Genomic DNA, 56,906 nt, shown 5'->3' on the forward strand with positions numbered 1-56,906 from the left:
TCCTCAATCCTTGTCTGCTTCATTTTCTTTTACGAGATCGTTTTGTGAATCTTTTTCAGAGAGTTTTTGATCAATATACTTGTCAATGTTTTCATAAAATTCCTTGGTCGCTTCACTATCTAATGTTGGCGAGTTCTGAACTTGATTCACTTTCAATTGAACAGATTGAATACCGTAAGAGGCTTGTTTTTGGTGGAGTGTTTCTAATTCTTCTTCTGAAATCGGATCTCCAACAACCGTCAAGACCAATTCATTGTTACTTGACTTGTAGACTTGATTAATAACCGTATAATTGGCGAACTCTTTTCCTACAAACTGTTTGATCCCTTCTTTGCGCGCTTGTTCTATTGTCAGAGTAACTGCCGAATAGCTAGCTGGAAGAATCAACAATACAATCAAAGATATCAAGCCAATTCTCATTTTAATGCTCAGCTCTTTAAATGAAGTTAAAGGAGATTTTCTCATCAAAATTCTTGTTCCAACAATGTTGGCTAGCATGATAAAGACACAGTTGATCAAGAAAAGATAGAGAGCCCCCAATAAAAATCGTACATTCCCATTAGCTAAACCATAGCCAGCAGTACAGATAGGCGGCATCAGAGCTGTAGCAATGGCTACTCCTGGCACGATATTGTTTGCTTCTTTTTTCCTTGAACCGATCACACCAGCAATCCCACCAGCAATAGCAATGAGGACATCCCAAATGGTTGGAGAGGTTCGTGCAATCAACTCGCTACTTGCATAAGACAAGGGAGAAATCCAGAAATACAGAGTCGAGACAAGCAAACTGACCAACACTTGAGTCAATAAAACCTCTAGAGATTGCTTGATTAAACGCGTATCAAAAATAGCTAAACCAAACCCCAGTCCAATAATCGGTGTCATAAGAGGGGAAATCAGCATGGCTCCAATAATGACAGCTGTTGAATTCATATTTAGACCTATAGAGGCAATAAAAATCGAACACATCAAAATCACTGTATCTCTTAATCGAACATGAAGGTCATCATATAGTTTCTCGCGGAATTCACGTGTTGAATAGTTCCTGGTCATTGGTTACTCCTTTTATTTCATATAATCTTGTTTCTGAATGGATGATGGTAGAGAAACTTCTGTCCAATTTGACATATTTTTAATTCTCATTTGTAATTCTTTTGAACATTATCTTTTAAATATCCATCAATCCATCCTTAACATTATATCAAAAATTTTACAGCCTTTTTCTGAAGAAATCTATCAGTTGAACAGATAGAGAAAGTCAGAAATTTTAGATTCCTTATTCAAAGAAGGAAGAACGGTATCTCCTCTGAAAGAAGATACCGTATTAATGTTTAAACATGATGAGTGTGTTGTAGCAATCCTAGCTGACATCGCCAACAAATCCCGTGTTGAGAAAATAACAGATAGAAAAGTCAGGCTTCAAACCTAGCTTTTTTGTGGATTGAAAATAATTATTCAAGCACTATTTTAGTGACTTCTATGTTGTGATTATCATTTTTTTTTATTGCACAACCTTTTTCTTTCTCTTTCTTTACAAATCAAAGTATAACTCCCATTTTTCAAAGAAATTTGCTATAATGAAAGGACAGAGATTTGAAGAAGCAAAGAAAAAAATAGAAGTAGGTACATGTATGAAGAAAATTCTTGTTGTAGATGATGAAAAGCCGATTTCGGATATTATAAAATTCAATATGGCAAAAGAAGGCTATGAAGTCTTGACTGCCTTCGATGGAAAAGAAGCACTGGCTGTTTTCGAAGCTGAGAGCCCAGATATTTTGATCTTGGACCTCATGCTTCCTGAAATTGATGGTTTGGAAGTAGCGCGTACCATTCGAAAGACCAGTAATGTGCCGATTATTGTCTTATCTGCAAAAGATACAGAATTCGATAAGGTCATCGGTCTTGAAATTGGTGCGGATGACTATGTGACTAAGCCATTCTCAAATCGTGAGCTTCAAGCTCGCGTAAAAGCTTTATTGCGTCGGACAGAACTAACGGTAGAATCACAGACAGAGTCTACATCAGATTCAGAGATTGTGATTGGGGATTTGAAAATCATTCCGGATGCCTTCCTTGCTCAGAAAAAAGGCAAAGAGCTCGAGTTGACCCATCGCGAATTTGAGCTGCTCTATCACTTGGCAACCCATGTAGGCCAAGTCATGACCCGGGAGCATTTGCTGGAAACAGTCTGGGGCTACGATTATTTTGGAGATGTTCGGACAGTGGACGTAACGATTCGACGTTTGCGTGAAAAAATCGAAGATATTCCAGGCCGTCCGGAGTATATTTTAACGCGCCGCGGTGTCGGTTACTATATGAGAAACAATGATTAATCACATCAAAGAAGTCATGACCTCTTATAATTTTGTTTTTATATTACTCACTCTTGGATTTATTATCGTGGTGGCCTTGCTGATTCTAGAAAATCGTCGGGATAACATGAAGCTACGCCTGTTGAATGATAAAATTAAGAGTTTGATTGCTGGAGAATATTCCGATATCATTGATTTACAAGGAGGTCCTGAATTGACAGAGATTTCCAACAGTATCAATGATTTATCAGAAGTTATCCGTTTGACGCATGAAAATTTGGAGCAAGAAACCAAGCGCTTGACCAGTATTCTATCCTATATGACAGATGGGGTTTTAGCGACCAATCGTCGTGGGCAGATTATCCTAGTCAATGAAATGGCTGCCAAACAACTTAATGTCGTGGTCGAAGAGGTCATGAATATCAGTATTCTGGATTTGCTTGGTATTAGTGAAGAGTATGAACTGCGAGACTTGATTACCAATGTTCCAGAACTGACTATCGATTCGCAGGATGAAAATGGGGAGTACATCTCTTTACGGGTTCGCTTCGCTTTGATCCGGAGAGAGTCTGGTTTTATTTCTGGTCTGGTTGCCGTCTTGCATGACACAACCGAACAGGACAAGGAAGAGCGGGAACGTCGTTTATTCGTATCCAACGTTAGTCATGAACTCCGAACACCACTGACCAGTGTTAAATCTTACTTGGAAGCCTTGGATGACGGAGCCATTACGGAGCCAGTTGCACCGGAATTTGTCAAAGTATCTTTGACAGAGACCAACCGGATGATGCGGATGGTGACGGATCTATTAAGTCTTTCGCGGATCGATAATGAAACCAGTCAATTGGATGTTGAATTGACCAACTTTACAGCCTTTATCACTTTCATTTTGAACCGCTTTGATAAGATGAAGAACCAGGCTGGCGAGAAGAAATATGATATTGTTCGTGATTATCCTATTTCTCCTGTCTGGGTTGAAATTGATACAGACAAGATGACACAGGTCTTAGACAATATCTTAAATAATGCTATCAAATATTCCCCAGATGGTGGGGAAATTCGTGTGGGGATGAAAACAACAGATGCCCAGTTGATTATTTCGATTTCGGATGAGGGCTTAGGGATTCCTAAAAAGGACCTGCCACGAATTTTTGATCGCTTTTATCGCGTGGATAAGGCACGTAGTCGCGCCCAAGGTGGGACTGGTTTAGGACTGGCTATTGCCAAGGAAATTATCAAGCAACACAAAGGATTTATCTGGGCCAAGAGTGAATATGGAAAAGGTTCTACTTTCACGATTGTCCTACCATATGATAAAGATGCTATCCTGGATGATGGATGGGATAATGAGGATGAATAAGAAAACTAATGGATGAAAAAGGGTTTAAGTATAGTATTTTAGCTTCAGGATCGAGTGGTAATTCTTTTTACTTAGAGACTCCTAAGAAGAAAATTCTAGTAGATGCAGGCTTGTCCGGGAAGAAAATTACAGGTTTGCTTGCAGAGATTGATCGCAAACCCGAAGATCTTGATGCTATTTTAATCACACATGAACATTCGGATCACATTCATGGCGTTGGTGTGTTAGCTCGTAAATACGGGATGGACCTATACGCCAATGAAGCTACCTGGAAGGCCATGGAGGGAAGCAAGTACCTTGGGAAGGTCGATGACTCCCAGAAACATTTATTTGAAATGGGTAAGACCTTAACCTTTGGGGATTTGGATGTGGAAAGTTTTGGTGTCAGCCATGATGCTGCAGCTCCCCAGTTCTACCGGTTCATGAAGGATGGGAAGAGCTTTGTCATGCTGACGGATACAGGTTATGTCAGTGATCGGATGGCGGGGATTGTGGAAAATGCAGATGGCTATTTGATCGAGTCCAACCACGATGTGGAAATCCTACGAGCTGGCTCTTATGCTTGGCGATTAAAGCAGCGGATCTTATCTGATTTGGGCCACCTCTCTAATGAAGATGGCGCAGATGCTATGATTCGGACTCTAGGCAATAAGACCAAAAAGATTTATCTGGGCCACTTATCCAAGGAAAACAATATCAAGGAATTGGCCCATATGACCATGGTTAATCAACTGGCTCGAGCAGATCTAGCAGTTGGGCATGATTTTGACGTCTTGGATACATCTCCAGATACAGCGACTCCATTAGTAGATATCTAGATGATTAAAAAAGGAGATGAGCTCATCTCCTTTTTAGGTCAGTAGTGTAGGCTTGAAATGAGTGGAAGGATAGGAGCAGATAGTTTGAAATATGTGTATATTACAGTAGGGTTTATTTCCTTAGGGTTAGGGATTATTGGGATTCCATTACCTATTTTACCAACGACCCCGTTTCTTTTATTAGCTATGGCTTGTTTTGCCAAGAGTTCTCAACGCTTTGAAAAATGGTTGCATGGGACCAAGTTGTACCAAACTTATGTAGCGGATTATCGGGAAACAAAGTCGATCTCTAAAAAGCGAAAAAAAAGAATTATTCTACAAATTTATCTTTTGATGGGGATTTCCATTTACCTGGCACCACTCTGGTTTGTGAAATTAGGTCTATTGGGACTAACTATTTTTATCAGTTATTATTTGTTCAAAGTGATTCCGGATAAAGAAGAATGATATAAGGACAGAATAGGTCCTAAATCCTATTGTGAAAACAAGGGAAAGGAGTGCGAGACGCACTCTTTTTTGGTATAATAGAGGGGTGCATCTTTTGGACGGAATAGGTCACAGGATTCAATCCAGATGCATAAATGAAGAAAGAAAGTAGTAACGTGATGCAAGCCTTATATAACCTTCTTGCTGAGAAATTTCGGCTGACTTTTGACGATACAGAATTGTTGGAAACAGCTTTTACACATACCTCATATGCGAATGAGCATCGCCTCTTAAAAATTTCACATAATGAACGTTTGGAATTTTTAGGAGACGCTGTTCTCCAGTTAGTGATTTCCGAATATTTATTTGCCCTCTACCCTAGTAAGCCAGAGGGTGATTTGTCAAAAATGCGTTCCATGATTGTTCGTGAGGAAAGCCTGGCAGGTTTTTCCCGTGATTGTGGTTTCGATCAATTTATCAAACTTGGCAAGGGAGAGGAAAAATCTGGTGGACGTAACCGAGATACCATCTTAGGAGATTTGTTTGAAGCTTTTTTAGGCGCCTTACTCTTGGATAAGGGAGTGGAGATGGTGCGGAACTTCATTCAGCAAGTCATGATTCCTAAAGTCGAAGCGGGCCAATTTGAGCAAGTGATTGACTATAAGACGCGCTTGCAAGAAATCCTTCAAATCCATGGGGATGTCTTGATTACCTATGAGGTGACGAGTGAATCAGGACCGGCTCATGCCAAGGAGTTTGAAGTGCAAGTGTCTGTCAATGGGAAAATCATCGGTCAAGGACGTGGCCGGTCTAAAAAGGCTGCAGAACAAGAAGCAGCAAAAAAAGCAGTGGAGAATAAGGTGGATCCCTCATGTATTTAAAGGAAATTGAGATTCAAGGATTTAAGTCTTTCGCAGATAAGACCCGGGTCATCTTTGACCAAGGGGTAACCGCAGTGGTTGGCCCTAATGGATCTGGAAAATCAAACATTACGGAAAGTCTGCGCTGGGCCTTAGGGGAATCGAGTGTCAAGAGCCTACGTGGTGGCAAGATGCCGGACGTGATTTTTGCTGGGACTGAAACTCGGAAACCCTTAAACTACGCCTGCGTAACGGTAGTACTGGATAACCGGGATGGCTTTATCAAACAGGCTGCTAAAGAAATCCGAGTGGAGCGTCATATTTATCGCTCGGGTGATAGTGAATACAAGATTGATGGTAAGAAAGTCCGTTTGAGAGATGTCCATGATCTCTTTATGGATACTGGACTGGGGAGAGATTCTTTCTCTATTATTTCCCAAGGAAAGGTTGAAGAAATCTTTAACTCCAAACCAGAAGAGAGACGGGCTATTTTTGAGGAAGCCGCTGGGGTTCTTAAATTTAAAACGCGTCGCAAGGAAACAGAATCTAAGTTGATTCAGACCCAGGATAATTTGGACCGTCTGGAAGACATTATTTTTGAGTTAGAGGGGCAAATCAAACCTCTTGAAAAGCAAGCCCTTGTGGCCAAACGTTTCTTAGAATTGGATCAACAACGCCAAGTTCTTTATTTGGATGTTTTGATTGCTCAAATTGAAGTCAATAAAAAAGACTATGATCAAGCCGTCCAAGAAGAAACCTCCATCCAAGAGCAATTAAAGGCTTATTACCAGAAAAGAGAAGAGTATGAGGCGGAAAGTCTCCGATTGAAACAGAGTCGCCAGACCCTTCAACACCAATTGTCAGATGATCAAGCTAGCCTCTTGGAATTGACTCGTCTCTTAAGCGATTTGGAGAAACAAATCGAATTGGCACGCTTGGAGTCGCAACAGGTCGCTCGAAGTCGTCAGGAAAATCAAGAGCGGGTCAATAGTCTGGAAGAGCGTCTACAAGTTCTTCGGACCCAGTTGGAAGAAAAACAAGCTAATACAAAGAGTCTTCAAGAAGAACTACAAAAGAGCCAAGTAGCTCTGGAAGGTTTGGAGAAAGAGTTGGCCAGCTTCTCAGAAGATCCAGATCAGGTGATCGATTATTTACGTGAAAAATACGTGGCCTTGATGCAGGATGAAGCGGAGCGATCAAACGAATTAACAACCATTGAAAATCAATTGGAAGCCTCAGCTCAATTGTCACAAAGTAAAAAGGAAGATTACCAAAATCAAATCCAAATGGTGACAGAATTGCAGGAAAAAGAGCAGGTTGCTCAAGAAGCTTATCAAGGAGCTCAAGAGCATCTGAAACACTTGCTTGAGACCTATCAGTCAGAGGCAAAACGGTTTGAGGAAGCTCGCCAGGCTTATCAAGAAGCGCAAGCCAAGATGTTTGATTTACTGGATCAAAGTAAGGAAAAACAGGCTCGCATTAACAGTTTAGAGGCGATTCAAAAAAATCATAGTAATTTTTATGCGGGCGTGAAGAGTGTCTTGCAAGAAGCGCCTCGCTTAGGTGGAATCGTGGGAGCTGTCAGTGAAAAACTTTCCTTCTCACCAGAGTATCAGACTGCCTTAGAAATTGCTCTAGGAGCCAGCAGTCAGCATATCATCGTAGAAGACGAAGGAGCAGCAACACGGGCAATCGAGCATCTGAAGAAGAATCGCTCGGGTCGTGCAACCTTCCTTCCTTTGACAACTATTACACCACGCTACCTTACAGGAAAGAATCAAGAACTGATTGAAGCCTGTCCAGGATTCCTAGGGATAGCTAGCAGTTTGGTGGACTATGATCCTTCCCTCGAGTCGATTTTCCAAAACCTTTTGGGTGTCACAGCTATTTTTGATACGATTGAGCACGCCAAGACGGCTGCTCGCAAGGTTGCCTACCAAGTTCGTATCGTGACGCTGGATGGAACTGAACTGCGCACAGGTGGTTCCTATGCAGGTGGTGCAAATCGAAGCAATAATTCGATTTTCATCAAGCCAGAACTGGATCGCTTGCACCAAGAATTGGCCTCTCTTCAGAAGAACTTGCGAGAAGTAGAAGGGCAGGTTCAAGAGCAACAGGACCAAGTGACCCAATCACAAGAAACACTAGAATCTTTGAAAGGCCAAGGAGAAGGGGCGCGACTAGAAGAGCAACGACTTCAACTGGCTTTTGAGCAAGCTCACCAGCAACTCTTGGATGCCCAAGAACTGTTAGAACTTATCCGTACAGAGCTGGATGAAGGTAGCGACCAGGAGCTCCTCCAAAAACGGGATCACTTGCAAGCGCGACTGAAAGAAATTGAGGCGGAAAAAGAGCAAGTCACTGCTGAGATTGAAGAAGTCAAGCTCAATAAAGATGTCGTTGTCGAGAAAATTGAAAATTTACGAGCAGCCATTGCCAAGCTCCAATTACAGAAAACAGAGTTGAAGAGTCGATTGACCTATGACCAGACAGATGCCGAACGCTTGCAGCAAGAGTTGGCTTCTACTGAACGGGAAATCCAAGCTCTCCAATATGCGATTGAGCAGGGAGAAGATCGACATGAGCAAATCGATGTTTCTGTCCTTGAAAAACAACTGCAAGCAACCCTTCAAGAGAAAACCGCTCTGGAGCAAGCTGTGATTCGTAAGCAATTTGAATTAGAGGATTTGGAAGGCCAGTCTGATGATGTAGCGGGTCATATGGAACAAGCCCGTCGTCAAAATGAGGAATGGATTCGCCTACAGGCCAAAGCAGAATCCAATCGCGATCGCTTGGCAGATAAGCTAAATAAACTGATGTTAGCTCTGACCGATGAATTCAAGATGAGTTTTGAAGAGGCATCTAATCAGGCCAACGAACTAGAAAATCTAGCCCAGTCTGAGCAAGTCTTAAAAGACTTGGAGAAAGCGATTAAAGCCTTAGGCCCTGTCAATATTGATGCTATCGAACAATACGATGAGGTCAAGACTCGGTTTGATTTCCTTTCCGGTCAACGAGAAGATGTCTTGGCAGCGAAGAATCTTCTTCTTGAAACCATTAATGATATGAATGATGAGGTGAAAGAACGCTTTAAGTCTACGTTTGAAGCGATTCGTGAATCCTTCCGAATAACCTTTAAACAGATGTTTGGGGGAGGATCCGCTGATCTCATCTTGACGGATGGGGATCTCTTGTCAGCTGGAGTCGAGATTTCTGTTCAACCGCCTGGTAAGAAAATTCAATCCTTGAATTTGATGAGTGGTGGGGAGAAAGCTTTGTCAGCATTGGCGCTGCTCTTCTCAATCATTCGTGTCAAGACTATTCCATTTGTCATCTTGGATGAGGTAGAAGCGGCTCTAGACGAGGCTAATGTTAAACGTTTTGGGGATTACCTCAATCGTTTTGATAAGGAAAGTCAGTTTATTGTGGTCACCCACCGTAAGGGAACCATGGCGGCAGCAGATTCCATCTATGGAGTGACCATGCAAGAATCTGGAGTCTCTAAGATTGTATCTGTGAAGCTGAAAGATATAGAAGGAATGGATAATGGAAATTAAATTAGTCGCAACAGACATGGATGGGACCTTTTTGGATGAAAATCATCAATTTGATCAAGCTTTATTCCTAAAGGTATTAAAGAAGTTTCAAGAAAAAGGGATCTACTTTGCGGCAGCAAGTGGTCGGTCTCTCCTCTCTTTGAAGACAATCTTTAAAGAGGTTCAGGATCAGATTATTTTTATAGCTGAAAACGGCAGTGTTGTTGAGTTTCATGGTGAAGATGTCTATGAAGCGACCATGAGCCCTGAATTTTACCAAGCCATGTTTGACAAGTTACAAGAAAGTCCTTATTTCGATAAAAATAAGTGCTTGTTAACGGGAAAACTCGGGAGCTATGTTTTAAAGACCGTTGATCCAGACTATCTAGCTGCTTCGCAAAACTACAATGAAAATATTCAAATGGTGTCTGATTTTTCAGAAATTGATGATCTTGTCTTTAAGATGACCACCAATTTTGACCAAGAAGTATTAGCGGAAGGGGAAGCCTGGGTTACCCAAAATGTTGAGGGTGTTAAGGCTATGACCACTGGTTATGAGTGCATTGATATTGTCTTGGATTATGTGGACAAGGGGGTCGCCATCCAAGCCCTAATGGATCAATTAGGCATAAGCTCAGATCAAGTCCTAGCATTTGGTGATAATCTCAATGATCTTCATATGATGCAGGTTGTTGGCCATCCAATTGCACCAGAAAATGCCCGTCCATTGATTTTGGAATTGGCTGAAACCGTATTGCCCCACCATTCGACAGGATCGGTCCTTCGCTATATGGAGGAAGAATTATGAGTCAGATTAAGGTTATCGCACTAGACTTGGACGGTACTCTCTTAAACTCAGAGAAGAAAATCTCCCCTCGGAATTTAGCTGCCATTCGTGCAGCTCAAGAAAAAGGGGTCAAGGTAGTTTTGACGACGGGTCGTCCCCTCAAGGCTATGGATTTTCTGCTTCAAGAGATTGGGACTGTCGGCTTGTCAGATGAATACACCATTACTTTTAATGGTGGCTTGGTACAAAAGAATACAGGGGAGATCATTGCGAAGACAGTTTTCTCTCGAGATGATGTCGTCCGCATTTATGAGGAGACAGAGGCCCTTGGTTTGCCCCTAGATGCCATCAGCGAAGGGGATGTTTATACACTGGTATCTGATCAAGAATCTCTTTACCCTCTCTATAACCCTTACTTGAATTTTATTCCCGTTTCTATTGAAGATTTGTCCAGTCAGATTTCCTACAATAAGTGTGTGACGGCCTTTCAACAGGACTATTTGGATGGCGCTATTCCAAAGATTTCTCCTGAATTAAGGGAGCGTTTTGAGATTTTTAAATCCAGAGACATGCTCTTGGAATGGTGCCCCAAAGGCGTTCAAAAGGATCGAGGCTTGGAAGCTTTGGTGGAGTATTTAGGAATCGATGCTAGCCAAGTCATGGCCTGTGGAGATGAAGCCAACGATGCCAGCATGTTAAAATGGGCAGGACTAGGAATCGCCATGGCCAATGCGGTGGATGAGGTGAAGGAGATTGCTACTCTAGTCTCGGACTACACCAATGATGAAGATGCAGTCGGAAGAGCGATTGAAGAATATGTATTGAAGGAGGGTCAATAATGGGATTATTTGACCGACTATTTGGAAGAAAAGAAGAAACAAAACCACAAGCCCAAGAACTTACAGAAGAGCTTGGGGGAAGCGAGAAAGAAGCAAGTTCGCCAGCTGAGCCGGTATCACAAAAGGCTTCACAAAGTGATGAAGCTAAGATCTCGGCAATGGAAGCCTACTATGCGGAATTGAAAGAGCGGATGGCTACCGAATCAGCGCGATCATCGCAGGAGTCGACAGCATCTATTGAAGAAGAAATTCCTTCAGAAGTGCCTGTAAATCAGGAAACAGCTATCGAGGAAGAGTACCCTTCTCAAGTGAAGCAGGATACCACTCCTGAGGAAGTAACCGAACTTGCCCCTGATCCTGAAGAACAGACTATAGAAGTAGAAACTTTACAAGAAGAGAGTCTTGATGAAGAGCCTCTGAATTCTTCATCAGATCTTGTCCAAGAAGTCCTTGAAGAAGAAGTTCTTGTAAAAAATGAAACAGAAGATGAGACTTCAATTCTTTCCAAAGAACCCGAGGAAGTAATTGAAGAAGCAACTATTGAAAGTTCAGAAGAAGATACAGAAGAGCTTGAAGCAGAATTCCCAGTAGAGGAAGCTGCTAGCGAACTTGAAATTTCAGAAGAGGTTGAAGAAGAGCCTGTAGTAGAAGAAACGACAAGTGAGCCAGAGATTGCTCAACCAACAGAAACGGTTCAAGAAAAATACAATCGAAGCTTGAAGAAAACTCGGACTGGCTTTGGTGCTGCCCTAAATGCATTCTTTGCTAACTTCCGTTCTGTAGATGAAGAATTCTTTGAAGACTTAGAAGAACTCTTGATCATGAGTGACGTCGGAGTCCAAGTCGCTTCGAATCTGACGGAAGAGCTCCGCTATGAAGCACGCTTGGAAAATGCCAAGAAGCCGGATGCCTTGCGTCGCGTGATTATTGAAAAATTGGTGGATCTCTATGAAAAAGATGGCCAATACAATGAGCAAATCAACTTTAAGGACGGCTTGACCGTCATGCTCTTCGTCGGAGTGAATGGCGTTGGGAAAACCACTTCTATCGGAAAACTAGCTCATAAGTACAAGAAGGAAGGGAAAAAAGTGATGCTAGTCGCAGCAGATACTTTCCGAGCAGGAGCTGTTGCTCAGTTGGCTGAATGGGGACGCCGTGTGGATGTGCCCGTTGTCACAGGTCCTGAAAAATCAGATCCTGCAAGTGTGGTCTTTGATGGGATGGAACGAGCAGTGGCAGAACAAGTCGATGTTTTGATGATTGATACGGCTGGTCGCCTTCAGAATAAAGACAATCTGATGGCTGAATTAGAAAAAATTGGTCGCATTATCAAGCGCGTGGATCCTACAGCCCCTCATGAAACCTTCTTGGCCTTGGATGCGTCTACAGGACAAAATGCCCTGGTCCAAGCCAAGGAATTCTCTAAGATCACGCCTATTACTGGTATCGTCCTCACTAAGATTGATGGAACAGCTCGAGGAGGAGTGGTTCTTGCAATTCGAGAAGAATTGGATATCCCAGTGAAATTAATCGGTTTTGGTGAAAAAATCGATGACATCGGTGAATTCAATTCTGAAAACTTTATGCGTGGCTTGTTAGAAGGTTTGATATAAACAAAAAACTCATCTTTATTGAGATGAGTTTTTTGAATGTAGACAAACATCATTTTTGACGTTTATCTTTTTGTTGTATTTTCAATAATATTTTGCTCCATCATCATTTTTGGAGCGAAAGGACTATTGTCCCAGAATCTTTAAAAAACTTGTAGTGACAAGGTTTTGAAGAAAAACGTAGGTACTTACCTACTTTTTTATTTTTCATTTAGACTTAGTATGTTGAGAAAAAGTTCAATAATTTCAGTACGATTTTTATTGAGTTGAATTTTTTCAATTAAAAGTTGAAGATTATCATCTGAGGTTTCAGAAAGAGGTCTAAAAAAATCAGAAGGATCTATTTCCATGGCAGATAAAATTTTTAGTAGAGTATCGACAGATAAGTTTCTTCTATTGTTTTCAATTAGATTAATAAAAGGTAAGCTAAGATCACTTTTTTCAGCCAGCTCTTGCTGAGTTAGCTTTTTACTTAGTCGATATTCTCTGACTAATTCTCCAATCTTCATTTAAAAATTCTCCTTTTAATTATTGTATATATTTTTTGTTGATTTTTATATAAACAATAGTATTAGAAAAAGGGAATCTAATTTACAATAGTAAATAAAGATGGTATAATGAGAGCGTTTGTAATATTATGTAAAGGACTTGGATTTGGAGCAGATACGCTTCAAATTTATGTGGGAAAAAATGAAATCAAGAAAAAGCAAAAAGAATAAAAAAATAACTCTTGCTTTAGCGGCAGGAGTTGCATTAACAAGTTTCTCAACGTTATCTGTAAAAGCAGATGAACAAGTTGATGTGAAATCGACAGACAATACAGTAGCTGAAGAAAAACACGTACAAACTTCACCTACCACAGCCATCACCCAAGTTGAGGGTGTTGAGGTTTCAAATGGAACTGCTCTTGTGATAAAAGCTCCAACTGAAGAGATTGTTAAAGAAGCAGAAGAAATTAAAAATCAAGCTGACCAAGCTGTTGAGGATCAAACTCCTGTTGTTGAAAAGGCTAAAGAGCAGGAAGCTACAACTGGTGAGGTAGAAAGCAACGCTAAACAAGCGCTTGAACAAGCTGAACAGAAGAAAGCTTCTGCAACACCTCAAGCAATCGAAGAGACAAAAAATGGGATTGATACTTCTAAGAAAGAAGTAACTACGCAAACAGAAAAAATTGATTCTTTGAAAGAACAACAAAATCAAGTGCAAAAGAAAAAAGAAGCACAAGAAACTGTTGTTAAAGAAGATATGGATGCGACTCAAAAACAAGCTGGAAAAGTTGCTGATGCAAAAAAGAAAGTTCAGAACGCTCAAGATGTTCTAAATGGAACTGGGGCTGAACAAGTTCTCAAAGAAGAAAAAGACGCTAAGAAAGATTCAGAAGCTAAAAAAGCTATTGTGAAAGATGCCAAGAAAGCTTTTGAACAATCACAAAACGCAGATGCTACAAAAGCCCGCAAGTTGAGTGATGAAAAAGAACGTGAAGTAGGGCAAAAAAATACTTTTGACCAAGCAACTGATGCTCTTTCAAACGCAACGCAGGCTCACAATGAAGCTTCTTTAGCTTTAACTGTTGCTCAAAAAAATAAAGACAATGCCCAAGCTGTTTTAGACGGAACTGGGACAACAGCTATCCTGAATGAACGTAAAAATGCTAAAGCTGACCTAGCTACTAAAGAAGCAAGTCTTGCAGATGCGTCTAAGAAATTGGAAGATGCCAAGAAGATGGATGCTAAAAAGGCTGGGGATATTGCTAAGTTGGAAGAAGGAAAGGTAGATGCCGAAAAGACAAACGCTTCTACTGCTAAAAAACTTCAAGATACAACTGATAAAGCAAATGAAACTGCATCAGCCCTTGTTGTTGCCAAACAAAACAAGGACAATGCTCAATCTGTTCTCAATGGAACTAGCACAACAGCTATACTTAACGAACGTGACAGTGCGAAGAATGATTTGGCTACTAAAGAAGCAAGTCTTAAAAACGCGACTGAAGTTTTGAAAAATGCGAAAGGTGCAGATGCTAAGAAAGCTGAACAATTGGTACAAGCTACAAATGCTTTGAACCAAGCTACTGCAACTTTGAAGCAAGCAGAAGGTGATTTACTCAACGCTCAAACTGCCGCAAACAAAGCTTCTGACGACTTGAAGAAGAAGAAAAAAGCGGAACAAACAGCTCAATCAACCTTGGATGCTTCTAAAGGGAAAGTTGCTGGCATTACAAATGAGCGTGACAATGCTAAGTCTGATTTAGCTAAAAAAGAAGCTACCCTTACAAGTGTTACAAAGAACTTGAATGATGCAAAGAGTGCGGATGCTAAAAAAGCAGAACAACTTGCTTTGTTAGATAAAGCTAAAACTCAGGCTGAGGCTGAAGAAGCTAAAACTGCAAAAGCTTTGACTAAGGCTCAAGGTGGAGCAAATCTAGCTTCGAAAAAACTTACAGAAGCAACTCAAAACGAACAAGAAGCGAAAGACAGTCTTGCTTCATCTGAAAATCGTTTGCCAGGTGTTACAGAAGAACGTGACAATGCCAAGTCTGACTTAGCAACTAAGGAGTCTCTTAAAGACAATGCGGAACGTAAGTTAGAGGATGCTAAAAACACAGATGCTCAAAAACGCTCTAGCATCCAAGACTTGAAGACTCTAAAAAGTCAACAAGAAGCTACTAAAAGTGCAACTGCTCAAGAATTGTCTGAGGCAACATCTGTCGCTAAGGATGTTGAGAATGCAAAAAAAGAAGCAGATAAAGCTGTTGAAACTCTTGAAAAACAAATCTCTGCTATTAAAAACTTGACCATTCCTCAATTGCCACAAAATGTCATTGCGGCTTACAAGACCTACTTGAATGATGATAGTGAGGAAAACAAACACGCTTTGAACAATGCTATTCAAGCATGGTACAAGGGTGGGAAGTATGATTTTGGGAAACCACAATTTGTTTGGAATCCAGAAACTAAGAAAAACATCTTTACTGGTTGGGATAATAATAACATTGTTCTTCCAATTGATGATACTCTAGTAGATTTGGATAACATCACTGACGAACAAATTAAAGCTTTGAGCCATTACTATGTACTCATGGCAAATAACCTCCAAGACCAAATCTGGGGAACACATAACTTTATCGTCACCAATGAGTCTGTTCAAGGGATTAAAAACATTGCCAAGAATTACGCTAATGAAAATAAACCTTATGACAGTGGACATAGCCGCACGGCACTTAATAATGATGGTGTTGATGAGGTCAAATGGAATGGCGAGGTAATGAATTACGCATGGATTTTGGCGACATCACACGACTTAGGTGGTGGTGATGTTAGAACTACTCGTAAAGCTACCATGTCTCAACTCTATCGTGAAGTTTACGATTCTGTTATTGACTTCATGACCAATGATATTCATGCTAATTTTGGACACATGAAGGGTATGGTTGGGCGTGTCAAACCAACCTATCCAAGTGCAGTTGGTGGAAATATTAGTTATACTAAAGATAAGGTTGGGCGCACTCATTTTATCCAATTTGCTGGTCAAAATGCTCATATAGAAACAACTCTTAACTATTCAACTGGAGAACGCACTTCTGTATACATTGACGATTACTACGACAAGGGTATTGCAAAACCACTCCCAACTCCATTTGACACCAGCAAGATGGAAAAAGACTTGGCGCAAGCTAAGAAAACTCAAGCTTCTACCATTGCGACAAACAACAATGCTCAAAGTCGTTTGACTTCCGCAAAAAGTGCAGATGAAACTGCAAGATCTAATCTTGCAACAACTACAAATCGTCTTAACACCTTACTTAACACGCAAGACTTGACACCTAAAGCCGAGCGTGTTCTTGAGACTGCTAAGGCAGAATTGAGTAAAGCACAATTGCGCAACACAAACGCAAGCACTGCTTATACAAACCTCACAAAAGAGATTAAAGCTAAACGTGCCACTCACGAACAGGCAAAAGATGTCTTGTCTAAGGCAACTATCGCAAATACAGTTGCTCAAAAGGCACTTAGCGAGGCAACTACTGCACATGATAAGGTTGTTGATAAACTAGACAACATTAAGAATGCCATCAAGCGTACACAAGCGATTAAGGACTTGACACCTGAAGCTCAAGCTAAGTTTAATACTGCAAAAGCAGAACACAAAACTGCTGAAACACGACTTGCAACTGCTGAGAAAGCTTTGGCTGACCTTAACAACGAGATCGCTACAAATAGCAATAAGCTCGCTACTGCCAAATCAGAATTAAGCCAAGCCGAAAAAGCTGACAAGACTGCGCAGGCTAATCTTACAAAAGCAACTTCTACTAAGAATAATGCTTCTAAAGCACTTGATGCCGCAAAAGATGCTCTTTATAAAGTAAATGCTATTAAAGAGTTAACACCTGAAGCTCAAGCTACATTTGACCAAGCAGAACTAGCTTACAACACATCTAAGACTCGTTTTGAAAATGCAGAAACAGCCGTTAATAACCTAAACGCTGACCTTGCAGTGAAACGTCAAGCCTTGGCAGATGCCATCCAAGCACTTGAAGAAGCTGAGAAAGCTAACACTACTGCACAAACTAAGAAAGCTGATGCAGAAACAGCACATGCTAAAGCGACAAGCACGCTTACAAACATCAAAAAAGGTCTTGATTCACTCCTTGCAATTAAGGATTTGACACCTGAAGCTCAAGCTACATTTGACCAAGCAGATTTAGCCTACAAGGCTTCTCAAACTCGCTTGGAAAATGCGGAAACAGCGGTTGCTAACCTAAACGCAAGCTTGCAAGAAAAACGCCAAGCCTTGGCAGATGCCGTTCAAGCTTTGAAAGATGCTGAAGGTCTTGTTAAAACAACACAAGCTGAACTTGAAGTGGCACAAGCTACTTATAAGAAAGCTGATGATGAGCTTACAGCTACTCGTAAAGTGATTGCGAAACTAGAAGCAACCAAGGACTTAACTCCTGATGCTCAAAAAGCTTACCAAGAGGCTCTTGAAGCTGAAAAACTTGCTGAAAAACGATTGGCAGATGCTAAAGTAGCCGTTGCCAACCTAACTGCTGATGTCAAGACTAAACAAGAAGCTTTGGCACAAGCACAAGCTGAACTTGCACAAGAAGAGCTTGTCCTTCAAGGACTCAAAGCAAAACAAGCCCAAGAGGAAGAAGTTCTAGTAACTATCCAAGCTCAATTAGACGACTTGAAAGCTCAAGAAGAGGCAGTTCGTGCAGAGATTGCTAAAATCGAAGACAGCATCAAAGAGATGGAAACTCTCCTTGATAGCCTAATCCACGCTTCTGAGAACTACGAAGTCACAAAAGAAGAGTACGAAAAAGCTCTTGAGGCACACCGCCTAGCTCTTCAAACTCTTGAAGCAGAACAAGCAAAACTAAACACTCTCCTCCAAAACCAATTGGATGCCAAAGCTCAGTATGAGGCTGTTTTACTTGCATATCAGAAGGCACAAATTAAACCATCAAACTTTTTCATGCCATACTCCTACTGATGAATACACTCGTTATAATATTAATCAAAAAGTAATCCATAGAACGATAAATGATGTTTCAAAAAGTAGTTATATTTATCAAGGGTCAAAATCTAAATATGAGGTAATTCCGACACTTCCAATAACTGGCTCAGAAGAAAATCTAATGATACTCAGTTTAGGAGTTATACTAGCAGGATTTGGTTTAGTAGCAAAAAAAAAATTAAAATAGAGGAATGGGAGGTTCATAATGACAAAAGAGGAATGGGTTGAATTTTTCGAAGCAGTAAATGGTAGAATTCCAACTGCTCAAGAGTTTCAAGAAGCAAAAGAAAAAGGTGAATTCTCAATACATATTGAATCAATTAATAAAGTCAATAATTTAGAAGAAGCAAACAGCACAGTTTCAAATTCAACATATACGGTCTGTCCAAAATGTAATTGTAAAAATGAAAATGATTCAATATTTTGTCCTAACTGTGGTACGAAAATGGACGGAACAGGGATGATAAATACTGCTAGTAATATTGCTGGTTCTATTGCAGATAGAATTAACAGTTTTACCGGTGGTGAGGGTGTTGTTGAGTTAAAAATGAGGGACTTATTTAGTCAAGTTTTTAAAAAACATACACGTGAAGAGGCGGAAAATATTTTTGCTTGTGGTTCAAAAACAACTACACCCCTACCTGAAAACATTTCAAAAGAATGGCCTAAACCATGGTATTTTGCTAGAGTATTTTTGTTACTCTTGGTATCAAGTTTTATGTTATATTTTATATATGTTACATGGTTTAATAGAATTGCTTTTCCAGGATTAATGTTTGTTGCCGCCCTTACGGGAGCTATGCCAGTACTGTTTTTCTATTTTGAATGTAACTCACCTAGAAATATTGATATCATGACAGTTTTTGAAATATTTTTTATTGGTGGGATATTGTCTTTAGTAATAACGCACGTTTTAACTACAATTTTTCCAAGTGGTGCTGGAGAGTTGGTCCCATCTATGATGACTGGATTGATCGAAGAACTTGCGAAAATATTAGCAACAGGTTATTTTATTAGTAAATTTAAATATAAGCGATATATTTTTAATGGTTTATTGATTGGAGGAGCAGTAGGAGCTGGATTTGCAGTATTTGAAACAGCAGGTTATATTTTTAATTCATCATTATTACCATTTCAAATGGAAGATCAATTAATCTATGTATTTAATATGAATCCCCAAAATGCTGTGACAAATGCTATTTTAAGAGGTTTATTGGCCTTTGGTGGTCATGTAGCTTGGGCAGCGATATCCGGTGCAGGAATAATGATGGTTTTGAAAAAGCAACAAGAATTTACTTGGAGTTCTATATTTACGGGAGAAAGCTTAAGATTCCTAATTCTGGTAATTATACTGCATGGGGCTTGGGATACAGATATTATTTCAACATTATTCCTTCAATACATAGCCTTGGGAATATTAGCATGGATTATAATTTTTATTATTATTAATAGAGCCCTAAAAGAAATTAATGATTTAAGTGTTGAAAATAATCCCAGTGTTAATTTAGTTGAAAATAAATAGTGTTATTGTAATATAATTATTTAGGAGATGAAATAATTTTGAAATTAAGAAATTAAATTTAAAAAATCTTAACTATGGTATTTGTTATATTGCTATCTGGATGGGTAATGAAGATTCGATTCCAGGAACCTATATTTCAGACGACGAAGATCAGACAATAGTTTTGCAATCAGATCATAAAGTTATGTACAGCGAAGAAAGTAGTTCAGATAGTACTACTGGTAAAGACAATATACTTTATGTTGATCGAATCACGACAAATGGAGAGATAAGACTGCAGATATACGCTGAAGTACCTTCAGAAGGAGAAATTAATTATTTGTACTTTAAAGCTAATCCAAATAGTCCAGGAAAAGGATATTTCTTTGAAGGATTATTTCACAAAGTATCATCTTCTAGATAAAAAATAATATTTCATAGTTTTTTAGACTCTTTATCAACTGTAGTGGGTTGATGAAAAGTTACAACCTGGAGAGGATCAGCTTGATTCTCTCCCTTTTAATGTTCAAAGCGATAAGGATTCTAGTTTTGAAGTTTTCAAAGTTCCGGAAGCCAAAAGCATTGCGCTTGATGACCTTAATGAGTTTATTCGTAGCCTTTAGTTTCGCGTTTGAGTAGGGCAGTTCCAATGCGTTCATGATCTTGTCCATATCTTTCAAAAAAGTCTTAAAAACAGTTTGAAAAATAGTATTTACACAAGAAATAGTATCTTCAATCAGTTCAAAAAATGCTCTGTTTATTTCTCTTGGAAATGGAAGAGTAAGAGTTGATAGATTTCATAGTGCTCTCTAAGTTCTTTAGAGTATACAAGGAGTTTTTAGAGAATCTCTTTATCAGTCAAGTGTGATCGAAAAGTTGGGCGATAAAAACGTTTATCGCTGAGTTTCCAGCAACGTTTCAGTACCTTATATTCGTGCGATTTCTGATCAAACTGATTCATGATTTGGATGCGAAGACGGTTCATAGCTCGACTGAGATGTTGGACAATGTGAAAACGATCCAGAACGATTTTAGTATTAGGGAGTGAAATAGTCTGGGAGACTGTTTCAGCCTGAGTCTAGAAATTCGAAAGCGAAGTTTTCTGGCAATATCGTAGTAGGGGCTAAACATATCCATGGTAATGACTTTCACGCGATTTCTCACCAGTCTAGAATAGCGAAGGAAATGATTACGAATAGTCACTTGAGTCCGCCCATCCAAGATAGCTACGATCTTTCTGGAATCAAAATTCTGTGCAATGAAGTTCATCAACCCTTTCTTGAAGCTGTACTCATCCCAAGACATGTGAGTTGGAAGGAAAGATAAATCTGTCATGAATTTGAATTCTTTCAATTTGCGAATGACTGTCGAAGTAGAGACAGATAGACTTTCTGCGATAGCTGTCATAGGGACTTTCTCAATAAATTTTTGAGTGATTTTCTGGTTGACGACCGTTGATATTTGGTGCTTCTTTTTGACTAAGTAACTCTCTGCGACAGCCATTTTCCCGCAGATTTCACAACAAAAACGACGTTTTCTCAATCGAATGAGTGTCTTATAGCCTGCACACTCTAGATAGGGAATTTTGGATTCTTTTTGGAAGTCATATTTAGTTATTTGCCCTAGGCAATGTGGACACTTAGGGGAAGGATAATCTAGCTTAGCGTTAATTTCTTTATGTGTTTTAGAATCTAGATAATCCAAGATTATGATGTTCTTGTCTTTAATTCCGAGTAAGATTGTGAAAAAATTTAATTGTTCCATAAGATTCTTTCTAATGATGGTTTGGTCACTTTTCATTATAGGTCTTATAGGATTTTTTTCTGCAACAAAATAGGCTCTATAATTCCTATGGTGGTTTTACCCACTACAGAAATTATAGAGCCGAATTCTTGCAGGATGTTTTTTCTATTCTAGTCGAGCATCTTCACGATAGGCGATATCTGGTTGCAGGCCAGTTCGCGGTGGATGAGGTTGCCGAAGTAGTCGTAGTAATAGCTGCTGCCGTTGTAGGTTTTTAGGCGGTTGTCGGGGACGGTAGGGCTATTGTGATCTGACAGGATATTGTGCGCGGGGTCGAAGGCGAACACTTCATTACCCACTTGGGTAATCCGGCCCAGTTTGTCGTATTCTAACCGGGTCGTTCCCGTCCGTTGGTCGGTACTGTGGGTCAGGTTGCCTGCTTTGTCGTAGGCATAGCTGCGGTTGACGGCCTAAGCTGATGCCACTGTGTTCTTACCTATCTAGGTCTGCGTCAGGTCGTTAAGTGCGGCGATTTGTTTTATGAAGCTAACTGTGTGTTTTAGGAGAATCTCTCTATACGAGCTATGACTTGTTTATTAGATCTTAATCTAATTCGCTCGCTTTGGCTTAGTAAAATGGTTGATCTTCTTTCGTAACAGTAGGCTTTAACTTATGTTTTCAAGTAAATAATCAAATAACTGGTTCGCAATAAGTTCTGCGTGGGTATTTATAACGGGAAATTTAAAGTAATAATATTGAGATTCATATCTTTCTAATATGTAGCTAGGAACTAGAAAAAAATTATTATAGCAAGAAGATATTTCTTTTATAGAATTAGAAATATCTTCTAATTTATTACTTATATTTGTTATGTCAAAAAATAGCTCACTAAAACCATTATCAATATTATTAATTGTAATAAATGGATATTTATTTTGATTGCAAAATTCCCAGTGGTCAGTATAATTTTGATCTTTTTTATAAATAAATTTATTCATATAATCCTCTTATTTGAATTTGAAGTCAGTTACATTCTTCATTTTTCCAGCTTTATCAAATATTGCCATGTAGTGAATAGTAAGCCCATCTATTTTTTGCTAATCCCAATGGGTCAACCGATCCTTGAACATTAGGTGCAAAAAGTAAAGATTCTCTCCACCCAACAACCCAATCGGATCATGATTCACAAATCACCTGCCTCAGGCTCGTAATACCTGAAGAAGTTGTAATGCAGCCCGTTTCGCAGTCGCAATACTGGTTCTGTAAGCGGAAGGGTTGGTATGCGCTATCCGTTACCTTGGTTTCCTCTTTCAGAATACCTTGCGGTTTTTTTGGACCTCGATCTAACTACAGTTAATAAAATTAGATGAATGTGTCAGAACACTTGTGTAGTTTATATTTTTCCCAATGAAAATTACTAATATCGTCTTCTGAAGCATTCGCTATCTTTGACTTAATAGAATATTCCATAAATTTCTTTCTTTGTTGAGTTAAGTCATCCTCATTTTCCCAGCAACTCATACATTCATCGCAACAGAGAAATAATTTATTAGAGTCAATATTTTTTTTTATAATTAATCTCCCCTGCCTATCTCATATGGGGCACTCTCTAAACCAAAAATAATCAGTACTTATCATGATGGGTCTCCTGTAATAATTTTATTGGTGCCGTTCATTACAATAATTTTGACTTTTGTAAGAATTGCTCCTGTATCTCTGTCATAGCCGATTGGCTGATTCATTTCTACGTTATCTGTATCTTTTTCTGAACTGTGGGGATGGGGTCGTCTGAAAAGCAGAACCCGTGTGCGTGCATACCGCACACACCCTATGTCAGAACTGAAGGTTTTGTGCGGGGCTACGGTTTGTTTAATAAATTTATTGAATATTTCAATTAAAAATACTTAAATGGATAAACATTAAACAAATTATTACTTATACTATTTACTGAATATATAAACTCAGTTTTTATATTATCCGTAAGTGTCTCTCCTTCATCTAATAGGTGCTCTAAATCTCTGTATAACAAAGCCAATTGGATAAATTGTGAGAAACCTATCCCTAAATTTGTAAATCCAGATTTGGTATATTCTCCAGTATCATGATTATAATGAAAAATGGTATTATCTATTTTATTTAGAAACCATCCATCTCCCTGTCCTGCTTGTCCAATACTCCAAAAACACCTTGATATTTCGGGATAATTACACTCTAAGTATCTATTTTCATTTAAAGCCTCTTCATAATTAAAAAGAGAAATATCAGGTATTATCTCTACCTCCTGATAATTAGTAATAAATAACAAATAGTTATTATCCAGTTTAGGAAGTTTATCTAACTTTTTAATTTCTACTTTACGCTTAATACATATATTAAAAAAAACCTCGGGAAATAATTTTGATTTGAACATAAAAGTATACTCCATAATTTTTTTGCTTGATAGAAAGATATTTCCTTCAATATTTTTCTAATCCTTTTATTATTGTTTTTTAGATATTGTAGCCTTACCGTCGTTATTTTTTAAATTTAGTAAATTACAACTTCACAATCAGATTCTCCAAAAATATACTCAATATATTCATTTAATTTTTTATCAGGTTGATATGTAATAATTAGATTTTTAATACTATTTTGATAAATTTTTTGGTTTTCTTGAAAATAAATAACTAATTTATCGGAATAAATTTCTACCTTTTTGAAACCACCTACCCCTGAATATTGTTGACTATTAATTTCATAATAATAGTATTCTAAGTCATCAACTTCTCTTTGCAAAATTAAGTAATTGTCAGGATTAGGCTTTTCACTATCTGCAAATGCAATGGTAAGAATATCATCTTCTATTTTGTAATATGTATTTCTTGAAATAATTTCCATAAAAAATTCCTTATCATATTGTTTCTTAACATTTTCCAGGTGGAGGTGTTTGTCGTTTTTTTCCAGCTGGGAGAGGTGCTTTACGAGTTCTTTTTTACTTTTTCCTGCTTCCCATGGTTCAGTCCCTGGAACTTCATAAATTATCCTGGCCCCTGTTTTTTCATGTGCTCTATTCATAGCCCCTTTACAACTAGGACATGCTGGGTACTCTCCTTTAATTCTCACTGTATCTCCAGGCTTCAAGTCCGGTGTTAAATCTCGCATCGCTCTATTTTCTGTATGAGTGGCCAAAGTTGATCTAGGAAAACCTAATGCCTTTTCCTCTGGAGTCATACCTCCACTTTGATAGGAACGTGGCTGCCCCACAAGATTACCCTTACTATCAAAATGACTAACAATTGCATGTACCTTTCCCAGAGCCAAATTTTGCTAACCCCCAAGGGTCAAGCCACATAGCCGCATTAGGCGCAAACTGATATAGATTATCTCCACCAATTAATCTAATCGGATCCTGGTTCACAAACCGCCCGGCCTCAGGATCGTAATAGCGCATCAGATTGTAATGCAGCCCCGTTTCACGGTCGCAATACTGGTTTTGCAGGCGGAAGGCTTGGTATGCGCTATCGGTTACCTTGGTTTCCTCTTCTAGACGACCCCAGACGGTATAGTTGCCAAAACCACAGCAAAAACTGCAAGTTTTTGAATCTTATGGCAAAATGCCTTCAAAAGCAAAGTCGGTTTCACCCTCCAAAAATTTCAAACCATGTACCGGATTGACCGGCCGGTCGCTACCCACCGCACCCTTAAAGGCCGAGAAGTTATAAATAAAGTTGAATAGTACTTGTTATTTTTTTTTGTGTTTCGACACTAATTTCCTGGTTAAAATTTTGGATTAATTTTAAAAAATCAATGATTAAGTTGATTTGAGTAGTGTTAAAAATCGTACTTTTGTTTCTTAGAGCAACATATAAAAATTCAACAACGTAACCATATAAATAAAATTTAGACAAATTAGAAAAAATATATTTTAAACAGCAAGGAGTAAAATATAATAAAGCCTTATTAGTAAAGGCTTGCCACTCTAGTGATTCAAGTATTGAGAGAAAATCATCGTATGTTATCTCAATCCAAGTTTTAGTAGATAGTTGCATTATAGAAAATATATAAGAGTTATCACTATCATCAAAACTTATGATGTTATTTTTATCAACTTTGAAAATTGGAAAAGTAGTCCTAATTTTTTCCTCTAGATAATTTCGTTCTTGTATATATTTTACCTCCGTAAGAAATTTTTCAAATTCACAATATACTCCTAAGTCTTTGACAAACTTTAAAATATATTCTAAAAAATCATAAATTATATTGATTTCATCTTGGGTTAAAGATTGCAGTAAATCAAATAGTTCACTTACTTCTCCTTGGGATATGTTAGAATAATAGCTAAATAATTCTATGAAACAATCATTATCTATACTAGGATTTTCTATCGAGCTTAGTAAAAGTGTATTTAAATGTAAGGCATTTTCATTTTTTTGTTTATCTGACATTTGATTTTTAATTAATAAAATTAGACTGTTTTTTTTCATGTCTTACTTTCTCCATTTTAAGATAGGGCACCATTTGATTGATTTATTATCTATTTTTTATTTACGTTTTTAAAAATCATTTAATAGTTTTACTATCTTCTCTTTATTTTCGCTGGATGAGTTAATTGCAATTCTAACGGCATTTTCTCCAAATTCATTTTGTATATTTTTATCAGATCCATAATCAAGGAGTAATTTCACCATTTCTATATTTCCAAACATGCATGCATAATGTAGGGGAGTATATCCTAAGTCTCCTTTAAGATCGATCAATGCCCCATTTTGAAGAAATACAAGAGCATCATTTAAAGAATTATTTCTAGCTGCAATATGTAAAACTGTATCATCCATACCTCCTACTTGATTTATATCTTTAATAGTGTCACCCAAGAAATCAGGATGCGTTTCATATTTTTTTAAAATACATAACAATTCTTTTTCCATTAATAATACCTATAGTTGTAAGTTGATAAATTTAATTTCTTGATCTTATTTATTACACGTAACGCAATTTTCTTTATGTTCCTTTTTTTATTGTTTAATCTGTTTTTACGTTCTTGTATTTTTTGAGCATGACCGTCCTAGCCGTATTCATAGGCTGTTTTGGCTTAGATCGTTACGGAATAAATATTTCAGAAGACCCCAGCCGGTATAGTTGAAGCAAGTGAGGAGAGCATAGGGAAGAGGTCGTCTGAAAATTGATTTCAGATACTCTTGATATTTGGTGGAACTCGACCTAACCTACGACTACTGTTTGTTAAGTTTAAGCCATGATCTATGTTTGTTAAGAGGAGTTTATTGTCCTTGACCAAGAATTTCCTCTCCAATTATTGCATCTAACTCTATCCATGCATCTTCAAGTTGATTAACAATAGAAGATTCATTTTTATTTGGGTCATCTTTTAAATTGAGATACCAAATATGTGTTAATTTCGGTATTTCATATAAAATAGATGCTAGTCTTTTTTCAATTAGATTATGATTATGAGTATAATGCTTTATTTCATTTAAAATTTTTAATAATTCTTGATAGTCCTTTACATCGAATTCAAGATCCATTCTGACCTTATAAATAAAACTATTATTTTCAAGTTTTTCTAATAATTCTTTCATGGTAAACTCCTTTAAGTTATACAAAGCAAAGAATTGCTTCTGCTGGAATAGTTTATTTATTTTTAAAATAGTTAAGCGTTCACTCCAATAGAAATAGATAACACATCTTCCTCATTGTCGAGTAGAGATATATCGATAACTTTATCTATTTTATGACTAAATAATTTTAAACAATAAAAATTAGGTTTGTTTATTAATTCTAGCCAATTGCTAATATTTTTTATTTTGATAATAAACAAGGGGAATACTTCTATTGGTATTTCAGCCGAATCATTTATTCCTCCATAAAAGTATACATAAGCAATGTCATTTTCCTCTGGTGTAAAAAAATTTAATATTTCATTTTTTATCGATAAACTAAAATTTTCCTTTGATAATTCTATATTTCTATAGGGGGTAAAAGTACGATTTATTATTTCACATGAGAGTGGATATGGAATAATTTTTTCAGAATCTGAAATTAAATTATTTAAAAAATGAATTTCTTTCATTTTTTTCATTAAATGATTCTGTTTTAAAGTAAAGATCTTATTTTCTAAAGTTGTCATGATATTATTTCCTATGTTGTACGGTTACATTATCTTTGTATTACTCCCAAGAAAATGTACCATTCCCATTATTTCTTTTTTGACTAAGATTTCCATCCATTTTGGCAGTAGCTACATGCCAATGTGGACAAGGATGTTTTGCAATCTGAACGACTGGTGCGCATACTTGTAAACTCGCTCATCTTTTTCAGACGACCTTGATATTTTGTTGGGTCTTGACCCAACCTACGCTTGCTAGAAACATTTACAGTTATTTGGATTTTGATTAGCTTTATATAGTTTGAAGGATTTAAAATTAGCAAATTATAAAAGAATTCAGATTTAAAATGAATGTATTTAAATCTCTCTTCCATAACTTAATGCTCTTAGAAAAGTATAATGATATAGCTGGCTCTTCAGATAAAAAACATGCATAACTTTTTTCGATTGGTAAAACTTCCAAGTCATCCATTCCTTCAAAAGCTAGAGTACAAGTTTTGTTTGGTTGGTATCTATGACGAATGGTCCAAAATTCTGATATATCTAAATCATTTCCTTCTGATTCTTTCAAAACAATCCAGTTATGGTTATGTAATTGGTCTCTTAAATCTTCAATATGATATTTCATAGTATATTTCCCTCTAGTTATACTACATCCGGGTCGTAGGCGTAGCAGCGGTTAAGTACGGTACAAAAAAGATCGTCTAAAAATATCGAATCTTACTTTTTGGTTTTTTTCTTAGGATTTAATTCTTCTTTACGTTGCTTATAAAATTGCCAATATTTTTTGTCTTCCATAGAAAAAGGTGTGTAACGTAGCTCATTATAAGTTAGGTCAAAATATTTATAAGCATTTTCCATATCACCCAATTCGTAATAAACGATTCCTGTCCATATAAACACACCTGCTGCAGGTTCATCTTTTCGTGCCTCAAGTGCAATTAACATCCACTCAAGGGCTTTTTGATAATCACCTAATTTTTTATAATTTTCTGAAACACCACAGGCGATTGCCGAAGTAGGCTCAACAAATTGAGTGGCTGGTTTAGGTAAAAGTTCCCATGCTTGATTGAGAATATCAATGCGTTCCTCCGGCGTAGTAGCATCATTTGAGTTACATACAAAATCATTGATTTGTTTGTTTAATTCATAATTTACTTGATCTAAATACATAATTTCTCCTTCTTATGTGCATTCTTTAAAGAGTCTTTATTACCATGTTGGTCCGATTGTGTACCTGTGCCAAGGGTTCGTAGCTGTCGGGATAGGTATATCTGCCGTCCGAGGAGACTTCTTGGAAGAGGTGGATGCCGTCCCAAACGAATCCAGTTTCCTCTTCGAGGCCGTCTGAAGCTGTCTGAAAAGCGGAAACCGCGCACATGCCCTACGTCAGGATTGGAGGTTTCGTACGGGCTACGGATTGCTAATTTTGGTTCGATTCCTGATATTTTGTTATATCAGAAATAGTGATATCTTCATTATTAAACATATCATCCCAAATTTGCTTATAAAGTTCTTTTGCGGTCATTTGTTTAGGTATTTCAAAGGCTGCGTCGGTACTAGGAAATTGATTATGTAGTCGTTCTTCTGTCCAGAAATTTAATCCAAATCTCAAACTTTCTTTAATTCTGAACTGGGTTGATATTGTAAAATTTTGATACTCGGGGTACAGATATTCTTTTACTAATCTCTTTACGCTATCTCGATTAACCAAATTTAGACCTGATAAGTCTTCAAGTTTGCTATCTATACCTTCGTGTAATAGTCCAAGAAAAAGTCTGATATATTCAGGACTGACTTTATACTTTTTATTCATTTAAATTTCCCCCAAAATTGAAACTAATTGACCAACTTTATTGAATATGGCTTGTACTTGAGATGTTTGGATTAATGGTCCTCTTCGTTGGCCCAGTTGTGTACCTGTGCCAAGGGTTCGTGCGTAACGCACACACTTTATGTCTTGGAGGTTTCATACTGACTACGGATTGCTTCAGATTATTACAAATTCTATATTTGTACAGAATTTAATTGTCTTTTTGCCGTTTTATTTCTTAAGATACTTTTCTATATATCTGTATTGATCTTGTGTACATTTAACTGAAAAAAATATTTTTCCACTTATAATACTTTGAGCAGAAAAAATATCTTTCTCATATTTGAATTTTATTTTACTTAACGGAATCATTCCTTTTCCATTTTCTTTCCCACAAAAAAGCTTATATTGTAACTCATTATTACTTATACCTATGTTTCCACAAGTTTTTTGACTATCATATTCTGATACAATTATATTTAACCAGCCATGTTGAAAATCATACGAGTAATGTGAAACATAAGGTAATTTAGAAGAGGAGGATCCTATTAGAGATAAAATTGAACTTAAAATAGATTTCATAATATATTTACCATTTAATTTATTAATTTTCTTAGCTAACGAAGCAGGAGTAACCCAACCAGACATTTTCATTTCTTTAATATCAGCAGCTTGACTTGCCCCATATGCAAAACTTGCAGACTGCCGATTTCGTAAATTATATCCAGAAGTTTCTGTGTTTTTATTATTAATGAGATTGTCAAAAAACAAATCTCTCAAACGATCTTGATGAAGGTTTGAAGTCGTCTGAAAATGTGCGTACTGCACACATCCTACTTCGAGATTGAAGGCTTCATGCGAGCTATGGCTTGTTATTCACTCTAGTTAATTGATTATATTTACGTAATTCAGTTATGTCTTTCCCTGCTTTAATCATTTCAATACAATTAAATTGTATTTTGTAATCTTCTTCATAATGTATATCAAGCCGTTCATAATCTGTTTCGTAATACATAACATCAATGGTTTCAATTACCTTATCACTACAATTCGTAATAAAAATTAGTTCATTTTTATTTATAAACTCGTATAGATATGATAACCCTATCATAGAATTTTGTGTAAAGATAACTACGTTATCTGGAAACTCCTCTGTATCGGGGATGATTTTATTTAATGTATTCAGAGTTTTTTCAATTTCATCAGAAGAAATATCTTTATTTATATTAACATATAAAAAGATACTATCTAGCCAATCAGTACATAAAGAAAGATATGGCTCCTTAGTTATTCTTTTAATATGATTCTCTTCTAAAAAATAATCAAAACCTGCTATGAAATGTAAAATTCTATCGATGCAACATGCTCCAAAAAGTAATCTTTGTGTATTTGTTAAATTTTCCAATTCCTTTTTTACATTTTCTTCATATTTTTCCATATTAGCACCTTCCTATGTTACGTCTTTTTCTACTTTTCTTACTAGAACTAGGAGTTTAACTTTTAACACCTTTTTCATTCATCAAATCTTTACAATCAAGACATATAGGACGTGAGTCCTCAATTTCTGTAATTCCTTTTCCTGACTTGATTAAAGATTCTTCTGCGTGAGCATCTTTCATATTTATAACAGTAATACCTTTAGACTCGGCCCAAGTTCTCTGAACCTTAGGTACTATATTATTTTACAAAGATATAGTCTATAGTGTTTAAATCTTTATTAAATCAACGTTTCTAAAGGGGATATAGCTGTAAAATATTATATATTTACCGTATTGTTAAACCAAGACGGTAGCAAAAAGGTACCAAAAATTAAGGTTTCGGAGCTTATAAACTTAAGAAAGTTGTCTCAAGTATTTGGCCTTTTTTTATTGTCTTTTTGTAACAAAGTGACGTAGTCACTTTTAGTGTGGAATAGGTGAGATAAAAAAACAGTGTTTCGGTTTTGGTCAATGAAGTAAAGCAAAACATATTGGTCTATAATTTTTCCTCGTGAGGGATACTTGCTGTTAATCTTTACTCCAATTTTCTCATCAGCGTCAAAGCCTGCTTCAGGAAAAATCTCTAAACTTTTTAAGCTGTCTAAGATTTTAGCCACAGTATTTTTGGCGGATTGAGGGGATAGAAGTACCGTAGCTATATAGTCGTGTATATTGTCGATAGCTTCCTCGACCTCTTTTGAAGCAATCACTTTATAAGCCATAACGTACCCTCATATCGTCTAGGGAAGTTCCTTCGCCTGCCTCGTATTCTCTCAAAGCACGCTCAGATTGGGCTTGTAATTCTTCAATTAACTGTTCTCTATGTAGATCTTCGGCCGTCTTAATAGGCAAATCTTGCTCCAGGACTATTTGCTCCACAAATAAGGAAATAGCATCTGTCATTGTCATGCCCTTTTCCTTGATAATTTTTCGAGCTTGTTCCATAGTGGCTTCATTCAGTTTAAAATTGTATTGTTTCGATAAAGTTATAGCCATGATATATCTCCGATCTATACGTTATAGATTGATTATATACTAGATATATATTCTAATCAAGAAAAAAAGTTCTGTTTGATGACAGAACTAAGTTGTTTCAATAGAGGTCGTAGTGCTTTAGTTGACTGACGTACTGAGCGGTCAAGAAAGCGTAATACAGAAAATGGAAGCATCCAACTAAAAAGTGTTTTTCACATAGCGTTGCTTCATCACTAAATATATACCACAGCTTATTTTTTAGCTGCGATTTCCTCGACGGTCCTCTTTTTGAAAAATTCGATTTTTTCAATCGGAGTCATATTGCGATATGTTTTGATAAAATCACGATAAATCAGGTACTTTTTATCAGGATCAAGTAAGTCATTAAAGAGGTTAATAACTCCAGTTTTAAAGATATCAATATCCTCAATAACAAGAAGAATATAAGGCGATTTTTTATATTAGATGGATGTTATAGTTATCCCTGAGATGAATTTTTTATAAGGATCTCTTGGAATGTGCGTTCTTATAAAACCACTCATCTTTTTTCAGACGCCCCCAGGCGGTGTAGTTGTCAAACCACAAGAGGTTGCCGTCTTCATCGGTCATTTCTCTCGGGATGCCGATTTGGTCGCAGTGGAAGTAGTGGGTTTGCTGGCGAGTTTCGCGTCCGAGGGGATCGCGTTCTACGGTAATGTGGCCGTAGCTGTCACGTTCGCTGTCGCTACACTGTCCGTCGGCGTCGATGCGGTAGATAAGTTCGCGGTTTTCGTCGAAACCGTACACTTCCGTCCGCCCCAATGCGTCCGTTGCGGTCGAGTTGGGCGACCAGTTGGTAAATGCCACAGCCGGAATCGACTTCGGCAAACAGCAGCCGTGCGCCGCCGTCGGGGGAGGCGATTTGGTAGAGGTCGTCTGAAAGTTGGTTTTCAGATGACCTCTATATCAACCAACGCATCAATTGGTAATGGGATTGTTAAAGAACGGATGTTTCAGAGATGGCCTTACAGGCTTTGTGTTGGGTCTTGATCCAACCTACTTGTTATGGCTTGCTTAAAGTTATTTGCTATTTAATGCATCCGAAAATAAATCAAATATTTCTTTTGAAAATTTTGATGTTTCAATAGGCTCAGGCAAAACTAATAAATAATAGTAGGCTTTTTCAAAAATTAAATTAATATCGTAAGGTTCAAAGTCGGATAATCCATCAAATTTGTATAAACTAACCACCTGATTCATCGTAACTCTTTTTCCTTCAAGACCAAAACAACCTTCTCCGTTTTTATTTAAGTGGTAACCTTTTTTTAAATGGGAATTTAACATTTTATTATTCTTATAAAATAATAAATTTTTTTCATCATTAAATTCTGTATATTCATACTTAAATTTTAGTTTATTTTCTACTATGTCTGTAATTTTTTTATAAACATTTTTAATTTCTTTGTCTGTGTAAAAACGATAAAATTCACCTTCTGTCCAACTCATTTTTATTTTCCTCCCTTTCCTTTTTTTGATGTACTACCACAAATACCATGTTGTACATCGCTTTTTAATTTTCCATTGCTATCTCTTAGATGAATATCTTCTTCAATATACAGTCTTTTTATTCCATCTTGCCTATCAACACGTTTAATTTTTTCATCATCTACCTCAAATGAAATATAGTATTTACTTTTTTCTTGAGTTAATCCCATTTGCCCACGCGCTTTAGAAGCATCTAACTGTTCCGGATTCATTGTCGTTACATAAACACCTTTTGCTTTTCCCTTAATTGCGCCTTTTCCCCGTCGTCCCGGATCTTTAGCTCTGATAACACCTTCTCCAATAATACCGTTGTAACCTGCTCTATTTGTATAATGATAAACTCTTGTTAATCCCCATACATTAATCCAAATCTGAGCATTCGGCGCAAACGAATAAAGATTCTCCCCGCCCAACAACCCAATCGGATCCTAATTGATAAATCGTCCGCAGTTCGGGTCGTAGTACCTGAAGAAGTCGTAATGCAGTCCCGTTTCAAGGTCGCAATACTGGTTTTGCAGGCGGAAGGATTGGTGAGCGCTATCCGTTACCTTGGTTTCCTCTTTCAGACGTCCCAGGCGGTGTATTCGCCGTACCATAACAGATTGGCCTCCTTATCGGTCATCTCACGTAGGATGCCGATTTGGTCGCAGTAGAAGTAGTGGGTTTGTTGGCGGCTTTTCGCCGTCTGCGGTTGTCCAGTTGCGTACCTGCGTACTGCGAAGACTTTACGTCAGGATTAGAGATTTCATGCTGGCTACGGCTTGCTTGGTGGCGTCTGAATTTTTATCTTACAGGATATTGCCACTGGGGCGGCTGATATTACATGTCAAATAATCATATTCTTGGATATATAACTGTGTATTGATCTCCTAACTCCAACTTGAGTTTCTTAAATAATTTTTCACCTTCGTATTTAAAAATATTTTCTTTCTCTATATTTTCAAAGCCAGAGTTTAGAGGTTCTTCTATATTTAAGGTTTTATCATATTTATTTGCCCACTCCAACAATTCTTCAGCAAGAGACTTTGATATTGGTAAAGAATATGGATCTATATTTCCAAAATTATCATCCTCCATACCCCATATGGGAAAACAGCCATAGTCAGGCATCAATTTAATTTTTTTCATTTTATCGTCCTATCTTATTATTCCACCTGCCGAATTTACACCGACAATAACCCCATTACTTCCAGTAGTAACCGCTCTACGGCTTGCTTTGAAATCTATTTTTGAACGTAAGAAATTTATCATATGAATTTAGTTGTTCAGCAGAATAATTTTCCATAATTTCAGCATTATCACTATCTACAATAGAAACAAAAAATATGACATTCTTTGTTTTTTTCTTATCTATATTTTCTATCGCTTTTTTAAATCCTTCTATAATTGTATCATATACTTCTGCCTGATATTGCTCAAAATTATCTTCTGATATTAATGTATTTGCATCGTTAAGAATATTTTGAATCTCATTATTGAATACACTATCTATTTTCTCAGGAACCTCTCCAAGTCCTATTGCAAATTGAGGGTAATACCATTTAATAAAAGGATGTTCTTCTTTTGGGTAGTTTACTTTTTCTATTTCGTAGTGAGAAATAGTGTTAGCAGTCCAACCCAGATATGAACAATAGTCATCAATATATAATGTATAGGCAAAAACCTCATTAGAATTATATCTTTCTAATACAAATTTAAATGTCTCTGTAACTCCTTTAGATACATTCTGAATTAAATCTTGAATTATATAATTACTTAAAATACTCATTTTAATTTTCCTTTTATAAATTTTTGTTATCAATCAGTTTCTATGCACATTTACTACGTAATCCGTATTTTCCAAAAACCTTACCACCAATTCTAGGTAATTGCTTACTCATGTATCTATCTGTTTGAGATTTGTTATACATAATCTCCTATTTTTTGTCTTAAAAACAAAAATATTTTTACCCAAATAGGCATTGTCAACCCCCAGATTCCTCCAAATATTAATCCTTCAAACACCATAAAATTTTCCCTTTTGATTTGTATGGCTAATCCTAGCAACATCCCAATTAACATTTGAATTATGGATAGATATTTAATATTTTTTCTTTCTAATTCTAAATGAAATAAAATAACTAGAAAGAAAGAGATGATCGGAAACACGACCAACTTAACTATCGTGTTATCCCCATAATAAGCCATCCATAACCAAATGAAAAACCAAGAAATTAAAATACTTATCCAATACTTTTGAATAAATTCTTTAAATTTAATTAATATGGAAGTTCTTTGGCTATGATGTTTACAGCATAGCCTTGAGTTATATTTGTTCATATAAAGTCAAATTCCTTTCTGTGCTTTTATATATATCTGTATAGAAATAAATTCTATTACCTTTTATCTCTTTCAGATAAATCAAGTCTTCGATACCTCCAATATACTCAATTGATAAATCATCTAAATTTAATGTTGCAAGCCTAAATCCAACAACGAAAAATCGTCTAATGAAAACTGGAATATATATTTTTCTATTGAAATACAACAAAGGCCCTCCAAATCCCTGTTCTTTAATAATAACTTGACCGTTAATGGATAGACTTCCAACTAAGGGAGAACCTTGATTTACTTCCATCAAATTAAGGTAGCTGACTTCCCATTTGTCAAACAAAAATTTTTCTTGAAAGTCTAAAGGAGTTTCATTAAAAATTCTTAACTTAGGCATTTTTATATTTTTTCTTGTCAAAGAATTGAAATCTTCTTCTAATTCTACAAGGAGTTGACCAACCTCATTATTAAATGGCCAAGAATCAATTACTATCCGAGACAACAAAAATTCTTTTCCTTTTTTTTGTTGAAAATTACTTTCTGAATTTAGATAATTAATCATGTCGTATAGTTCATTTTTTATAGAAACTAACTGCTGTTTATTTGTATAACTATATTCATCACAATTATTAATCATTTTATCAATTTCGACTAAAACTATATTAATCTTTTTTATAAATTGCTCCTGATTCATTGTCTGATTAACCTTTCTAAGTCATTAATATATTTGAGTTTATTCGCCAAGAAAACCCAAACTTTGAGGTGCAGCTTTGCCTTCAATAATAGTTGTTCCTAATAGCCGTCGCAGCAGTAGCCGTGGAAATCAGGTTATTAACGAATACAATTACTTTTAACAAGCTATAATTACTTAAAAACAAATCATTTATGTTTATTTGTAATTAAGTTGCCTGCGACTAATAAATCATGATGAATTTTGCATACACATTCATCAATCCAGCCATAGTGAACATCATCATTAATAGAATAATAAACATCATCTGTTAAAACTTCCTTACCAACAGTTAGTCTATTTGCTAGTGATGCAAAAATACTTCCCTCCTGAGGCCAGTTCGTACAACATGGCGATTCAAGTAAAGTATTTCCTGCTTTTAATTCTTTATCTAGAATAAGTTGCAACTCTTCACATAATTTAAATTGACCGGATTTTTTCATAAGATTTCCTTCTACATGCGATGGTGTCATAATTTTATCTGTCATATTTTTTATTTGGCCTTATGGATTTAGATTGCATAATTGCATCGAATCCCGCGAGATTGGAAGTTTCATGCGGGCTACGCATACTAACTCAATCTAGTGGTCATTTTTACTATTGTTATCATTGTGTATCTCAATATTTTTTTTATGTGCGAATAATAAATCTAAAATTTTAGATATATTCTTTGAATCAGGGAATTTTTTAGGATTTTTTATGTTTAAGAAATTATTAATTTCCAAGTTGTGTAAATGACTTATTAGTAAAATTGTAGATAGCGGGTATTTATATGAGGAAGGATTTTTTAAAATATCCTCTATTGCTAAATTACTTCCGAAATAATAATTTTTCATTGGTAACACATAATTATCGAATATAGCAATAATTATCTCATTTATTTCATTTTCGGATGTTTCTGGATATAAAGAAATAATGCCAAAATCTTTAAAAATAGAATCAAATTTTCCAAGTTCTGAGCCATGTACTTTAAAATTACTTGGTGTGTCATTCTCATCAAAAATATCGTTTATTTCAGGATAAAATTTTGGGATAGTTGTACTTAATTCTATAAATTTTTGGTCTAGAATATTTTTCTCATTTATATAAGAAACGATAGAAAATGAGCATAATGCCCCAATTTTTACATGCTTACCTTTTTTAAATTGGAAATTAATTTTTCCAAAAAAAATGTCATTAAAAAAAAGTGAAATAATACAATCGTGTTTTTTAAATGAAATATGGTTAGCTTCTAAATATGAGCAGAAGCTATTTAATATTTTTTTCTTCATTTTTTATGCCTCAATAAAATAAATGTTATATCTCTTTCATTTACATTAACAACTTTGCCTTTAGAAGTTAAAATAGTTCCTCCTCCTTTTGGCGTGTTGGGTCGGCAAACCGCCTTGGCCGTATTTGTAGGCGGTCTTGGCTTAGATTGTTATTGAAGAAATATTTCAGACGACCTCGAAAAAGGATTGAGGTCGTCTGAAAAGCAGAAACCGCGTGCGTGCAATCGCACATACCCTACGTCGGGATTGGAAGTTTCATGTGGTCTACGGCTTGCTACAATAAATTGAGTGCAGGCAACTCAAGAATATCTTTTGTAGTTAACTTACTAACATCCTTTTCAATAAGAGACAATTTACTATTTTTCAATAGTTTACTATCTTGAAAAGAATATTCATACATTACTGTATTTTTTTTATCATAGACATATCCATAATAATTATCCTCTTTGTTTTCATCTTCAACAAAATTCATAAAAAATATTTCATCGCTTTTAGGCAGAGATTTTTTTACCGATTTGTATAGATTAGGAACTTCATTTGATACAAAATCAGTGCAATCCAAAATACTTTCTAATAAAATTTCATTAGTTAATTCTTGAGGTTCCATAGTTAATTCCTATCTTTTTAAAGCTGTAATTACTCTTCGCAAAATTCCCATACTTCTTGCGCCTTTTTGACATCTACCACACATTGGTCTAGTAGCTCCTATTGATTCAATTTTTGCTCCTCTTTTTCTTGCTTCCCTCATTAGTTTACGTTCTGCATCATTTAAATGATTTTTATTACTTCGGTGTACATTATTAATTACTTCATCAGAACCAACTATTCTTTGTAGTGCCCTTGATACCCATCCTTTTTTCCCCGCTGATGCTATCCAAATTTCGCTACGACCAGAACTTGTTGTCACTCTCGCCAAAGCATAAGTTGTACGAGACCTATCTCCTTCTGACATTGCAGCAGCAACTTTATTAATTCTATTCAATAAATCTGGATCAGAATGTAATCCAAGCCAATCCACCCACTCCTGTGCATTAGGTGCAAACCAATAAAAATTATTCCCGCCCCACAACCCAATCGGATCCTGATTCACCAATCGCCCTACATCAGGCTCGTAATACCTGATGAAGTTGTAGTGCAGCCCCGTTTCAAGGTCGCAATACTGGTTTTGCATGCAGAAGGATTGGTGAGCGCTATCCGTTACCTTGGATTCCTCTTTCAGACGACCTTGCAAGATTGTTAGACCTTTAACCAATCTACGGCTATTTTTCTAGAAACCTTTAGCTTATGTATTCGATTAACAAAATAATAAGTAGGTTTAGGAATTATTTATTAACTTTTCGAGATATTCAATACTTCTGAATAAATAATGTTCACCTATTTGCTGTATCAAATTTGTTGAGCCCCCAAATAATATTCTTTCTAAATACTTTTTAAGAATTATAAGCTCATCTTTTTTTAAGAGATTTAAAGCATGACTGATGTTTTCTGCGGTAGGTATATTTATAATAAATTCTTCTATATTTACTGGAATATCATCATTTCTAATGCCATTGCTGATACCATCAATAATTTTAGGCATTAAATAATTTATTCCTTCTGGTGAAAAAAAGATGAATGGTACTAAATGATGTTCATCAATAATAATTTTCTCTATTGGGGTATATTCGTAATACTTAAATTCCTCTTTAAATTCCTCTATTTTATAGATGTTTTCTCGATAGAGTTTTTTGAACAATCCTTTTTTAGGATAATCTCTGTAGGTAATCTTCAGGAAGGGCATATTTACCTCCATTATGTTAGATAACTTTTACATTTATAGTGATTTTTCTAGCCGGTATAGTTGCCGAACCACAAGAGCTTGCTGTCCTTATCGGTCATCTCACGCGGGATGCCGATTTGATCGCAGTGGAAGTAGTGGGTTTGTTGGCGGCTCTCGCCGTCTTCGTTGGTCTAGTTGCGGACCTGTGCCAAGGGTTCGTAGCTGTCGGGATCGGTGTAGAGATAGGTATATCTGCCGTCCGGTTGGACTTCCTGCAAGAGGTGGCGCCGTCCCAGACGAAGTGGGTGCGTTTCGGTTCGGTACTCGTCCAGGCGAGTTTGTCTTGCCATTCTTTGGAAAGGCGTCTGCCGAAAGGGTCGTAGGCGTAGTCGATGGTGCAACCATCAGATTGCCGTTAATCTAATTTTGTTTAAGGCCATCTGAAAAACAAACTTTCAGACGGCCTTTATCCTGACTAATGTTTCACTATCACTAGCGATATTTTTTTCTAGGATCTTTAAACGTTCCTATAAATTTTAAGTCATTATAAAGTTTTTCTGGATCATCGGGTTCAAAAGTAGCGTTTGCATAATAATACAAAGAATTCCCTTCATTCACACCTTTTTCTTTAGATGCTCTTATAATTTCTTCTGTGGCTTTTTTCGAATGCGTACCAATTTCTTCAGCTAAAATTTCAATTGGAACAATCTCTCCGTTTTTGGTACGAAAAGCTACAAAAAAGTCTGAATCAATAAATGAAACCCCAAAATCTGCAAATGCTGGACATTGAGAATCTGAATCTTCCATTCCTTCAGTGTATTTATTAAATTCATCTAACGTCTTATTTGATGTTCCTATCCATACAGAAATCATATTTTTTGTATCTGAATCAAGCATTTTAATCGTCCTTTCTCAGTTATTGAAAATTTAATTTAAAAATTATTTCATTACAGAGGCCGTCTATAAACCAAAAAAGCCGCGTGCGTGCGTACCGCTCACACCCCACGTCGGGATTGGAGGTTTTGTGCAGGCTACGGCTTGCTACCTATGAATTTAAAAAATTATGCGGGTTACGTCTTACCATTCCATAAATTAGTTAAAATTCATCAATTTATTTGTCAATTTCTTTATTTCTCTCAAATAAGAAATTATTGGAAAGGGGTGGATAACAACAGTTTCTCGATTGTACGGCTTACAAATTGCTATAAACTCATCATTCTTTATTTTAAAGACCAGTAATTTATCGCCATCAAATAAACTTGCTCCTCTTGGTAATAAGTCATTTGTTGAACAATAGTACTCATCCCAATCAATCACATCTAAATCAATTATATTTTTTAAATCTAAGTAGCTTTCAGTATGTATAAGTGAATCTATATTTTCAATAATATTCGAAAAATCAAGGAGAACCGTTCCCTTCAAATCAAAATTTTCTTTAGATCCTAAAACAATATTGCCTAAAAAGATTAAAACATTTACAAAGGAATATTGATTTTTATTTTCCATAGTTAACTTAGTATTTATCTTCATTTTTTGCGATTCTTTTTCCCCTGATTTTTGCATGGAGATGGAACTACTTTTCCATCCTTTTTCATTTCATCTATACGTTTTTTAACATCAGGAGGAATTGGAATTCCTCTTCCTTGACTTGTATCACCATTCCAGTGAACTTTTCCATCGTTGCTATTCCCAAACCTATGAACTACACCTTCATCATCAACAGCATACCAATGCAAACCTTGTGAATCAGGAATTGCATGTTTGTATAACTCCTCGGTATGAGGAGGTAATATAGATATATGCCCCGCACCTCCACCTCTAAAAGAACCAGAGCCGGGCTGATGATGTCCAGGATTCTCATATTCAGGTTTAGGACCATGATAACGACCAGATTTTGGTGGTCTGATTAAACCCAACGGAACAATCCAACTTTGAGCATTTACAGCAAACTGATAAAGGTTATCCCCTGCGCCCAGCAACCCTATCGGATCCTGATTCACAAACCGACCCGCATCAGGCTCATTGTATTTGAAGAAGTTGTATTGCATCCCCGTTTCACGGTCGCAATACTGGTTTTGCAGGCGGAAGGGCTGATGCGCTATCTGTTACCTTGGTTTCTACTTTCAGACGACCCCATGTGGTGTATTCGCCGTACCATAAGAGATTGCCGTCCAAGTCGTATTGGTAAGCGGCTTCCTGAACCTTGTAGCCGCCGTCGCGGGCGAGGGTATGGATTAGGCGTCCCAATATATCGCGTTTGAACTCGGTTATCCGCAGCGGGGTTTGGCTGTCGAGGTCGTCTGAAAGCGGGGATGCGTCTTTTTAGGCGGCGGGCTTTGTCGTAGTGGTAGCCGAAGGTATGGCACAAGGCATTGGTGCGTCGGGTCGGCAGACCGTCCTGGCCGTATTCGTAGGAAGTGGTATGGCCTTCGCCGTCGGTATGGGTTTTCAGACGACCTGCGGCATCGCAGCCGAAGGTTTCTTTGCTGTCGTCGGTATACGATTATTTAGTAAAGCCAATTTCTTTGATCAATTTATCAATTAAATCATTTAGATTAATTTCCTTTGGAACTTCAACTTTAATATTATTACAAAAATTTAACAATAGTTCGAATAAATATTCTCTATCATTTATATTAGGAATATGTGGTGTTATTTGTATATTCTCCTTTATAAAGTTACCAAAAAGAAATTTTTTACTATTTTTTAATATAATTGGTTTTAATAAATCTCCATTTCTATTAAATATTTCATAGAAATTTTGTTTGATATCGTCTGGTTCTAAATATAATTCTGCATCTTTGATATTGGCAAAAAAACTAATATCTCCATTATCATTCACAATAATTGACATATCCATCTTATTTTCTCAATTATTTAAAATTTAATTTAAATTTTATTTCATTACAGTGGTCATCTGAAAAACAGAAAACGCGTGCGTACCGCTCACACCCTACGTCGGGATTGGAGGTTTTGCAGGCTACGGCTTGCTAAGTTGAAACTGAAGGTTTCATATTAATTATTAAGTATTTTGAATAAAGAAAATACCTGCTTGACTTCCAGATAGAAGTTTTTTCTTAATATTTTGGTCATAATAAAAATAACCAATACCATTCTGAAAAATATGTAACTTTTTATCTATATCTTCTTCTAATAATTGCAAGCAAAAACTAAACTTAGGAGAAGGATATATTATATCTTGTTCAAAATAAGGATTACCAAAAATTTTGGATACATCCAAGCCCATCCCATTATCTTCAAAGAATAAATGTTCATCTTCATTGTATTTTGTATCAGCTTCTTTATCTACTTCATCAAGCCTTTCAAAAAATTTTCTTTCCAAAGAAATATTTCCCAAATCTTGATTGTTGATAGCTTGTTCCTTTTCATAAAGGATAGCGCAACTAAAACCATCATTTAGTAAAATCAAACCATCCTGACAATTAACAGTATATTTAGATGAAATAGAGTCTTTTACTCCTCCCAGTACATGCTCCTCTATAGAAATAAAAACAGAGATATAATAATTTCTACGAGGGAATACATTTTCAGGTAAAAAGTCAGAATAAAGAGTAAATAGATGCGTTTGATAGGCATCAGAATTTGGAATTTTAGGCCATAATTCTAACGGAATATGTTCAGCCCCTCCTCCAATATAACCAATACTATGTGGTGTTTTAGAAGAAGTAAAAAGTAATTTTGACATTTAAATTTCCTTTTTGCTATAATTCATCAAATCCAATAAATTCATAATAATTTTGCTCCTTCCATTCCTTCAAAGTATAAAGAAAAGGCAAAGAAAAATTTTCCAATATTTTTTCTTTTAAATTTTCTGACACCATAAATGCATCCATATACTTATACTTGGAAGACAGCAAAATATCCTTATCTGAATTAGTATATGCCTCCAGCGAAAAACCTTTTTCATCTCTTCCTAAATCTGGATAAACAATTTCATCCTCAATTTCCCAGCTAACTATTCTTACCAAATAATAGACTTCATTCGTCAATAGCTCGCCTTTTGTATTGACAATAATTGCCTTGCTCATACCAAAATCATGATCAAACCCATATTTTTTTATAAATTCCAAAAAGCGCGCTGACATGATAAAAAAATCATTATATGTAAGAAAATCAAAAGTAACACCTCTTGCTTTCTTTAAGCAGACATAAACCTTTTCAGGCATCGGAGGAATTTCTTGCCCCTTTACGAACCAACTCCATGGAAAGTCAAAATCAGGATGCGTTTTTTTAGGGTTGAATTCCTCTGATATCCCTAGGACTCCACTACTTACTCGTGGCAACCCCATTTTTTCTGCTTTATCCATACTTTGCAGAGCATATCCCCATACTAATAACTTTTTCATAATACCCTCCTAATCTAATCGTTTTGGTGAATTGGCAGATGAACATCCTCCAACAGATATGGACTTACTCAAACGTTTTTTCAATCTGTCCGATTTTGTCGTAGACGTAATGGAGGACGTCGCTTCTTTGGTTAGAGCTTTGTATCAGGTTGCCATGTCCATTTGGCTCCATATTTTTCTAGTAAATCAAAGCTAGCTTGAGGTCCCATGCTACCAGCCTTGTAGTCATGGAGTGGAGCACCATTTTCTGCCCAAAGTTTCTCAATACGGTCAATCAATTTCCATGATGCGCTCACTTCATCCCAGTGGCTAAAGTTGGTTGAATTATTGTTTAAAACATCATAGATCAGTTTTTCATATGGATCTGGTGAAGCACCTGTAGCAGTCGCATCTGTGCGATAGTCAAGAGAATTTGGCGCAAGGCTAAACTCTTCACCCACCTTCTTACCATTAAGGCTAAGAGAGAATCCTTCAGTAGGTTGGATATAGATGGTAAGCACGTTTGGTGCTAGAGGTTCACCGAAAATGGAATCCATTTGCTTGAAGACAATGTTCACGTGTGTTCCTTTTTCAGTTAGGCGTTTACCTGTACGGAAGAAGAAAGGTACACCACGGAAGCGATCAGTGTCAACAAAGAAAGCACCAGAAGCAAAGGTTTCTGTCATAGATTCAGGGTTGACATTTGGTTCGCTACGGTAAGAGATGTATTTCATGCCATCAACTTTACCAGAACGATATTGGCCGCGGATGAATTGTTCTTTGAGTTCTTCGTCTGTAGGTTGGTAAAGGTTCTTGAAGACCTTGATTTTCTCTGCGCGAATGTCATCCTTTGTAAAGCTTGCAGGTTTGTCCATGGCAAGGAGTGATAGAAGTTGGAGAGTATGGTTTTGAACCATATCACGAAGGGCGCCAGACTCATCATAGTAGCCACCACGCTCTTCAACACCTAGACGTTCTGCAAAGGTAATTTGCACATTATCGATGTGCTCACGATTCCAAACATTTTCAAAAATCATATTGGCAAAGCGGATGGCAAAAATACTTTGAATCATTTCCTTACCGAGATAGTGGTCAATACGATAGATTTGATCTTCGTTAAAAGTAGCAAGGAGTTCTTCGTTTAGTTTACTTGCAGTCTCATAGTCTGTTCCAAAAGGTTTTTCAACAATCAAACGTTCAAAGCCTTTACCGTCAACAATCTGCTCTGATTTGAGGTGCTTGGCGATGGTACCAAAGAACTGAGGTGCCATTGAGAGGAAGAAAAGCTTGTTGTGCTCAGTCTGATATTTTTCGTTTAACTCAGCCTGAAGCTTGCGTAATTCGATGTAGTGCTCAGTGTCATTAACATCGTGACTTTGGTAGTAAAAATGACTAGCAAATGCTTGAGCCTCTTCTGCGCTATCTGCCAAGTCCAAGATAGATTCGACAACAACAGATTCGAAATATTCTTTACTCCATGGTCTACGAGCAGTTCCGATAACAGCAAAATGATCAGATAGATTACCTGATTTATAAAGTCTAAAGAGTGAAGGGTAGAGCTTGCGTTTAGCCAAATCTCCACTAGCACCGAAAATTGTTACAATAACTTTAGATGACATGATCATACCTATTTTCTAACTTGATAAACCATATTTTACCATAAAATTCAGATAATTTCCCTTTGAAAGTAAAAGTATTCGGACTTTCATTTTGCAGGTTAAATGTATGACGCTATAAAAAAAGGTTGGACCGAAAGGTCACAACCGAGAGATGTTTAACAGCCTTTAAAAGACCCGATAGACATAAGGATTCGTAGGTTTTTCTACTGAGTGGGCTTCTTTTATTTCTAGGATAGGAAGGGTTTGGCCAAGTTGTTTATGGTATTGGATCTTGAGAGTTCCAGTAGCCTGGACCCAGGTATTATCGTCATAGGTTTGGGAGGCTCCTTTGGTTAACAAACCATAGACTCCTGAGTCGGCGATACAGTGGATAATTCCAAAACGGAAAAGGAACTGACTGCCCGGATCCTGGGGATCCGTATAAATGAAGCCGGTTAAGGTAAAGGTTTTTCCAGCAAATTCATCTGGATAGTCGTAGATCACTTCCATGACTTCCATATAGTTTTCTGTCGTGATCTGGATATGATCTTGCTTGAGGTACTTCTTGGATGCAGCCCTCATCTCGGATTCATAAGCAGATTTGGTAAAATAACTGCTAGTATCTGGCTTGAGGTATTGGTTGGTTGTCCCCTCATCATTTTGAATATCTTTGGAAGAGCCAGCCGCGATGGGAAAATGATAGCCCTTGGCTGAAACCGTTTGGGAATCCAAGGTCACAGTCGGGAAGCCGATCCCTACAATCAAGGGAATCAGGAGCAGAAGAATACTCATGACTTTGGCTTTTTTACTGGCAAGGTGACTATGAACGGGCAGATTCTTCATCCAAATATAGAGCTGGACGACAGCCAAGAGGAAGGAAAGAATCATAGAGATATAGGCTAAATAGGAATAATGCATATTAATGTATTGGTTGAGCTTACCAGAAAGCTGCAAATACATAGTAATTTCGAAATAGCCTGCTAAAATGAGAAATCGAATCATAGAACCACCCCCACAAACCAAGCATAAACCAAGACAACGAGACTGACGATGCTAATGAATTGGACAATAAAGCGATTGGTCAGATAATTCTTCATCATCAAGAGGTTCTTGACGTCTAACATAGGTCCGATAACCAGAAAGGCTAAAACGGGAGCTAAGCCAAAACTCGAGAGAAGGGAGGATCCGATAAAGGCGTCCGCCTCACTACACAAGGAGAGGAGGAAGGAGAGAAGCATAAGGAGGAGAATGGCTAGGAGTGGCGTCGCTGAAATAGAAGTAAGCACGCGAGTTGGCACATAAACCTGAACCACACTGGCAAATAAACAACCGAAGACCAGATAGCGTCCAGTATCGAAAAACTCGTCAATGGCCTGCACAAATACTTGGAAGAAGCGTTGGCCGGCAGATAGTTTTGAAAAGTCATGAAGATGGACTTCCTTGCGGTTGGCCCGTTGAATAGAAGCTGTTTGGAAAAATCCTAGGAAAATCCCCAGAACAGTCGCTACCAGGATAGAGCCGATCGCTCGTAAGAGAGCCATTTGAATAGAATTGCCAAAGGCAGAATAAGTGGCAAAGAGGACAATGGGGTTAATAACCGGGGCTGTCACTAGAAAGGGCACAGCTGTATAGCTAGGCACCTTCTTCTCTAAAAAGCGATTGATGATGGGGACGATACCACACTCACAGGAAGGGAAAATAAAGCCAATCAAGGTCCCAAATAGAATTCTCCCCCATTTATTTTTGGGAAGGGCTCGGTAGACTTTTTCAGGGGTGATGTAGACATCAATCGCCCCTGAAATGATACTTCCAATTAAAACAAAGGGAAGGGCTTCAATCATAATCGAAAGAAAAATCGCTCCAGCCTGAAGGACACTGGTTGGCAACTGTTGGAAGAAACTCATTTGTTAGAATCCTTCTGCACGTTTTCCCCTGCAGTTTCATTCTTCTTGTCATCTGGTAAAGTGACTTGAGGGGGATCTGGGAAGACAGCAAATTCCTCAAAGAGTTTGTCTAAATCGTCTGTTTTTGAAAATTTAATCGCCATGATAGGTCTCCTTTTCTTTTTTTCTCATTATATCAAATTCTCAAAAAAGAGGGGAAAATCAAGTCCAAAAGTAAGATGAAAAAGCAGTATAGAAGGCCTTCTATGGTATAATAGAAGCTATGGAAAAATATGAAAAAATAGCCCAAGAATTGGGTGTCAGTCTCAAACAAATTGATACTGTTTTGACCTTAACAGCAGAGGGATCCACCATCCCCTTTATCGCTCGGTATCGGAAAGATGCTACGGGTAATTTAGATGAAGTAGCCATCAAAGCTATTATCGACATGGACAAGTCTTTAACAGCCTTAGCCGATCGGAAAGAAACTATTCTCGCTAAGATTGAAGAGCTTGGGAAACTGACTCCAGCCTTAAAAGAAGCGATTGAGCAAGCTGAAAAATTGGCGGATGTGGAAGAATTGTATCTTCCCTATAAGGAAAAACGCCGGACCAAGGCAACCATTGCGCGTGAGGCAGGACTTTTCCCACTTGCTCGGATGATTCTGCAAGATCAAAAGAACTTGGAAACAGTAGCAGAAGAATTCCTATCTGAAGGATTTCCAACTGTAAAGGATGCAATCTCTGGTGCTATCGATATCTTGGTCGAAGCCATTGCAGAAGATCCACAATTGCGCAACCTTACCTACCAGGAGATTCGCAAACACTCCTTGATCACCTCTAGTCTCAAGGATGAAAGCAAAGACGAGAAGCAAGTCTTCCAAATCTATTATGATTTTTCTGAGAAGATTGCAAACATGCAGGGCTACCGAACCCTGGCCTTAAACCGTGGAGAGAAATTAGGGGTATTAAAAGTTGGATTTGAGCATCCTGTAGACCGTTTGATTCGTCACTTTGAAGCCCGATTTAAATCGAAGAATAGCTATATTGAAGAAGTCATTAACCAAGCCCTGAAAAAGAAAATGCTACCAGCTATGGAGCGTCGAATTCGGACAGAACTGACAGAAGTGGCAGAAGATGGAGCCATTCAGCTTTTCTCTGAAAATCTTCGACACCTCTTGCTGATTGCTCCCCTCAAGGGGCGCGTGGTTTTGGGATTTGACCCAGCTTTTCGGACAGGAGCTAAATTAGCTGTTGTCGATCAGACAGGAAAGATGTTGACCACCCAGGTGATTTACCCTGTTGCGCCGGCTAAACCAGCACAAATTGAAGCAGCCAAAGAAGAACTGAAACGGCTGATTCGTCAATACGGCGTGGAAATCATTGCGATCGGGAACGGGACGGCTAGTCGAGAGAGCGAAGCCTTTGTTGCGGAAGTTCTCAAGGAAGTTCCAAATGTCAGCTATGTCATTGTGAACGAGAGCGGGGCATCTGTCTATTCAGCTAGTGAATTGGCTCGCCATGAGTTTCCAGAACTGACAGTTGAAAAGCGTTCAGCCATCTCCATTGCCCGTCGTTTGCAGGATCCACTGGCTGAGTTGGTTAAGATTGATCCAAAATCTATCGGAGTCGGCCAGTACCAGCATGATGTCAGCCAGAAGAAATTATCTGAAAGCCTTGATTTTGTAGTTGATACCGTGGTAAACCAAGTCGGAGTTAATATTAACACTGCTAGTCCAGCCCTCTTGTCCCACGTGGCTGGTCTCAATAAAACCATTTCTGAGAACATCGTGAAGTACAGGGAAGAAGAAGGGTTGATCACTTCTCGGGCACAGATTAAAAAGGTTCCTCGTCTGGGAGCCAAGGCTTTTGAACAAGCAGCTGGTTTCTTACGGATTCCAGAAAGTGAGAATTTCCTCGATCGGACAGGGGTCCATCCAGAAAGTTACCCTGCAGTGAAGAAGCTCTTTACCTTACTAGGGATTCGGGAAATGGATGAAGAGGCCCAAGCTAAATTGAAACAAATTGACACGGTTTCTATGGCCCAGGAACTTGAAATTGGCCCTGAAACCTTGAAAGATATTGTCGCAGATCTTCTCAAACCAGGTCGCGATTTACGTGATTCTTTTGATGCTCCTGTCCTTCGTCAGGATGTTCTTGATTTGAAAGACTTGAAGATTGGTCAAAAACTAGAAGGAGTTGTCCGCAATGTTGTTGACTTTGGAGCCTTTGTCGATATTGGGATTCATGAAGATGGTTTGATCCACATTTCACAGATGAGTCAGCAATTTATCAAGCATCCAAGTCAAGTTGTTTCAGTTGGTGATCTAGTGACCGTTTGGGTCTACAAGATTGATTTAGAACGGGAAAAGGTAAATCTTTCCCTCTTGGCACCACATGAATCTGACTAAATACGTTCAAGAAGTGTCGCTGGAAGATTTTGGTCGCCCATTTCTTCACCAAGCCATCTGGAATCCTCGCTTGCGTTCGACTGGCGGTCGTTTTTTTCCAAAAGATGGCCATCTGGATTTCAATCCCAGAATCCTAGAAAGATTTGGCTGGGAAATTTTTCGAAAGATTGTCCGCCATGAGTTGTGTCACTACCATCTCTACTATATGAAAAAGGGCTATCGCCATCAGGATCAAGATTTCAAGGCCTTGCTCAAAAAGGTAGACGGCTTGCGGTATGCCCCTTCAGTTGATAAGGGAAACTATAAGATTTATATTTGTACGAGCTGTGGGCAAGAATTCAGGAGAAAGCGGCAGATTGATTTGCAAAAGTACCGCTGTGGGCGGTGTCGAGGACTACTTAAGTATCAAGGGACAATTGATCCAGGAAATCGGCCTTGAGTCGGATGACAGTGACTTGATTTCGGGATATACTGTTCTAAAATAATAGGAGGTAGGCCCTTGAATCCAACTTTTTATAAATTACGTCGAGGCAGAATCGTTTTCGGAGTATTTGCTGGACTAGCGGATCGATTTGGGCTCGATGCAAACCTATTGCGTTTTCTCTTTGTGCTCTTTAGTATCTTTCATGCTTATGGGCTTGTAGGCTTGGCTATTTATTGCCTGTGTGCCTTCTCCTTGCCGTATAAAGAAGACCTTGAAAGAGAAAAGTATGGCCTCGGACCTCGTAAACGGAAGGATGCACAAGTAATCAAAGACGATGATCCATTCTTTTAAAGAATTTTCATGAATCGAATAAGAATGTGGAGAAGGGCTTGGCCTTTCTCCATCTTTGTTTTTTTAACTAAAAAAGAGGACGATGGAAAAATGGGATAACAAGGATAAAGAGAAACATCAAAGAGTACTGGAATAAGTGTGAGAATAATAGCATCAGTTTCGATACCAAAAAAAGATGCTTGAGCAAGTCTTACCTGGGATAATTTGCTATAATAGTAAGAGAAAACAAAAAGGGAGAAGCCTATGGCAATAACAGTCCGAGATTTAATTGATAAGCTTCGTTTGAAGGTTGTGTACGGCAATGAAAGCCTATTTGAAAAAGAAATCACAACGGCAGATATTTCACGTCCTGGACTTGAAATGACAGGATATTTTGATTACTATACTCCAGAACGAATTCAATTGGTTGGGATGAAAGAGTGGTCTTACCTCATCAAAATGACCTCCCACAATCGTCACCAAGTTTTGAGAAAGATGTTCCAGCCGGAAACACCGGTACTCATCATCGCGCGGGATCTAGAGGTTCCCGAAGAAATGCTTCTCGCCGCTGAGGAAAAGCAAATCGCTATTCTCAGCAGTCGCGTTCCCACTAGTCGATTGTCTGGTGAACTATCAAGCTACCTAGATTCTCTCCTTGCGGAAAGAACCAGTGTCCATGGTGTCTTGATGGATATCTATGGTATGGGGGTTCTGATCCAAGGAGATAGCGGAATCGGGAAGAGTGAGACTGGGTTAGAGCTAGTCAAACGAGGCCATCGTTTGGTAGCAGACGACCGGGTAGATGTCTTCGCCCGTGATGAGATGACCTTGTGGGGTGAGCCTGCTGAAATTCTACGCCATCTGCTAGAGATTCGGGGAGTAGGGATCATTGATGTTATGAGTCTCTATGGTGCCAGTGCTGTGAAGGATTCTTCACAGGTTCAAATCGCTGTCTACTTGGAAAACTACACTAAGGAACAAACCTACGATCGTCTTGGCAATAATGCAGAAGAAATTGAGTTCTGTGGAGTGACTATTCCAAGAATTCGCATCCCTGTTAAGACAGGTCGCAATATTTCCGTTGTCATTGAAGCAGCCGCGATGAACTACCGCGCCAAAGAAATGGGATATGATGCTACTAAAACTTTTGAAGATCGATTGACCCAGTTGATTGATCAGAATGAGGTGAAAGTATGAATCCAGTAGCCATTCAACTTGGTCCCTTTAGCATTCGCTGGTATGCGATTTGTATCGTCCTCGGTCTCCTTTTGGCGGTTATCCTGTCCATGAAAGAAGCCCCTCGTAAAGGGATAGAGTCAGACGATATTATTGATTTCATTCTGATTGCTTTTCCAGTAGCGATCATAGGGGCCCGTCTTTACTATGTTATCTTTCAATGGTCTTATTACAGGGAACACCCAGGAGAGATTTTTGCCGTATGGAACGGTGGGATCGCTATCTATGGTGGACTCCTGGCAGGGGCTCTAGTCCTCTACCTATTTTCACGCAGTCGTTTGATTGATCCGGTTGATTTTTTAGATATCGCTGCACCGAGTGTCATGATAGCTCAAAGTATTGGCCGTTGGGGTAATTTTGTTAACCAAGAAGCCTACGGAGCCATTGTTAAGAATTTAGATTATTTACCTTCTTTCATTCGGAATCAGATGTTTATTGATGGACATTACCGCCAACCGACCTTCTTATATGAATCTTGTTGGAACTTGCTTGGTTTTGTGCTGATTCTCTACTTGCGTCGTCGTCCGAAACTTTTGAGAAAGGGCGAAATTACTGCTTTCTATCTGATCTGGTATGGCTTTGGTCGAATGATTATTGAAGGAATGCGGACAGATAGCTTGATGTTTTTGGGAATTCGAGTTTCACAATGGCTTTCCCTCATCCTCATCCTACTTGGAATCAGCATCATGATCTATCAACGAAAAAAGAATGCACCATTTTATAGAACGGAAATAGATTAAGGAGAAAAGAAATGTTTATTGAAATTGCCTATGGGCTTTTAGGGTTAGCTTTAGTAGTTTTGGTCATCTACTTGATTATCTTGTTTTCAAAGATTGGAAAAGTTGTAGATGAGACTCAGGTAACGATTAAGACCTTGACATCAGATGTGAATGTAACCTTACACCAAACCAATGAGTTGTTAGCAAAAGTGAATGTTTTGACAGAAGATTTGAATCAAAAAGTTGCAACCATTGATCCACTCTTCACTGCAGTGGCAGATTTGTCTGTATCTGTATCAGATCTGAATGATCAAGCGCGTCAGATTAGCAAAAAAGCTGTCGTAGTTGGTGGAAAGACCGTTAAAACATCTGTCGGATTAAAAGCAGCTCGCATGGCTATGAAATTATTTAAATAAGAAAAGAGGTACCTTATGGGACGTTTATCATCATTGTTAATTGGAACGATCACTGGCGCATCTGTTGCCTACTTCCTAACAACAGAAAAAGGGAAAGAGTTGACTGGGAAAGTCAAAGGTTTTGTAAAAGAATACCAAGAGAATCCACAAGAAGTTCATGATTCTGTGAAACAATCTGCAATGGAGTTATCCAAGCAAGCGTCAGACGCTATTCAGCAAACCAAAGAAAAAGTTGAAAGTGGCGAGATCAACAAAGACACTGTTATCGAGACAGTGAAAGATAAGACGCAGGATGTGGTAGAATTTTCACAAGATGCTATCCAAACGATTAAGGAAAAAATCCAGCAAAAGACCGGCAATCAAGCAAGTCCTTTCCAGCCTAAACAGGAAAAAGAAAGTGAAGAGATTGTCCTTGAATTAGAAGAAGAAACAGCTCTTCCAGAAGTGGAAGAAGAGATCAAAGAAACAGCTGTAGAAGAAGAATAAAATAATCCCTCACCAATGGTGAGGGATTCAGATTGAAGATAAAGTCTTCTGAAAAACTTTCCTTAGGTGAGTACGGACGTCAGCGAACTTCGAAGAAGTTCCATGACTTAGTTTTGAGCCTAAGGTCTCAAAACTCCCGAGTGCCTGAAACAACTTAGTTTCAGGCACTTTTCTCACAGCGGAAAGTTATTAATCTTCTCAAATGGCTAAAAAAGTAAAAGTCATTTTTTGAAAATCGTCTAGCTGTTTTATGTGACACAATGGTTAGTCCACATTCAAAAATCTCTCACCATTGGTGAGGGATTTCTCTTATACAATGAAAAACGAGGATGGGAAATGCCAAAAAGCCTCCCGAAGGAGGCTAAAAATGTAATCTTAGTCCTGTTTCCGTTTTAACTGGAAAATGCGGAAAGCTTGGATACTTCCCAAACTACAAGCAATTGCTGAGGCAAAAGCAAAGAAGGTATTCATCTTCATTGATAAAAAGACGAAACTAAATAAAACAGTTAAGACACAAAACACAGCAATATTAAGGAAAAATAGTAGCTCACTTAATTGCGGAGCTGGTTCAGTATCAAGGTTAAAATCATAATTAGTTGTTGTATTCTCTTGTTGAAGAGGGACTTCGACATAGTCGTATTCTTCAACAACTCTAAGTTTTCTTGCGGGCATATTTCTCTCTCCTAACAGTACTCTATTATTTTAACACGTTTTCATGCATAGAAATGTTACAAAACTGTTACAATTTTTACAAAATTAAGAAATTTAGAGAGCAAAATGACTTTTTTGGTATAATAGTTTTCATGAAAAAGATAATTATTACAGCTACAGCTGAAAGTATTGAACAGGTTCAAGCCCTTCTGGAAGTAGGTGTGGACCGTATTTATGTCGGAGAAAAGGAATTTGGATTACGACTTCCTCATACTTTCTCGTATGACGAATTAAGTCGAATTTCTGGACTGGTCCATGCCGCAGGTAAGGAAATGACAGTGGCTGTCAATGCCTTGATGCACCAAGACATGATGGATCGTATCAAACCATTTTTAGATTTCCTTGCTTCGATTAACGTCGATTATATCACGGTGGGAGATGCAGGCGTCTTTTATGTATTGAAGCGGGATGGCTATAACTTTAAAACCATTTATGATGCTTCTACCATGGTGACAAGTAGCCGTCAGATCAATTTTTGGGGACAGAAGGCTGGTGTTTCTGAAGCTGTTCTTGCTCGAGAAATCCCATCTGCAGAGCTTTTCAAGATGCCAGAAGTTTTAGAGATTCCTGCTGAAGTATTGGTTTATGGGGCTAGTGTGATTCACCATTCTAAACGTCCTCTTCTACAAAATTATTATAATTTTACTCATATCGATGATGAAAAGACGAGAGAGCGTGATCTCTTTTTGGCAGAACCAGGAGATCCAGAAAGCCACTATTCTATCTTTGAGGACAAGCATGGAACTCATATTTTTGCCAATAATGACCTGGATTTGATGACCAAACTCTCTGAGTTAGTCGAGCATGGTTTTACTCACTGGAAGTTAGAGGGGATTTATACACCTGGTCAAAACTTTGTGGAAATTGCCAAGTGTTTTGTGAAAGCACGTGAGCTTCTAGAAGCTGGGACTTTCACATCTGATCAAGCCTTCTTATTGGATGAGCAGATTCACCAATTGCATCCTAAGAATCGTTTCCTTGACACTGGATTTTATGATTACGATCCAGACATGGTTAAATAAAGGAGAAAAGCCTGCCAAGAGTGCGGGCCTTCCTTTTTGGTGATGGTAAAGAATGAGAATTGTCAAAACAATTCCCAAACCATTGCCTTTCGACTGGATTTGCTATAAAATAGACAAGATTGATAATCTAACTAATATACTTGTAATATACTAGGAGATATGATGACAAAACAATTGAAACGTCCTGAGGTTCTATCACCTGCGGGAACACTTGAAAAACTAAAGGTTGCTGTGCGCTATGGTGCGGATGCCGTCTTCATTGGTGGTCAGGCCTATGGTCTTCGTAGCCGTGCAGGGAACTTCACTTTCGAGCAAATGGAAGAAGGAGTCCAATTTGCGGCCAAATATGGTGCCAAGGTCTATGTTGCGGCCAATATGGTCATGCATGAAGGAAATGAAGTTGGAGCTGGTGAATGGTTCCGTCGCTTACGGGATATTGGAATCGCAGCAGTCATTGTTTCAGACCCTGCCTTGATTACGATCGCAGCGACAGAAGCTCCTGGCTTGGAAATTCACCTCTCTACCCAAGCTAGTGCCACCAACTATGAAACTCTAGAGTTTTGGAAAGACTTGGGCTTGACACGGGTCGTTTTGGCTCGCGAAGTTTCGATGGAAGAACTAGCGGAAATTCGTAAGCGGACGGATGTTGAAATTGAAGCCTTTGTTCACGGAGCAATGTGTATCTCCTACTCTGGCCGTTGTACCTTGTCCAATCATATGAGTATGCGTGATGCCAACCGTGGAGGATGTTCCCAATCTTGTCGTTGGAAGTACGATCTCTACGATATGCCATTTGGCCAAGAACGTAAGAGTCTCAAAGGGGAAATCCCTGAAGAATTCTCGATGTCAGCTGTGGACATGTCGATGATTGACCATATCCCTGATATGATTGAAAATGGAGTGGACAGCCTCAAGATTGAAGGTCGGATGAAGTCCATTCACTATGTCTCTACCGTAACGAACTGCTACAAGGCAGCTGTTGATGCTTATTTGGAAAGTCCTGAGAAGTTTGAAGCGATTAAGCAAGATCTAGTAGATGAAATGTGGAAGGTAGCCCAACGTGAGTTGGCTACAGGATTCTATTACGGAACACCATCTGAAAACGAGCAACTGTTTGGGGCTCGTCGGAAGATTCCAGAGTACAAGTTTGTCGGAGAAGTGGTAGCCTATGATGCGGACAAGCAAATTGCGACCATTCGACAACGGAATGTCATCAATGAAGGAGACCAAGTAGAATTTTACGGACCTGGGTTCCGTCATTTTGAAACAGTCATTGAAGATTTGCATGATGCCAAGGGTAATAAAATTGATCGGGCTCCAAATCCAATGGAGTTATTGACTATTCATATGCCAACACCAGTTGAACCAGGTGATATGATCCGTGCACTCAAAGAAGGCTTGATCAACCTCTATAAAGAAGATGGAACCAGCCAAACGGTTCGTGCCTAAAACGTAAAAAAAAACACCGCATGCTTCCCAAGCTTGGAAGTTTACGGTGTTTTTTGTTGTGCGATTCGAATCGTATGTGGAACGAGACTAATCTTTTGAATGTCAGAAATTCGAATGATGGTTGACATACTCTTTTTAAAATTCTTGACAATGAGTTGTTTTCGTTCCTGATCATATTTCACGATATCGCCTGTAAAACTCTTATTTTGGAAGATGACATGGACTCCTTGTTTTTTTCGAAGGGCCAGTTCAATAATCTGAATCGTTTTACCATCCTCTAAAGGAGCTGGTTGAGAGGTTTTATCGTTGAAAAATTCATTGGCTCGGTCCTTGAGAAGCTCAAGAAATCTTTTCATAGCATAATTCTCCATAAGTTGATACAATATATTATAGAAAATTTCATTCATTTTGTAAAATTTTTTACGAATTATTAAGGTGAAAGACATTGAAAGGAGTATTAAATGGCAGATTTTAGTTTTGAAATTGAAGAACAACTCTTGGTCTTATCTGAAAATGAAAAAGGATGGACCAAGGAGTTAAACCGGGTTAGCTTTAATGGAGCACCTGCCAAGTATGATATCCGAACTTGGAGCCCTGACCATACGAA

Annotated in this window: 67 protein-coding genes and 2 pseudogenes (1 of these 69 running past the window's edge); 23 read left to right on the top strand and 46 right to left on the bottom strand. The window is 37.8% G+C overall.

Translation table 11 applies throughout. The features are described from left to right. Positions 1-3 precede the first annotated feature (3 nt). On the bottom strand, positions 4-1,053 hold the full coding sequence (locus ADF75_RS04455) for a DUF389 domain-containing protein (RefSeq protein ID WP_048789297.1): 1,050 nt from the start codon (positions 1,051-1,053) through the stop codon (positions 4-6). 578 nt (positions 1,054-1,631) lie between these two features. Here ADF75_RS04455 and yycF point away from each other — a divergent pair. The 9 genes from yycF (at position 1,632) to ftsY (ending at position 12,551) form a co-directional block, all read left to right on the top strand. Further along, a complete protein-coding gene (yycF, locus tag ADF75_RS04460) occupies positions 1,632-2,333 on the top strand; it encodes a response regulator YycF (protein ID WP_048789362.1) in 702 nt (233 codons plus the stop codon). Beyond that, a complete protein-coding gene (vicK, locus tag ADF75_RS04465) occupies positions 2,326-3,672 on the top strand; it encodes a cell wall metabolism sensor histidine kinase VicK (RefSeq protein ID WP_048789298.1) in 1,347 nt (448 codons plus the stop codon). The genes yycF and vicK overlap by 8 nt, the downstream gene beginning before the upstream one ends. 8 nt (positions 3,673-3,680) lie before the next feature. Next, positions 3,681-4,490, top strand: coding sequence for an MBL fold metallo-hydrolase (locus ADF75_RS04470; RefSeq protein ID WP_048689535.1), 810 nt, complete (start codon positions 3,681-3,683; stop codon positions 4,488-4,490). Between the two features lie 57 nt (positions 4,491-4,547). Further along, positions 4,548-4,937, top strand: coding sequence for a YbaN family protein (locus tag ADF75_RS04475; RefSeq protein WP_414716339.1), 390 nt, complete (start codon positions 4,548-4,550; stop codon positions 4,935-4,937). Between the two features lie 158 nt (positions 4,938-5,095). Continuing rightward, positions 5,096-5,797 (top strand): ribonuclease III, encoded by a 702-nt coding sequence (gene rnc, locus ADF75_RS04480; RefSeq protein ID WP_048689531.1) that lies wholly within the window; start codon positions 5,096-5,098, stop codon positions 5,795-5,797. Continuing rightward, positions 5,788-9,333: a chromosome segregation protein SMC gene (smc, locus tag ADF75_RS04485; protein ID WP_048789299.1), complete on the top strand. Its 3,546-nt coding sequence runs from the start codon at positions 5,788-5,790 to the stop codon at positions 9,331-9,333. Before rnc ends, smc begins: the two co-directional genes overlap by 10 nt. Continuing rightward, on the top strand, positions 9,323-10,120 hold the full coding sequence (locus ADF75_RS04490) for a Cof-type HAD-IIB family hydrolase (protein ID WP_048789300.1): 798 nt from the start codon (positions 9,323-9,325) through the stop codon (positions 10,118-10,120). Before smc ends, ADF75_RS04490 begins: the two co-directional genes overlap by 11 nt. Then, positions 10,117-10,938 (top strand): Cof-type HAD-IIB family hydrolase, encoded by an 822-nt coding sequence (locus tag ADF75_RS04495; RefSeq protein WP_048789301.1) that lies wholly within the window; start codon positions 10,117-10,119, stop codon positions 10,936-10,938. Before ADF75_RS04490 ends, ADF75_RS04495 begins: the two co-directional genes overlap by 4 nt. After that, positions 10,938-12,551: a signal recognition particle-docking protein FtsY gene (gene ftsY / locus ADF75_RS04500; RefSeq protein WP_048789302.1), complete on the top strand. Its 1,614-nt coding sequence runs from the start codon at positions 10,938-10,940 to the stop codon at positions 12,549-12,551. Before ADF75_RS04495 ends, ftsY begins: the two co-directional genes overlap by 1 nt. Positions 12,552-12,748: 197 nt before the next feature. Here ftsY and ADF75_RS04505 read toward each other — a convergent pair whose 3' ends face one another. After that, positions 12,749-13,057, bottom strand: coding sequence for a helix-turn-helix domain-containing protein (locus ADF75_RS04505; protein ID WP_048789303.1), 309 nt, complete (start codon positions 13,055-13,057; stop codon positions 12,749-12,751). Between the two features lie 181 nt (positions 13,058-13,238). On the opposite strand from ADF75_RS04505, the gene ADF75_RS04510 reads away from it, so the two are divergent. From ADF75_RS04510 to ADF75_RS04520, 4 genes are all read left to right on the top strand, one after another. Then, the gene (locus ADF75_RS04510) at positions 13,239-18,038 is read left to right on the top strand and encodes an SEC10/PgrA surface exclusion domain-containing protein (protein ID WP_160312447.1); all 4,800 of its coding nucleotides are present in this window, start codon (positions 13,239-13,241) and stop codon (positions 18,036-18,038) included. Next, a complete protein-coding gene (locus tag ADF75_RS10905) occupies positions 17,965-18,249 on the top strand; it encodes an LPXTG cell wall anchor domain-containing protein (RefSeq protein ID WP_414716340.1) in 285 nt (94 codons plus the stop codon). Before ADF75_RS04510 ends, ADF75_RS10905 begins: the two co-directional genes overlap by 74 nt. An 18-nt stretch (positions 18,250-18,267) precedes the next feature. Next, complete coding sequence (locus ADF75_RS04515) at positions 18,268-19,584, top strand: PrsW family glutamic-type intramembrane protease (protein WP_048789305.1); 1,317 nt, start codon at positions 18,268-18,270, stop codon at positions 19,582-19,584. Positions 19,585-19,684: 100 nt separating this feature from the next. Then, complete coding sequence (locus ADF75_RS04520) at positions 19,685-19,987, top strand: hypothetical protein (protein ID WP_048789306.1); 303 nt, start codon at positions 19,685-19,687, stop codon at positions 19,985-19,987. Between the two features lie 58 nt (positions 19,988-20,045). On the opposite strand, the pseudogene ADF75_RS10200 reads toward ADF75_RS04520, so the two are convergent. The 42 genes and pseudogenes from ADF75_RS10200 to ADF75_RS10655 all read right to left on the bottom strand — a co-directional run bounded on the left by ADF75_RS10200 (position 20,046) and on the right by ADF75_RS10655 (position 47,260). After that, positions 20,046-21,327, bottom strand: a pseudogene (locus ADF75_RS10200) (transposase). Positions 21,328-21,476: 149 nt separating this feature from the next. After that, complete coding sequence (locus ADF75_RS10205) at positions 21,477-21,665, bottom strand: hypothetical protein (RefSeq protein WP_239665202.1); 189 nt, start codon at positions 21,663-21,665, stop codon at positions 21,477-21,479. 306 nt (positions 21,666-21,971) lie between these two features. Continuing rightward, positions 21,972-22,304, bottom strand: a complete 333-nt coding sequence (locus tag ADF75_RS04535; protein WP_006148265.1) for a hypothetical protein — start codon at positions 22,302-22,304, stop codon at positions 21,972-21,974. 896 nt (positions 22,305-23,200) lie between these two features. Further along, complete coding sequence (locus tag ADF75_RS04540) at positions 23,201-23,716, bottom strand: hypothetical protein (protein ID WP_048789308.1); 516 nt, start codon at positions 23,714-23,716, stop codon at positions 23,201-23,203. A 116-nt stretch (positions 23,717-23,832) separates the two neighbouring features. Continuing rightward, positions 23,833-24,606: a hypothetical protein gene (locus ADF75_RS10495; RefSeq protein ID WP_152902318.1), complete on the bottom strand. Its 774-nt coding sequence runs from the start codon at positions 24,604-24,606 to the stop codon at positions 23,833-23,835. After that, positions 24,575-24,838: pseudogene (locus ADF75_RS10875) on the bottom strand (RHS repeat-associated core domain-containing protein); the annotation flags it as partial. The gene ADF75_RS10495 and the pseudogene ADF75_RS10875, both read right to left, overlap by 32 nt. 163 nt (positions 24,839-25,001) lie before the next feature. Next, a complete protein-coding gene (locus ADF75_RS04550) occupies positions 25,002-25,769 on the bottom strand; it encodes a hypothetical protein (RefSeq protein WP_048789309.1) in 768 nt (255 codons plus the stop codon). Positions 25,770-25,838: 69 nt separating this feature from the next. Next, positions 25,839-26,213, bottom strand: a complete 375-nt coding sequence (locus ADF75_RS04555; RefSeq protein ID WP_048789310.1) for an ankyrin repeat domain-containing protein — start codon at positions 26,211-26,213, stop codon at positions 25,839-25,841. Positions 26,214-26,564: 351 nt separating this feature from the next. After that, a complete protein-coding gene (locus ADF75_RS04560) occupies positions 26,565-26,882 on the bottom strand; it encodes a hypothetical protein (RefSeq protein ID WP_048789311.1) in 318 nt (105 codons plus the stop codon). 71 nt (positions 26,883-26,953) lie between these two features. Further along, the gene (locus ADF75_RS04565; RefSeq protein ID WP_048789312.1) at positions 26,954-27,430 is read right to left on the bottom strand and encodes a hypothetical protein; all 477 of its coding nucleotides are present in this window, start codon (positions 27,428-27,430) and stop codon (positions 26,954-26,956) included. Between the two features lie 295 nt (positions 27,431-27,725). Then, entirely contained in the window at positions 27,726-28,037 is a 312-nt protein-coding gene (locus ADF75_RS04570; protein WP_045615712.1) for a hypothetical protein, read from the bottom strand. 92 nt (positions 28,038-28,129) lie between these two features. Continuing rightward, positions 28,130-28,582, bottom strand: a complete 453-nt coding sequence (locus ADF75_RS04575; RefSeq protein ID WP_048789313.1) for a hypothetical protein — start codon at positions 28,580-28,582, stop codon at positions 28,130-28,132. Positions 28,583-28,832: 250 nt separating this feature from the next. Then, positions 28,833-29,225 carry a hypothetical protein gene (locus ADF75_RS04580; RefSeq protein ID WP_048789314.1) on the bottom strand — a complete coding sequence of 131 codons (393 nt, stop codon included), beginning with the start codon at positions 29,223-29,225 and terminating at the stop codon, positions 28,833-28,835. 228 nt (positions 29,226-29,453) lie between these two features. After that, the gene (locus ADF75_RS10810) at positions 29,454-30,050 is read right to left on the bottom strand and encodes a hypothetical protein (protein WP_236127872.1); all 597 of its coding nucleotides are present in this window, start codon (positions 30,048-30,050) and stop codon (positions 29,454-29,456) included. 34 nt (positions 30,051-30,084) lie between these two features. After that, on the bottom strand, positions 30,085-30,660 hold the full coding sequence (locus ADF75_RS04590; protein WP_048789315.1) for a DUF416 family protein: 576 nt from the start codon (positions 30,658-30,660) through the stop codon (positions 30,085-30,087). A gap of 408 nt (positions 30,661-31,068) precedes the next feature. After that, on the bottom strand, positions 31,069-31,422 hold the full coding sequence (locus ADF75_RS04595; protein WP_048789316.1) for a type II toxin-antitoxin system RelE/ParE family toxin: 354 nt from the start codon (positions 31,420-31,422) through the stop codon (positions 31,069-31,071). Further along, on the bottom strand, positions 31,412-31,696 hold the full coding sequence (locus tag ADF75_RS04600; RefSeq protein ID WP_033629679.1) for a type II toxin-antitoxin system RelB/DinJ family antitoxin: 285 nt from the start codon (positions 31,694-31,696) through the stop codon (positions 31,412-31,414). The genes ADF75_RS04595 and ADF75_RS04600 overlap by 11 nt, the downstream gene beginning before the upstream one ends. A 477-nt stretch (positions 31,697-32,173) precedes the next feature. Then, positions 32,174-32,542, bottom strand: a complete 369-nt coding sequence (locus ADF75_RS10815; RefSeq protein WP_239665203.1) for an RHS domain-containing protein — start codon at positions 32,540-32,542, stop codon at positions 32,174-32,176. Positions 32,543-32,734: 192 nt separating this feature from the next. Then, on the bottom strand, positions 32,735-33,160 hold the full coding sequence (locus ADF75_RS04610) for a hypothetical protein (RefSeq protein ID WP_048789317.1): 426 nt from the start codon (positions 33,158-33,160) through the stop codon (positions 32,735-32,737). A gap of 2 nt (positions 33,161-33,162) precedes the next feature. Further along, positions 33,163-33,615 (bottom strand): HYD1 signature containing ADP-ribosyltransferase family protein, encoded by a 453-nt coding sequence (locus ADF75_RS04615; protein ID WP_048789318.1) that lies wholly within the window; start codon positions 33,613-33,615, stop codon positions 33,163-33,165. Between the two features lie 12 nt (positions 33,616-33,627). Then, a complete protein-coding gene (locus tag ADF75_RS10710) occupies positions 33,628-33,783 on the bottom strand; it encodes an RHS repeat-associated core domain-containing protein (RefSeq protein WP_239665207.1) in 156 nt (51 codons plus the stop codon). Further along, positions 33,762-33,821, bottom strand: coding sequence for a hypothetical protein (locus ADF75_RS10715; RefSeq protein WP_239665208.1), 60 nt, complete (start codon positions 33,819-33,821; stop codon positions 33,762-33,764). The genes ADF75_RS10710 and ADF75_RS10715 overlap by 22 nt, the downstream gene beginning before the upstream one ends. Positions 33,822-34,033: 212 nt before the next feature. After that, positions 34,034-34,327 carry a hypothetical protein gene (locus tag ADF75_RS04620; RefSeq protein WP_048789319.1) on the bottom strand — a complete coding sequence of 98 codons (294 nt, stop codon included), beginning with the start codon at positions 34,325-34,327 and terminating at the stop codon, positions 34,034-34,036. A gap of 76 nt (positions 34,328-34,403) precedes the next feature. Further along, complete coding sequence (locus ADF75_RS04625) at positions 34,404-34,967, bottom strand: DUF4303 domain-containing protein (protein WP_048789320.1); 564 nt, start codon at positions 34,965-34,967, stop codon at positions 34,404-34,406. A 134-nt stretch (positions 34,968-35,101) separates the two neighbouring features. After that, on the bottom strand, positions 35,102-35,518 hold the full coding sequence (locus tag ADF75_RS04630; protein WP_239665204.1) for a cytochrome C biogenesis protein: 417 nt from the start codon (positions 35,516-35,518) through the stop codon (positions 35,102-35,104). Beyond that, positions 35,505-36,203 carry a hypothetical protein gene (locus tag ADF75_RS10720; protein WP_204372579.1) on the bottom strand — a complete coding sequence of 233 codons (699 nt, stop codon included), beginning with the start codon at positions 36,201-36,203 and terminating at the stop codon, positions 35,505-35,507. Before ADF75_RS10720 ends, ADF75_RS04630 begins: the two co-directional genes overlap by 14 nt. A 185-nt stretch (positions 36,204-36,388) precedes the next feature. Next, on the bottom strand, positions 36,389-36,727 hold the full coding sequence (locus tag ADF75_RS04640; protein WP_082162656.1) for a hypothetical protein: 339 nt from the start codon (positions 36,725-36,727) through the stop codon (positions 36,389-36,391). A gap of 93 nt (positions 36,728-36,820) precedes the next feature. Next, the gene (locus ADF75_RS04645; RefSeq protein WP_048789322.1) at positions 36,821-37,510 is read right to left on the bottom strand and encodes a hypothetical protein; all 690 of its coding nucleotides are present in this window, start codon (positions 37,508-37,510) and stop codon (positions 36,821-36,823) included. Between the two features lie 274 nt (positions 37,511-37,784). Then, positions 37,785-38,117 (bottom strand): hypothetical protein, encoded by a 333-nt coding sequence (locus ADF75_RS04650; protein ID WP_048789323.1) that lies wholly within the window; start codon positions 38,115-38,117, stop codon positions 37,785-37,787. 9 nt (positions 38,118-38,126) lie between these two features. Next, complete coding sequence (locus ADF75_RS10235; RefSeq protein ID WP_342666688.1) at positions 38,127-38,762, bottom strand: RHS repeat-associated core domain-containing protein; 636 nt, start codon at positions 38,760-38,762, stop codon at positions 38,127-38,129. A gap of 63 nt (positions 38,763-38,825) precedes the next feature. After that, on the bottom strand, positions 38,826-39,290 hold the full coding sequence (locus tag ADF75_RS04660) for a hypothetical protein (protein ID WP_239665205.1): 465 nt from the start codon (positions 39,288-39,290) through the stop codon (positions 38,826-38,828). Between the two features lie 47 nt (positions 39,291-39,337). Continuing rightward, positions 39,338-39,406 (bottom strand): hypothetical protein, encoded by a 69-nt coding sequence (locus tag ADF75_RS10900; protein ID WP_349675233.1) that lies wholly within the window; start codon positions 39,404-39,406, stop codon positions 39,338-39,340. 355 nt (positions 39,407-39,761) lie between these two features. Beyond that, positions 39,762-40,166: an immunity 22 family protein gene (locus ADF75_RS04670; protein ID WP_048789326.1), complete on the bottom strand. Its 405-nt coding sequence runs from the start codon at positions 40,164-40,166 to the stop codon at positions 39,762-39,764. A gap of 195 nt (positions 40,167-40,361) precedes the next feature. Next, positions 40,362-40,832 carry a hypothetical protein gene (locus tag ADF75_RS04675; protein ID WP_152902320.1) on the bottom strand — a complete coding sequence of 157 codons (471 nt, stop codon included), beginning with the start codon at positions 40,830-40,832 and terminating at the stop codon, positions 40,362-40,364. Continuing rightward, positions 40,796-41,317 (bottom strand): type IV secretion protein Rhs, encoded by a 522-nt coding sequence (locus ADF75_RS10820; protein ID WP_053090538.1) that lies wholly within the window; start codon positions 41,315-41,317, stop codon positions 40,796-40,798. The genes ADF75_RS04675 and ADF75_RS10820 overlap by 37 nt, the downstream gene beginning before the upstream one ends. 455 nt (positions 41,318-41,772) lie before the next feature. Beyond that, positions 41,773-42,129, bottom strand: a complete 357-nt coding sequence (locus ADF75_RS04685; protein ID WP_048789329.1) for a hypothetical protein — start codon at positions 42,127-42,129, stop codon at positions 41,773-41,775. A gap of 162 nt (positions 42,130-42,291) precedes the next feature. Then, positions 42,292-42,975, bottom strand: coding sequence for a hypothetical protein (locus tag ADF75_RS04690; protein ID WP_048789330.1), 684 nt, complete (start codon positions 42,973-42,975; stop codon positions 42,292-42,294). A 16-nt stretch (positions 42,976-42,991) separates the two neighbouring features. Next, the gene (locus ADF75_RS04695) at positions 42,992-43,636 is read right to left on the bottom strand and encodes an Imm43 family immunity protein (RefSeq protein WP_048789331.1); all 645 of its coding nucleotides are present in this window, start codon (positions 43,634-43,636) and stop codon (positions 42,992-42,994) included. A 131-nt stretch (positions 43,637-43,767) separates the two neighbouring features. Then, positions 43,768-45,234, bottom strand: a complete 1,467-nt coding sequence (zwf, locus tag ADF75_RS04700) for a glucose-6-phosphate dehydrogenase (protein WP_048789369.1) — start codon at positions 45,232-45,234, stop codon at positions 43,768-43,770. A gap of 165 nt (positions 45,235-45,399) precedes the next feature. Further along, positions 45,400-46,215 carry a TIGR03943 family putative permease subunit gene (locus ADF75_RS04705; protein ID WP_048789332.1) on the bottom strand — a complete coding sequence of 272 codons (816 nt, stop codon included), beginning with the start codon at positions 46,213-46,215 and terminating at the stop codon, positions 45,400-45,402. Continuing rightward, complete coding sequence (locus tag ADF75_RS04710) at positions 46,212-47,117, bottom strand: permease (protein WP_023023898.1); 906 nt, start codon at positions 47,115-47,117, stop codon at positions 46,212-46,214. The genes ADF75_RS04705 and ADF75_RS04710 overlap by 4 nt, the downstream gene beginning before the upstream one ends. Further along, a complete protein-coding gene (locus ADF75_RS10655; RefSeq protein WP_185761534.1) occupies positions 47,114-47,260 on the bottom strand; it encodes an SPJ_0845 family protein in 147 nt (48 codons plus the stop codon). The genes ADF75_RS04710 and ADF75_RS10655 overlap by 4 nt, the downstream gene beginning before the upstream one ends. 119 nt (positions 47,261-47,379) lie before the next feature. Between ADF75_RS10655 and ADF75_RS04715 the strand changes: the two genes are divergently transcribed. The 7 genes from ADF75_RS04715 (at position 47,380) to ADF75_RS04745 (ending at position 53,117) form a co-directional block, all read left to right on the top strand. Continuing rightward, the gene (locus ADF75_RS04715) at positions 47,380-49,506 is read left to right on the top strand and encodes a Tex family protein (protein WP_048789333.1); all 2,127 of its coding nucleotides are present in this window, start codon (positions 47,380-47,382) and stop codon (positions 49,504-49,506) included. Further along, a complete protein-coding gene (locus ADF75_RS04720; protein ID WP_048689506.1) occupies positions 49,493-49,945 on the top strand; it encodes a SprT family protein in 453 nt (150 codons plus the stop codon). The genes ADF75_RS04715 and ADF75_RS04720 overlap by 14 nt, the downstream gene beginning before the upstream one ends. A 60-nt stretch (positions 49,946-50,005) precedes the next feature. After that, positions 50,006-50,281, top strand: a complete 276-nt coding sequence (locus tag ADF75_RS04725) for a PspC domain-containing protein (RefSeq protein ID WP_048689503.1) — start codon at positions 50,006-50,008, stop codon at positions 50,279-50,281. Positions 50,282-50,524: 243 nt separating this feature from the next. Continuing rightward, positions 50,525-51,457, top strand: coding sequence for an HPr(Ser) kinase/phosphatase (gene hprK, locus ADF75_RS04730; RefSeq protein WP_048689500.1), 933 nt, complete (start codon positions 50,525-50,527; stop codon positions 51,455-51,457). Beyond that, entirely contained in the window at positions 51,454-52,236 is a 783-nt protein-coding gene (gene lgt / locus ADF75_RS04735) for a prolipoprotein diacylglyceryl transferase (RefSeq protein ID WP_048717396.1), read from the top strand. The genes hprK and lgt overlap by 4 nt, the downstream gene beginning before the upstream one ends. 11 nt (positions 52,237-52,247) lie before the next feature. Next, positions 52,248-52,631, top strand: coding sequence for a DUF948 domain-containing protein (locus ADF75_RS04740; RefSeq protein ID WP_006595909.1), 384 nt, complete (start codon positions 52,248-52,250; stop codon positions 52,629-52,631). Between the two features lie 15 nt (positions 52,632-52,646). Further along, positions 52,647-53,117, top strand: coding sequence for a YtxH domain-containing protein (locus tag ADF75_RS04745; protein WP_048789334.1), 471 nt, complete (start codon positions 52,647-52,649; stop codon positions 53,115-53,117). A 375-nt stretch (positions 53,118-53,492) separates the two neighbouring features. Here ADF75_RS04745 and ADF75_RS04750 read toward each other — a convergent pair whose 3' ends face one another. Then, the gene (locus ADF75_RS04750) at positions 53,493-53,789 is read right to left on the bottom strand and encodes a DUF3270 family protein (protein WP_048689491.1); all 297 of its coding nucleotides are present in this window, start codon (positions 53,787-53,789) and stop codon (positions 53,493-53,495) included. 131 nt (positions 53,790-53,920) lie between these two features. Here ADF75_RS04750 and ADF75_RS04755 point away from each other — a divergent pair, with 131 nt between their 5' ends. Both ADF75_RS04755 and ADF75_RS04760 read left to right on the top strand, forming a co-directional pair. Further along, complete coding sequence (locus ADF75_RS04755; RefSeq protein WP_048789335.1) at positions 53,921-54,850, top strand: peptidase U32 family protein; 930 nt, start codon at positions 53,921-53,923, stop codon at positions 54,848-54,850. Positions 54,851-55,012: 162 nt separating this feature from the next. Continuing rightward, positions 55,013-56,299 (top strand): peptidase U32 family protein, encoded by a 1,287-nt coding sequence (locus ADF75_RS04760; protein ID WP_048789336.1) that lies wholly within the window; start codon positions 55,013-55,015, stop codon positions 56,297-56,299. Positions 56,300-56,340: 41 nt separating this feature from the next. Here ADF75_RS04760 and ADF75_RS04765 read toward each other — a convergent pair whose 3' ends face one another. After that, complete coding sequence (locus ADF75_RS04765; RefSeq protein WP_040803002.1) at positions 56,341-56,670, bottom strand: hypothetical protein; 330 nt, start codon at positions 56,668-56,670, stop codon at positions 56,341-56,343. A 90-nt stretch (positions 56,671-56,760) separates the two neighbouring features. On the opposite strand from ADF75_RS04765, the gene ADF75_RS04770 reads away from it, so the two are divergent. Beyond that, positions 56,761-56,906: the 5' portion of a YdbC family protein gene (locus ADF75_RS04770; protein WP_006597402.1), read on the top strand. Its footprint extends 67 nt past the window's final position; only the first 146 of its 213 coding nucleotides appear in the window; it begins with the start codon at positions 56,761-56,763; its stop codon lies beyond the right edge, outside the window.

The organism is Streptococcus sp. 1171_SSPC, assembly GCF_001069335.1.
GTDB classification, from domain to species: Bacteria; Bacillota; Bacilli; order Lactobacillales; family Streptococcaceae; genus Streptococcus; species Streptococcus xiaochunlingii.

Coding starts and splice junctions, on each gene's coding strand:
- ADF75_RS04455 (WP_048789297.1), bottom strand. CDS start 1,053: ATGACCAGGAACTATTCAACACGTGAATTCCGCGAGAAACTATATGAT.
- yycF (WP_048789362.1), top strand. CDS start 1,632: ATGAAGAAAATTCTTGTTGTAGATGATGAAAAGCCGATTTCGGATATT.
- vicK (WP_048789298.1), top strand. CDS start 2,326: ATGATTAATCACATCAAAGAAGTCATGACCTCTTATAATTTTGTTTTT.
- ADF75_RS04470 (WP_048689535.1), top strand. CDS start 3,681: ATGGATGAAAAAGGGTTTAAGTATAGTATTTTAGCTTCAGGATCGAGT.
- ADF75_RS04475 (WP_414716339.1), top strand. CDS start 4,548: ATGAGTGGAAGGATAGGAGCAGATAGTTTGAAATATGTGTATATTACA.
- rnc (WP_048689531.1), top strand. CDS start 5,096: ATGCAAGCCTTATATAACCTTCTTGCTGAGAAATTTCGGCTGACTTTT.
- smc (WP_048789299.1), top strand. CDS start 5,788: ATGTATTTAAAGGAAATTGAGATTCAAGGATTTAAGTCTTTCGCAGAT.
- ADF75_RS04490 (WP_048789300.1), top strand. CDS start 9,323: ATGGAAATTAAATTAGTCGCAACAGACATGGATGGGACCTTTTTGGAT.
- ADF75_RS04495 (WP_048789301.1), top strand. CDS start 10,117: ATGAGTCAGATTAAGGTTATCGCACTAGACTTGGACGGTACTCTCTTA.
- ftsY (WP_048789302.1), top strand. CDS start 10,938: ATGGGATTATTTGACCGACTATTTGGAAGAAAAGAAGAAACAAAACCA.
- ADF75_RS04505 (WP_048789303.1), bottom strand. CDS start 13,057: ATGAAGATTGGAGAATTAGTCAGAGAATATCGACTAAGTAAAAAGCTA.
- ADF75_RS04510 (WP_160312447.1), top strand. CDS start 13,239: ATGAAATCAAGAAAAAGCAAAAAGAATAAAAAAATAACTCTTGCTTTA.
- ADF75_RS10905 (WP_414716340.1), top strand. CDS start 17,965: ATGAGGCTGTTTTACTTGCATATCAGAAGGCACAAATTAAACCATCAA.
- ADF75_RS04515 (WP_048789305.1), top strand. CDS start 18,268: ATGACAAAAGAGGAATGGGTTGAATTTTTCGAAGCAGTAAATGGTAGA.
- ADF75_RS04520 (WP_048789306.1), top strand. CDS start 19,685: ATGGGTAATGAAGATTCGATTCCAGGAACCTATATTTCAGACGACGAA.
- ADF75_RS04535 (WP_006148265.1), bottom strand. CDS start 22,304: ATGAATAAATTTATTTATAAAAAAGATCAAAATTATACTGACCACTGG.
- ADF75_RS04540 (WP_048789308.1), bottom strand. CDS start 23,716: ATGTTCAAATCAAAATTATTTCCCGAGGTTTTTTTTAATATATGTATT.
- ADF75_RS04550 (WP_048789309.1), bottom strand. CDS start 25,769: ATGAAAAAAAACAGTCTAATTTTATTAATTAAAAATCAAATGTCAGAT.
- ADF75_RS04555 (WP_048789310.1), bottom strand. CDS start 26,213: ATGGAAAAAGAATTGTTATGTATTTTAAAAAAATATGAAACGCATCCT.
- ADF75_RS04560 (WP_048789311.1), bottom strand. CDS start 26,882: ATGAAAGAATTATTAGAAAAACTTGAAAATAATAGTTTTATTTATAAG.
- ADF75_RS04565 (WP_048789312.1), bottom strand. CDS start 27,430: ATGACAACTTTAGAAAATAAGATCTTTACTTTAAAACAGAATCATTTA.
- ADF75_RS04570 (WP_045615712.1), bottom strand. CDS start 28,037: ATGAAATATCATATTGAAGATTTAAGAGACCAATTACATAACCATAAC.
- ADF75_RS04575 (WP_048789313.1), bottom strand. CDS start 28,582: ATGTATTTAGATCAAGTAAATTATGAATTAAACAAACAAATCAATGAT.
- ADF75_RS04580 (WP_048789314.1), bottom strand. CDS start 29,225: ATGAATAAAAAGTATAAAGTCAGTCCTGAATATATCAGACTTTTTCTT.
- ADF75_RS04590 (WP_048789315.1), bottom strand. CDS start 30,660: ATGGAAAAATATGAAGAAAATGTAAAAAAGGAATTGGAAAATTTAACA.
- ADF75_RS04595 (WP_048789316.1), bottom strand. CDS start 31,422: ATGGCTTATAAAGTGATTGCTTCAAAAGAGGTCGAGGAAGCTATCGAC.
- ADF75_RS04600 (WP_033629679.1), bottom strand. CDS start 31,696: ATGGCTATAACTTTATCGAAACAATACAATTTTAAACTGAATGAAGCC.
- ADF75_RS04610 (WP_048789317.1), bottom strand. CDS start 33,160: ATGAGTTGGACAGAAGGTGAATTTTATCGTTTTTACACAGACAAAGAA.
- ADF75_RS04620 (WP_048789319.1), bottom strand. CDS start 34,327: ATGAAAAAAATTAAATTGATGCCTGACTATGGCTGTTTTCCCATATGG.
- ADF75_RS04625 (WP_048789320.1), bottom strand. CDS start 34,967: ATGAGTATTTTAAGTAATTATATAATTCAAGATTTAATTCAGAATGTA.
- ADF75_RS04630 (WP_239665204.1), bottom strand. CDS start 35,518: ATGAACAAATATAACTCAAGGCTATGCTGTAAACATCATAGCCAAAGA.
- ADF75_RS10720 (WP_204372579.1), bottom strand. CDS start 36,203: ATGAATCAGGAGCAATTTATAAAAAAGATTAATATAGTTTTAGTCGAA.
- ADF75_RS04640 (WP_082162656.1), bottom strand. CDS start 36,727: ATGACAGATAAAATTATGACACCATCGCATGTAGAAGGAAATCTTATG.
- ADF75_RS04645 (WP_048789322.1), bottom strand. CDS start 37,510: ATGAAGAAAAAAATATTAAATAGCTTCTGCTCATATTTAGAAGCTAAC.
- ADF75_RS04650 (WP_048789323.1), bottom strand. CDS start 38,117: ATGGAACCTCAAGAATTAACTAATGAAATTTTATTAGAAAGTATTTTG.
- ADF75_RS04660 (WP_239665205.1), bottom strand. CDS start 39,290: ATGCCCTTCCTGAAGATTACCTACAGAGATTATCCTAAAAAAGGATTG.
- ADF75_RS04670 (WP_048789326.1), bottom strand. CDS start 40,166: ATGCTTGATTCAGATACAAAAAATATGATTTCTGTATGGATAGGAACA.
- ADF75_RS04675 (WP_152902320.1), bottom strand. CDS start 40,832: ATGCAAAAATCAGGGGAAAAAGAATCGCAAAAAATGAAGATAAATACT.
- ADF75_RS10820 (WP_053090538.1), bottom strand. CDS start 41,317: ATGCAATACAACTTCTTCAAATACAATGAGCCTGATGCGGGTCGGTTT.
- ADF75_RS04685 (WP_048789329.1), bottom strand. CDS start 42,129: ATGGATATGTCAATTATTGTGAATGATAATGGAGATATTAGTTTTTTT.
- ADF75_RS04690 (WP_048789330.1), bottom strand. CDS start 42,975: ATGTCAAAATTACTTTTTACTTCTTCTAAAACACCACATAGTATTGGT.
- ADF75_RS04695 (WP_048789331.1), bottom strand. CDS start 43,636: ATGAAAAAGTTATTAGTATGGGGATATGCTCTGCAAAGTATGGATAAA.
- zwf (WP_048789369.1), bottom strand. CDS start 45,234: ATGTCATCTAAAGTTATTGTAACAATTTTCGGTGCTAGTGGAGATTTG.
- ADF75_RS04705 (WP_048789332.1), bottom strand. CDS start 46,215: ATGATTCGATTTCTCATTTTAGCAGGCTATTTCGAAATTACTATGTAT.
- ADF75_RS04710 (WP_023023898.1), bottom strand. CDS start 47,117: ATGAGTTTCTTCCAACAGTTGCCAACCAGTGTCCTTCAGGCTGGAGCG.
- ADF75_RS10655 (WP_185761534.1), bottom strand. CDS start 47,260: ATGGCGATTAAATTTTCAAAAACAGACGATTTAGACAAACTCTTTGAG.
- ADF75_RS04715 (WP_048789333.1), top strand. CDS start 47,380: ATGGAAAAATATGAAAAAATAGCCCAAGAATTGGGTGTCAGTCTCAAA.
- ADF75_RS04720 (WP_048689506.1), top strand. CDS start 49,493: ATGAATCTGACTAAATACGTTCAAGAAGTGTCGCTGGAAGATTTTGGT.
- hprK (WP_048689500.1), top strand. CDS start 50,525: ATGGCAATAACAGTCCGAGATTTAATTGATAAGCTTCGTTTGAAGGTT.
- lgt (WP_048717396.1), top strand. CDS start 51,454: ATGAATCCAGTAGCCATTCAACTTGGTCCCTTTAGCATTCGCTGGTAT.
- ADF75_RS04740 (WP_006595909.1), top strand. CDS start 52,248: ATGTTTATTGAAATTGCCTATGGGCTTTTAGGGTTAGCTTTAGTAGTT.
- ADF75_RS04745 (WP_048789334.1), top strand. CDS start 52,647: ATGGGACGTTTATCATCATTGTTAATTGGAACGATCACTGGCGCATCT.
- ADF75_RS04750 (WP_048689491.1), bottom strand. CDS start 53,789: ATGCCCGCAAGAAAACTTAGAGTTGTTGAAGAATACGACTATGTCGAA.
- ADF75_RS04755 (WP_048789335.1), top strand. CDS start 53,921: ATGAAAAAGATAATTATTACAGCTACAGCTGAAAGTATTGAACAGGTT.
- ADF75_RS04760 (WP_048789336.1), top strand. CDS start 55,013: ATGACAAAACAATTGAAACGTCCTGAGGTTCTATCACCTGCGGGAACA.
- ADF75_RS04765 (WP_040803002.1), bottom strand. CDS start 56,670: ATGGAGAATTATGCTATGAAAAGATTTCTTGAGCTTCTCAAGGACCGA.